The organism is Sphingomonas sp. (genome assembly GCF_036677245.1).
GTDB lineage: Bacteria > Pseudomonadota > Alphaproteobacteria > Sphingomonadales > Sphingomonadaceae > Allosphingosinicella.
This window is the reverse complement of sequence record NZ_JAKFCG010000050.1, coordinates 1-56,624: the sequence shown is the minus strand read 5'-3', so window position 1 is coordinate 56,624 and position 56,624 is coordinate 1. Positions and strand designations below refer to the sequence as shown.

49 protein-coding genes (1 of these 49 running past the window's edge) are annotated in these 56,624 nt (G+C 66.9%); 30 read left to right on the top strand and 19 right to left on the bottom strand.

What is annotated here, in order from left to right:
* A protein-coding gene (locus V6M48_RS05600) for a lysine--tRNA ligase (RefSeq protein ID WP_332811541.1) crosses the window boundary here: on the bottom strand, positions 1–375 show its 5' portion. 1,206 nt of this gene lie to the left of the window's left edge; the window shows 375 of its 1,581 coding nt (coding positions 1–375); it begins with the start codon at positions 373–375; the stop codon falls past the left edge of the window.
* Positions 376–413: 38 nt separating this feature from the next.
* On the opposite strand from V6M48_RS05600, the gene V6M48_RS05595 reads away from it, so the two are divergent.
* Together V6M48_RS05595 and V6M48_RS05590 are read left to right on the top strand one after the other, a co-directional pair.
* Positions 414–3,158, top strand: coding sequence for an ATP-dependent DNA helicase (locus V6M48_RS05595; protein WP_332811540.1), 2,745 nt, complete (start codon positions 414–416; stop codon positions 3,156–3,158).
* Positions 3,159–3,167: 9 nt separating this feature from the next.
* A complete protein-coding gene (locus V6M48_RS05590; protein WP_332811539.1) occupies positions 3,168–3,704 on the top strand; it encodes a SixA phosphatase family protein in 537 nt (178 codons plus the stop codon).
* 33 nt (positions 3,705–3,737) lie between these two features.
* Here the strand turns inward: V6M48_RS05590 and V6M48_RS05585 are convergent, their stop codons facing one another.
* The 5 genes from V6M48_RS05585 to rpmF form a co-directional block, all read right to left on the bottom strand.
* Positions 3,738–4,109, bottom strand: a complete 372-nt coding sequence (locus tag V6M48_RS05585; RefSeq protein WP_332811538.1) for a MerR family transcriptional regulator — start codon at positions 4,107–4,109, stop codon at positions 3,738–3,740.
* Positions 4,110–4,119: 10 nt separating this feature from the next.
* Positions 4,120–4,443: an integration host factor subunit alpha gene (locus tag V6M48_RS05580; protein WP_332811537.1), complete on the bottom strand. Its 324-nt coding sequence runs from the start codon at positions 4,441–4,443 to the stop codon at positions 4,120–4,122.
* A gap of 148 nt (positions 4,444–4,591) precedes the next feature.
* On the bottom strand, positions 4,592–5,572 hold the full coding sequence (locus V6M48_RS05575) for a beta-ketoacyl-ACP synthase III (RefSeq protein WP_332811536.1): 981 nt from the start codon (positions 5,570–5,572) through the stop codon (positions 4,592–4,594).
* Entirely contained in the window at positions 5,569–6,618 is a 1,050-nt protein-coding gene (gene plsX / locus V6M48_RS05570) for a phosphate acyltransferase PlsX (protein ID WP_332811535.1), read from the bottom strand. Before plsX ends, V6M48_RS05575 begins: the two co-directional genes overlap by 4 nt.
* 22 nt (positions 6,619–6,640) lie before the next feature.
* A complete protein-coding gene (gene rpmF, locus V6M48_RS05565) occupies positions 6,641–6,820 on the bottom strand; it encodes a 50S ribosomal protein L32 (protein WP_332811534.1) in 180 nt (59 codons plus the stop codon).
* 222 nt (positions 6,821–7,042) lie between these two features.
* Here rpmF and V6M48_RS05560 point away from each other — a divergent pair, with 222 nt between their 5' ends.
* Complete coding sequence (locus V6M48_RS05560; RefSeq protein WP_332811533.1) at positions 7,043–7,498, top strand: MAPEG family protein; 456 nt, start codon at positions 7,043–7,045, stop codon at positions 7,496–7,498.
* Positions 7,499–7,507: 9 nt separating this feature from the next.
* On the opposite strand, the gene V6M48_RS05555 is transcribed toward V6M48_RS05560, so the two are convergent.
* Complete coding sequence (locus V6M48_RS05555) at positions 7,508–8,170, bottom strand: MBL fold metallo-hydrolase (RefSeq protein ID WP_332811532.1); 663 nt, start codon at positions 8,168–8,170, stop codon at positions 7,508–7,510.
* A 142-nt stretch (positions 8,171–8,312) separates the two neighbouring features.
* Between V6M48_RS05555 and V6M48_RS05550 the strand changes: the two genes are divergently transcribed.
* Positions 8,313–9,074: a sulfite exporter TauE/SafE family protein gene (locus V6M48_RS05550; protein ID WP_332811543.1), complete on the top strand. Its 762-nt coding sequence runs from the start codon at positions 8,313–8,315 to the stop codon at positions 9,072–9,074.
* An 88-nt stretch (positions 9,075–9,162) separates the two neighbouring features.
* Here V6M48_RS05550 and V6M48_RS05545 read toward each other — a convergent pair whose 3' ends face one another.
* Positions 9,163–10,272, bottom strand: coding sequence for a PepSY-associated TM helix domain-containing protein (locus V6M48_RS05545; RefSeq protein WP_332811531.1), 1,110 nt, complete (start codon positions 10,270–10,272; stop codon positions 9,163–9,165).
* 104 nt (positions 10,273–10,376) lie between these two features.
* Here V6M48_RS05545 and V6M48_RS05540 point away from each other — a divergent pair, with 104 nt between their 5' ends.
* Both V6M48_RS05540 and V6M48_RS05535 read left to right on the top strand, forming a co-directional pair.
* Positions 10,377–12,605 carry a TonB-dependent receptor gene (locus tag V6M48_RS05540; protein WP_332811530.1) on the top strand — a complete coding sequence of 743 codons (2,229 nt, stop codon included), beginning with the start codon at positions 10,377–10,379 and terminating at the stop codon, positions 12,603–12,605.
* A gap of 16 nt (positions 12,606–12,621) precedes the next feature.
* The gene (locus V6M48_RS05535; RefSeq protein ID WP_332811529.1) at positions 12,622–13,311 is read left to right on the top strand and encodes a Fe2+-dependent dioxygenase; all 690 of its coding nucleotides are present in this window, start codon (positions 12,622–12,624) and stop codon (positions 13,309–13,311) included.
* Positions 13,312–13,323: 12 nt separating this feature from the next.
* Here V6M48_RS05535 and ypfJ read toward each other — a convergent pair whose 3' ends face one another.
* Complete coding sequence (ypfJ, locus tag V6M48_RS05530) at positions 13,324–14,220, bottom strand: KPN_02809 family neutral zinc metallopeptidase (protein ID WP_332811528.1); 897 nt, start codon at positions 14,218–14,220, stop codon at positions 13,324–13,326.
* 129 nt (positions 14,221–14,349) lie between these two features.
* Here ypfJ and V6M48_RS05525 point away from each other — a divergent pair, with 129 nt between their 5' ends.
* Together V6M48_RS05525 and V6M48_RS05520 are read left to right on the top strand one after the other, a co-directional pair.
* Positions 14,350–15,135 (top strand): 3-hydroxybutyrate dehydrogenase, encoded by a 786-nt coding sequence (locus V6M48_RS05525; RefSeq protein ID WP_443019052.1) that lies wholly within the window; start codon positions 14,350–14,352, stop codon positions 15,133–15,135.
* A 71-nt stretch (positions 15,136–15,206) separates the two neighbouring features.
* Positions 15,207–16,526, top strand: coding sequence for an amidohydrolase (locus V6M48_RS05520; RefSeq protein ID WP_332811526.1), 1,320 nt, complete (start codon positions 15,207–15,209; stop codon positions 16,524–16,526).
* A 42-nt stretch (positions 16,527–16,568) separates the two neighbouring features.
* Here the strand turns inward: V6M48_RS05520 and V6M48_RS05515 are convergent, their stop codons facing one another.
* Positions 16,569–18,986: a hybrid sensor histidine kinase/response regulator gene (locus tag V6M48_RS05515; RefSeq protein WP_332811525.1), complete on the bottom strand. Its 2,418-nt coding sequence runs from the start codon at positions 18,984–18,986 to the stop codon at positions 16,569–16,571.
* A gap of 67 nt (positions 18,987–19,053) precedes the next feature.
* Entirely contained in the window at positions 19,054–20,025 is a 972-nt protein-coding gene (locus tag V6M48_RS05510; protein WP_332811524.1) for an aldo/keto reductase, read from the bottom strand.
* 322 nt (positions 20,026–20,347) lie between these two features.
* On the opposite strand from V6M48_RS05510, the gene V6M48_RS05505 reads away from it, so the two are divergent.
* Genes V6M48_RS05505 through V6M48_RS05490 form a run of 4 tightly spaced genes read left to right on the top strand, consistent with a single transcriptional unit; the run spans position 20,348 to position 27,130 of the window.
* Positions 20,348–21,736: a TIGR03013 family XrtA/PEP-CTERM system glycosyltransferase gene (locus V6M48_RS05505; RefSeq protein ID WP_332811523.1), complete on the top strand. Its 1,389-nt coding sequence runs from the start codon at positions 20,348–20,350 to the stop codon at positions 21,734–21,736.
* Positions 21,736–23,829 carry an XrtA/PEP-CTERM system histidine kinase PrsK gene (prsK, locus tag V6M48_RS05500; RefSeq protein WP_332811522.1) on the top strand — a complete coding sequence of 698 codons (2,094 nt, stop codon included), beginning with the start codon at positions 21,736–21,738 and terminating at the stop codon, positions 23,827–23,829. Before V6M48_RS05505 ends, prsK begins: the two co-directional genes overlap by 1 nt.
* Positions 23,826–25,202, top strand: coding sequence for a PEP-CTERM-box response regulator transcription factor (gene prsR / locus V6M48_RS05495; protein WP_332811521.1), 1,377 nt, complete (start codon positions 23,826–23,828; stop codon positions 25,200–25,202). The genes prsK and prsR overlap by 4 nt, the downstream gene beginning before the upstream one ends.
* Positions 25,199–27,130 carry a tetratricopeptide repeat protein gene (locus tag V6M48_RS05490; protein WP_332811520.1) on the top strand — a complete coding sequence of 644 codons (1,932 nt, stop codon included), beginning with the start codon at positions 25,199–25,201 and terminating at the stop codon, positions 27,128–27,130. The genes prsR and V6M48_RS05490 overlap by 4 nt, the downstream gene beginning before the upstream one ends.
* A 21-nt stretch (positions 27,131–27,151) precedes the next feature.
* Here the strand turns inward: V6M48_RS05490 and V6M48_RS05485 are convergent, their stop codons facing one another.
* The gene (locus V6M48_RS05485; RefSeq protein ID WP_332811519.1) at positions 27,152–28,930 is read right to left on the bottom strand and encodes an ABC-F family ATP-binding cassette domain-containing protein; all 1,779 of its coding nucleotides are present in this window, start codon (positions 28,928–28,930) and stop codon (positions 27,152–27,154) included.
* Between the two features lie 145 nt (positions 28,931–29,075).
* Between V6M48_RS05485 and V6M48_RS05480 the strand changes: the two genes are divergently transcribed.
* The 3 genes from V6M48_RS05480 (at position 29,076) to V6M48_RS05470 (ending at position 31,756) form a co-directional block, all read left to right on the top strand.
* Entirely contained in the window at positions 29,076–29,378 is a 303-nt protein-coding gene (locus tag V6M48_RS05480) for a hypothetical protein (protein WP_332811518.1), read from the top strand.
* A 136-nt stretch (positions 29,379–29,514) separates the two neighbouring features.
* The gene (locus tag V6M48_RS05475) at positions 29,515–30,180 is read left to right on the top strand and encodes a response regulator transcription factor (RefSeq protein WP_332811517.1); all 666 of its coding nucleotides are present in this window, start codon (positions 29,515–29,517) and stop codon (positions 30,178–30,180) included.
* Positions 30,181–30,283: 103 nt separating this feature from the next.
* Positions 30,284–31,756 carry a sensor histidine kinase gene (locus V6M48_RS05470; protein WP_332811516.1) on the top strand — a complete coding sequence of 491 codons (1,473 nt, stop codon included), beginning with the start codon at positions 30,284–30,286 and terminating at the stop codon, positions 31,754–31,756.
* Between the two features lie 121 nt (positions 31,757–31,877).
* Here V6M48_RS05470 and V6M48_RS05465 read toward each other — a convergent pair whose 3' ends face one another.
* Positions 31,878–32,237: a hypothetical protein gene (locus V6M48_RS05465; protein ID WP_332811515.1), complete on the bottom strand. Its 360-nt coding sequence runs from the start codon at positions 32,235–32,237 to the stop codon at positions 31,878–31,880.
* 179 nt (positions 32,238–32,416) lie between these two features.
* On the opposite strand from V6M48_RS05465, the gene V6M48_RS05460 reads away from it, so the two are divergent.
* A complete protein-coding gene (locus tag V6M48_RS05460; RefSeq protein WP_332811514.1) occupies positions 32,417–33,430 on the top strand; it encodes a polyprenyl synthetase family protein in 1,014 nt (337 codons plus the stop codon).
* A gap of 49 nt (positions 33,431–33,479) precedes the next feature.
* Complete coding sequence (gene hrpB / locus V6M48_RS05455) at positions 33,480–35,966, top strand: ATP-dependent helicase HrpB (protein WP_332811513.1); 2,487 nt, start codon at positions 33,480–33,482, stop codon at positions 35,964–35,966.
* 75 nt (positions 35,967–36,041) lie between these two features.
* On the opposite strand, the gene V6M48_RS05450 is transcribed toward hrpB, so the two are convergent.
* On the bottom strand, positions 36,042–37,316 hold the full coding sequence (locus V6M48_RS05450; RefSeq protein ID WP_332811512.1) for a GGDEF domain-containing protein: 1,275 nt from the start codon (positions 37,314–37,316) through the stop codon (positions 36,042–36,044).
* 158 nt (positions 37,317–37,474) lie between these two features.
* Here V6M48_RS05450 and V6M48_RS05445 point away from each other — a divergent pair, with 158 nt between their 5' ends.
* From V6M48_RS05445 to V6M48_RS05420, 6 genes are all read left to right on the top strand, one after another.
* Positions 37,475–37,753, top strand: coding sequence for an ETC complex I subunit (locus tag V6M48_RS05445; protein WP_332811511.1), 279 nt, complete (start codon positions 37,475–37,477; stop codon positions 37,751–37,753).
* 73 nt (positions 37,754–37,826) lie between these two features.
* A complete protein-coding gene (locus tag V6M48_RS05440) occupies positions 37,827–38,192 on the top strand; it encodes a DUF427 domain-containing protein (RefSeq protein WP_332811510.1) in 366 nt (121 codons plus the stop codon).
* A 157-nt stretch (positions 38,193–38,349) separates the two neighbouring features.
* On the top strand, positions 38,350–38,592 hold the full coding sequence (locus V6M48_RS05435) for a hypothetical protein (protein WP_332811509.1): 243 nt from the start codon (positions 38,350–38,352) through the stop codon (positions 38,590–38,592).
* 155 nt (positions 38,593–38,747) lie between these two features.
* Positions 38,748–39,632 (top strand): GGDEF domain-containing protein, encoded by an 885-nt coding sequence (locus tag V6M48_RS05430; RefSeq protein ID WP_332811508.1) that lies wholly within the window; start codon positions 38,748–38,750, stop codon positions 39,630–39,632.
* Between the two features lie 90 nt (positions 39,633–39,722).
* Positions 39,723–41,276, top strand: coding sequence for a helicase HerA-like domain-containing protein (locus V6M48_RS05425; protein WP_332811507.1), 1,554 nt, complete (start codon positions 39,723–39,725; stop codon positions 41,274–41,276).
* A 134-nt stretch (positions 41,277–41,410) separates the two neighbouring features.
* The gene (locus tag V6M48_RS05420) at positions 41,411–42,211 is read left to right on the top strand and encodes a DUF2189 domain-containing protein (RefSeq protein WP_332811506.1); all 801 of its coding nucleotides are present in this window, start codon (positions 41,411–41,413) and stop codon (positions 42,209–42,211) included.
* 21 nt (positions 42,212–42,232) lie between these two features.
* Here V6M48_RS05420 and V6M48_RS05415 read toward each other — a convergent pair whose 3' ends face one another.
* Entirely contained in the window at positions 42,233–43,480 is a 1,248-nt protein-coding gene (locus tag V6M48_RS05415) for a ferritin-like domain-containing protein (RefSeq protein ID WP_332811505.1), read from the bottom strand.
* 100 nt (positions 43,481–43,580) lie between these two features.
* Positions 43,581–44,618, bottom strand: a complete 1,038-nt coding sequence (locus V6M48_RS05410; RefSeq protein ID WP_332811504.1) for an aldo/keto reductase — start codon at positions 44,616–44,618, stop codon at positions 43,581–43,583.
* Positions 44,619–44,922: 304 nt separating this feature from the next.
* On the opposite strand from V6M48_RS05410, the gene V6M48_RS05405 reads away from it, so the two are divergent.
* From V6M48_RS05405 to V6M48_RS05390, 4 genes are all read left to right on the top strand, one after another.
* Positions 44,923–45,306 carry a hypothetical protein gene (locus V6M48_RS05405; RefSeq protein WP_332811503.1) on the top strand — a complete coding sequence of 128 codons (384 nt, stop codon included), beginning with the start codon at positions 44,923–44,925 and terminating at the stop codon, positions 45,304–45,306.
* Between the two features lie 315 nt (positions 45,307–45,621).
* Entirely contained in the window at positions 45,622–46,431 is an 810-nt protein-coding gene (locus V6M48_RS05400) for a class I SAM-dependent methyltransferase (protein ID WP_332811502.1), read from the top strand.
* A gap of 169 nt (positions 46,432–46,600) precedes the next feature.
* Entirely contained in the window at positions 46,601–48,280 is a 1,680-nt protein-coding gene (locus tag V6M48_RS05395) for an AMP-binding protein (RefSeq protein WP_332811501.1), read from the top strand.
* A gap of 72 nt (positions 48,281–48,352) precedes the next feature.
* Positions 48,353–49,189 (top strand): alpha/beta fold hydrolase, encoded by an 837-nt coding sequence (locus tag V6M48_RS05390; protein ID WP_332811500.1) that lies wholly within the window; start codon positions 48,353–48,355, stop codon positions 49,187–49,189.
* Between the two features lie 155 nt (positions 49,190–49,344).
* Here the strand turns inward: V6M48_RS05390 and V6M48_RS05385 are convergent, their stop codons facing one another.
* Positions 49,345–50,577 (bottom strand): esterase-like activity of phytase family protein, encoded by a 1,233-nt coding sequence (locus V6M48_RS05385; protein WP_332811499.1) that lies wholly within the window; start codon positions 50,575–50,577, stop codon positions 49,345–49,347.
* Positions 50,578–50,615: 38 nt separating this feature from the next.
* Between V6M48_RS05385 and V6M48_RS12870 the strand changes: the two genes are divergently transcribed.
* Positions 50,616–50,822: a sulfotransferase gene (locus tag V6M48_RS12870; protein WP_443019051.1), complete on the top strand. Its 207-nt coding sequence runs from the start codon at positions 50,616–50,618 to the stop codon at positions 50,820–50,822.
* A complete protein-coding gene (locus tag V6M48_RS05380; protein WP_332811498.1) occupies positions 50,774–51,805 on the top strand; it encodes a cysteine synthase A in 1,032 nt (343 codons plus the stop codon). The genes V6M48_RS12870 and V6M48_RS05380 overlap by 49 nt, the downstream gene beginning before the upstream one ends.
* A 54-nt stretch (positions 51,806–51,859) precedes the next feature.
* Here V6M48_RS05380 and V6M48_RS05375 read toward each other — a convergent pair whose 3' ends face one another.
* On the bottom strand, positions 51,860–52,732 hold the full coding sequence (locus V6M48_RS05375; protein ID WP_332811497.1) for an RMD1 family protein: 873 nt from the start codon (positions 52,730–52,732) through the stop codon (positions 51,860–51,862).
* A 605-nt stretch (positions 52,733–53,337) separates the two neighbouring features.
* Between V6M48_RS05375 and katG the strand changes: the two genes are divergently transcribed.
* Positions 53,338–55,581 carry a catalase/peroxidase HPI gene (katG, locus tag V6M48_RS05370; protein WP_332811496.1) on the top strand — a complete coding sequence of 748 codons (2,244 nt, stop codon included), beginning with the start codon at positions 53,338–53,340 and terminating at the stop codon, positions 55,579–55,581.
* A 210-nt stretch (positions 55,582–55,791) separates the two neighbouring features.
* On the opposite strand, the gene V6M48_RS05365 is transcribed toward katG, so the two are convergent.
* Positions 55,792–56,274, bottom strand: a complete 483-nt coding sequence (locus V6M48_RS05365; protein ID WP_332811495.1) for a DUF3833 family protein — start codon at positions 56,272–56,274, stop codon at positions 55,792–55,794.
* Between the last annotated feature and the right edge of the window lie 350 nt (positions 56,275–56,624).

Genomic DNA, 56,624 nt, shown 5'->3' with positions numbered 1-56,624 from the left:
GTCGGCATAGCTTTTGTGGCCGCAGCCGAACGGGTCGGGCACCTTGGAGAGCGGCTGATCGAGATGCTCGTGCATCATGTCCTGGTGCGGCACGTTGGGGGGGATCTTGCGCATCCCGTCCATGTCGTCGGAAAAAGCGATCAGCCGGGTAGGCCAATCGACCATCTCGCTCAGCGCGTGGCGCACCATCAACGTCCGCGCCACCTCCTGGAAGGTGCCGAGGTGCGGAAGCCCGCTCGGCCCATAGCCGGTCTCGAATATGATGCCTTTCGCGCCGGGCCCGTCCGGATAGCGCTTGAGCAGCTTGCGCGCTTCCTCATACGGCCATGCCTTGGCCACCAGAGCGGCCTCGCGCAGCGCCTCGATCGTGGTCAACTGTTGCCCTTTCGTTCCGCCTGGTCCAGGTGATGCGGATGGCGGTGTCTTTGCCTTATCCTTCGCTCTACGCAACCCATGCCGGCACATGGCTGGCCGATCCCGACGGGCAGGTGCGCGCGCTCGGCCGGGGCGAGGCGATCGCGCTTGCCGCCGATTCGCCGACGATCATGCTGAATGCGCCTCTGGTCGGGCAAAGGCTCGGTTATCCGGAGCTGTCGGGGCTCGACCTGCTCGAGCTGTTCGCGTTCGTCCATCCCGCCCGCTTCGCGGTGCCGACGCCGAAGGGGCTCGCGCATGCGCTGGGGCTTGCCGCGCCCGAGAGCGATGCCGCGGCCGCCGCCTTCCTGCGCGAGGCGGCGGCGCATCTGCTGGCCACGCTCGAAGGCGATTGGCCCGAGCGCGAGGGCGCATGGACGTCAGCGCGCGCGCTGCAGCGCCTGCGCTGGCCGTGGGCCGGCGCGGTCGGCATCCGCCTGAAGGCGCCGGCGCGCGACGAGCGTTGGCTGTTCTCGCGGCTGCCTGAATGGGAAGAGACGCCGCCGCGCGCACAGCCGCGGCCGGTGCGCATCGCCGAAGAGGAAGCGATCGACCGTCTCGCCCGCCTGACCGGATCGGGTGCCGAGGCGCGCGAGGGCCAGCGCCTCTATACCGCCGCGGCGGCAGGCGTGTTCGCGCCGCGCGTCGCCGAGGACCGGCCCAATCTGCTGCTCGCCGAAGCCGGCACCGGCATCGGCAAGACCCTGGGCTATCTCGCGCCCGCCTCATTGTGGGCGGAGAAAGCCGACGGCGCCGTCTGGGTGTCGACCTACACCAAGGCGCTGCAGCGCCAGCTCGACCGCGAGAGCAGCCGCATATTCCCCGATCCGGCGCAGCGCCGCGAGAAAGTGGTCGTTCGCAAGGGCCGTGAGAATTACCTCTGCCTGCTCAACCTCGAGGATGCTCTGCAGGGCGGCTTTTCCGGCCGTGCCGCGATTCTCGCGCAACTCGTCGCGCGGTGGGCGGCCTTCACCCGCGACGGCGACATGGTCGGCGGCGACATGCCCGGCTGGCTGTCGAGCCTGTTCCGCCGCGCCGGCTCGACCGCGCTCAGCGATCGGCGCGGCGAATGCGTCTACGCCGGCTGCGCGCATTACCGGAAGTGCTTCATCGAACGTTCGACCCGCGCCAGCGCGGGTGCAGACATCGTCATCGCCAATCATGCGCTGGTGATGATCAACGCCGCGCGCGGGCAGGACGGCGGGCGCGCAGGCCAGGCGGCGGTGCCGACGCGGATCGTGTTCGACGAAGGGCATCATTTGTTCGACGCGGCCGATTCGACCTTCGCCGCTGCCTTCACCGGCCAGGAGACGATCGAGCTGCGGCGCTGGATCGTCGGGCCCGATTCGAAGGCGCGCGGGCGTCGGCGCGGGCTCGCCGCGAGGTTGAGCGACGTCGTCTCCTACGACGAGGGCGGAGCGCTTGCGCTCGAGGCTTCGGTCGCGGCGGCGGCGCTGCTGCCGGGCGATGGCTGGCTGCAGCGGATCGCCGAGGGCCTGCCGCTGGGGCCGGTCGAGAAGCTGTTCGCGCAGGTGCGCGGCACCGTCTACGCGCGCGCCTCGGCGCAGGATGCCGGCTATGGGCTCGAAACCGAAATGGCCGAGCTCGACGGCGCGATCGTCGAAGCGGCGGCGCCTGCGCTCGAAGCGCTCGAAGCTTTGTTCCGGCCGCTGACGGCGCTCGGCAAAAGGCTCGAGGCGGTGCTCGACGATGCGCCCGACTGGCTCGACGGTCAGGCCCGCGCGCGGATCGAAGGGGCGATCGCGGGGCTCGGCTGGCGCGCGCAGACGCTCTCGGCGTGGATCGCGCTCGTCGCCCGGCTCGGCGGACCCGCCGACCGCGATTTCGTCGACTGGCTTGCAGTCGAGCGGGTCGACGGTCGCGAATATGACATCGGACTTCACCGCCGCTGGCTCGACCCCACCCGACCGCTCGCCGAAACCGTGCTCAAGCCCGCGCATGCGGTGCTCGTCACCTCGGCGACCTTGAAGGGCTTCGAGAGCTGGGATGCGGCCGAGGCGCGCACCGGCGCGGCGCACGGGCTCTCGGCCAGCCATTTCGTCGGCGAAAGCCCGTTCGATTATGCCGCGAACAGCGAGGTGCTGATCGTCACCGACATCGCGCGCGGCAACATCCCCCAGCTCGCGGCGGCCTATGCGCGGCTGATCGAGGCGTCGGACGGCGGCACATTGGGGCTGTTCAGCGCGATCCAGCGGCTGAAGGCGGTGCATGCACGGATCGCGGATCGCCTCGCCCGCGCCGGCTTGCCCTTGTTCGCCCAGCATGTCGACCCGATCGACACCGGCACCCTGGTCGACATCTTCCGGGACGACCCGCACGCCTCGCTGCTCGGCACCGACGCGCTTCGCGACGGCGTCGACGTTCCCGGTCATTCGCTGCGCATGGTGGTGATGGAGGGCGTGCCGTGGCCGCGCCCGACCGTGCTTCACGCCGCCCGCCGCGCGGCGGGCGGCGGCACCGCCTATGACGATCGAGTCGTCCGCGCACGGCTCGCGCAGGCGTTCGGCCGGCTGATCCGCCGCCAGGGCGACCGCGGCCTGTTCGTCCTGCTCTCCGCCGCCACGCCGTCGCGCCTGCTCAACGCTTTTCCGCCCGGCGTCGCGATAAGCCGCGTGCCGCTCGGCGAAGCGGTGGCGCGGGTCCGTTCCTCGCTCTCACTTACCGCCGCGCCGCCGCAGCACGCCGACCAGGCGATCCTTTCCGGCCCGCCGCTCATTTCCTAAGAAGCGTCGATGAAAAGCCTCACCCTGCTTCGCCATGCCAAATCCTCGTGGGGCGACCCGGCGCTTGACGACTTCGACCGGCCGCTGAACGGACGCGGGCAGCGCGCCGCGCGGGCGATCGGACGCGCGATACGCGGGCACGGGCTGCGCTTCGATCGCGCGCTTGCCTCGCCGGCGGCGCGGATCCGCGAGACGCTCGACAATGTCGCGAAGAGCTACGGCACGATCGACACACACTTCGACCAGCGCATCTACCTTGCCTCACCGGAGGCCTTGATCAAGCTCGTCCGCGACACCCCCGACACCGTCCAAAACCTGCTGATCGTCGGCCACAGCCCCGGCCTGCCGATGCTCGCGCATCGGCTTACGCGCGACGATGCCGGCGGCTTGCGTGCGAAGCTCGGGGAAAAATACCCGACCGCGGCGTTCGCCGAGATCGCCCTGCCGGTCGAGCATTGGCGCGACGTCGCCGACGGCATCGGCACGCTCATACGCTTCATCCGCCCGCGCGATCTCGATCCCGCGTTGGGGCCTGAGCGGGATTGAAGTGAAAGCCTCCCATGCCGGGAGGATCTTAGCTCAAAATCGGTCGCTCTCGAGCGCGCTGGCCAGCTGGGCGCGCAACGCGCGCAATTCCTCGACCGGGAAGCGGCGCGGCTCTCCGCCATCGTCCGGGCTCGCCGGCTGCTCGGCGCTGCCCTCGCCGCCGGCGAGCAATTGCTGGACGCCGCGAATGGTGTAGCCGTCGTGATCGAGCAGGCGATGGATGCGGTGCGCGAGCGCGACGTCGGCCGGGCGGTAATAGCGGCGGTTGCCGGCGCGCTGCAGCGGTCGCAGCTGCGGGAAACGAGTCTCCCAATAGCGCAGGATATGCTGGGGAATGGCCAGTTCTTCGGCGAGCTCCCCGATGGTCTTGAAGGCCTGGTCGCTTTTCCGTGGAGCTTCCGCCATGGCCGCGGCCTCAGCCGCCGTCGACGATCCGCTCGCGCATCAATTGGCTTGCGCGGAAGGTGAGCACCCGTCGCGGCGCGATCGGGACCTCGACGCCGGTCTTGGGGTTGCGGCCGACTCGTTCGCCCTTGTCGCGCAGGATGAAGCTTCCGAAACCGGAAATCTTCACATTCTGGCCGTCCGAAAGCGCCGCGCACATATAGTGGAGGATACGTTCGACGATGTTCGCCGACTCGGCGCGGGACAGGCCGATTTCCTGGTGCACGACATCGGCCAGATCGGCCCGTGTCAGCGTACCGGCATCCGGCTTCCTCATCGTACCTGCGTCCGCCATTGTGTCTTGCTCCCCCCCGAAGATGCGTAAAGTGATAATATAGCTTGGACTTAAGTGCAAATGGCCTTTGAGTCGCTCCCGAAACGGGCGCCTGCCAGGCTTCGCCGGCCGTCCTGCCGAGTGGGGATCCTGTTGCCGCGCCCCGGGTTTAAAAACGGATAACGGCCGCGCCCCAGGTGAACCCCCCGCCCATCGCCTCGAGCACGATCAGATCGTCCTGCTTGATGCGGCCGTCGCGCACCGCCACGTCGAGCGCGAGCGGCACCGAGGCTGCCGACGTATTGGCATGCTGGTCGACCGTCACGATCACCCGCTCCGGCGCGAGGCTGAGCTTCTTCGCGGTGGCATCGAGGATGCGCTTGTTGGCCTGGTGGGGGACCACCCAGTCGACCTCTTCGACCTTGTGGCCGGCGGCATCGAGGACCTCGGTCAGCACGTTGGCGAGATTGACGACCGCGTGACGGAACACCTCGCGTCCCTTCATCCGCAGCTTGCCGACCGTGCCGGTGGTCGATGGCCCGCCGTCGACGAACAGCAGATCGTTGTGGCGACCGTCGGCGTGGAGCTTGGTGGCGAGGATGCCGCGGTCGCTGGTGTCGCGCGCCTCGAGCACGACCGCGCCGGCGCCGTCGCCGAACAGGACGCAGGTCGCGCGGTCCTCCCAATCGAGGATGCGGCTGAACGTCTCGGAGCCGATCACCAGCGCGTAATCGGCCATCCCGCCCTTGAGCATGTTGTCGGCGACGGACAAGGCATAGAGGAAACCGGTGCACACCGCCTGCACGTCGAACGCGATGCAATCGTCGATGCCGAGCGCGGTCTGCACCCGGGTCGCGCTGGACGGGAAGGTCTGGTCGGGGGTGGCGGTGGCGAGCACGATCAAGCCGATCTTGTCGGCATCCACGCCGGCCGCTTCGAGCGCGCGTTGCGCGGCGGCGGTCGCCATCGTCGCGGTCGTCTCGCCATCGCCCGCGATATGGCGGGCGGTGATGCCGGTGCGCTCGACGATCCATTCGTCCGACGTCTCGACGCCGCGCGACGCCAGATCGGCGTTGGTCACCCGGCATGAAGGCAACGCCGATCCGGTTCCGACGACCACCGAGCGCCGGCTCTTTTCGGACGGGCTCATTTGGCGGCCGCAACGGTGATGTTGTGCGCCGAGAATTCGTCGAGGTCGTTGGCGATCTTGCGCGTCAGATCCTCGCGCACCATCCGCGCGGCGACTCGGATCGCATTGGCGACTCCGATCTCGTCGGCGCTGCCGTGGCTTTTGACGACGATGCCGTTGAGCCCGAGGAAGACCGCGCCATTGTGGTTGTTGGGATCGAGGTGGACCTTGAGCATGTGCAGCGCCGGGCGCGACAGCATGAAGCCCGCCTTGGAACGCAGGCTGCTGGTGAAGGCCCGCCGGAGCAGATCGGTCACGAAGCGCGCGGTCCCTTCGGCGGTCTTGAGCGCGATGTTGCCGGAAAAGCCGTCGGTGACGACGACGTCGACATCGCCGCGCGAGATCTTGTCGCCTTCGGTGAAGCCGTCGAAGCGCATCGGCAGGAAGTCGGCGTCGCGCAGGATCGCCGCGGCATCCTTGAGCGTGTCGGTGCCCTTGAGCTCTTCGGTGCCGATGTTGAGCAATTTGACCCGCGGCAGCGGCAAATCGAGCACGACGCGCGCATAAGCTGCGCCCATCAGCGCGAACTGGACGAGATTCTGCGTGTTCGATTCGGTGTTCGCACCGAGGTCGAGCATCACCAGATCATTGTCGCCAAGCGTCGGCAACAACGCCGCGAGTGCTGGCCGGTCGATCCCCGGCATCGTGCGCAGCGCGAGCTTGGCCATCGCCATCATCGCACCGGTATTCCCGGCCGAGAGCGCAGCATCGGCCGCACCGCTTTTGACCGAGCCGATCGCGCGGCCCATCGAGCTCGTCTTGGCGCGGCGCAGCGCCTGGCTCGGCTTCTCGCTGCCGGCGATGACGTCGTCGCCGTGGACGATCTCGACCACCGCGCTCATATCAGGATATTTGGCAAGCTCGACGCGGATCTGCGCTTCGTCGCCGAACAGGGTGAAGCAAATGTCCGACCGCCGCCGATAGGCGCGCGCGGCGCCCGCAACAATGACCGCCGGGCCTGTATCGCCACCCATCGCGTCGATTGCGATTCGTGGCGGATTGCCCACCGCTGTCGCCTCCTGTCTTGCCCTACGCTTCGACGACGCGGATTTCACGCCCGTTATAATGGCCACAAGCCACGCACAGGTTGTGCGGGAGGTGGAGCTCGCCGCAATTCGAGCATTCCTGGTAATTGACCGGCTTCAGCGCATGGTGGCTGCGCCGCATGTTGCGCTTCGAAGGCGACGTTTTTCTTTTGGGGACAGCCATCCTGGCACCTGTTCCAATCGCTTAAAGTTCATGATGCACGAGCGGCGGCCAATTGGTCAACGACCGAAGCGGCCGCGGGCCCTCGCGGCCGAGCCCGCGCGAATGGGACCATCAAGACGAGTTCGGTAGTCCCAGAGCGCTGCCGCCTATAGCGAATTTGCCCGCGGTTGCAAGCTCCCGCTGGCCGTGCGACGTTGCGGAACCTGAGGGGGAGAGAATGACATGACGATCCTGCCGATCACCTTGACGATTGCCGGAGCGGCGGCCTTGCTCAACCTGTGGATCGCGATCCGCGTCGGGGTCCTGCGCACCCGGCACAAGATCATGATCAGCGATGGCGGCAACGATGCGCTGGCGGCGCGGATGCGCGCGCACAGCAACTTCACCGAATATACCCCGCTCTTCCTGATCCTGCTCGGCCTGATCGAGCTCGCTGTGGGCCCCGCTTTGTGGCTGTGGGCTGCCGGCATCATCTTCATCCTCGCTCGGATCGTGCACGTGTTCGGCATGGATCGCCCAGCGCCCAACGCCCTGCGCGGCGCCGGCGCGGGGCTGACGATGTTGAGCCTGCTCGTGCTCGCCGTCTACGCGATCTGGATCACTTATGGCGAGCAGAGGCGCAATCCGATGACCTATGCCGCGCAGGATGCGGCGGTTTCGGTAGCCGACACCGACTAGCTCCGATGATCAGGCGCGGGCCAGCACCGCGTCTGCGACGAACGGATTGGTGCGCCGTTCGGTGCCGAAATCGCTCATCGGTCCGTGACCCGGCACGAAGGCGGTCTCGTCGCCGAGCGGCCACAGCCTGGTGGTGATCGCATCGATCAGCTGCTGGTGATTGCCGAGCGGGAAATCGGTACGCCCGATCGAACCCCGGAACAGCACGTCGCCGACGATCGCGAGCTTCGAGCCCGGATGGTGGAAGATGACGTGGCCGGGCGTGTGGCCCGGGCAGTGATAGACGTCGAGGCTGAGCTCGCCGACCGTCACCTTGTCTTTATTGTCGAGCCAGCGATCGGGCTCGAACGGCTCGCCGCTTATGCCGTAGTTGCGGCCATCTTCGGCAAGGCGCGCGATCCAGAAACGATCGGCTTGGTGCGGTCCTTCGATCTTGACCCCAAGCTCGCGCGCGAGAATCCCGGCCGCGCCGCAATGGTCGATATGGCCGTGGGTGAGCAGGATCTTCTCGATCGACACATTGTGGCTCGCCGCGGCGGCCTTGAGCCGATCGAGATCGCCGCCGGGATCGATCAACGCGCCCTTCATCGTCGCGGTGCACCACAGCAGGGTGCAATTCTGTTGGAGCGGCGTGACCGGAACGATCGCCGCCTGCAATGCGGATTCTGCCATGCTCGGCAGATGGCCGGGTCCGATCGCCCGCGCAAGTCGGACGCTCGATTCCGAACCCGCAAGCGGCGCGACCAATTACCGCCTTGTGAAGCCCGACGCCCAGCGGCTAAGCGGAGCGCCGACCTTGGGGGCACGGGACGGGATGGATTTCACCAGCTTCGCATTGATTGATCTCCTCCCTTTCGTCGCAATCGGCTTCATCGCGCAAATCGTCGATGGGGCGCTTGGAATGGCGTTCGGCGTGATTTCGAACACCCTGCTGATCAGCCTTGGCGTTCCGCCCGCGGTTGCATCGGCAAGGGTTCATACCGTCGAGACTTTCACCACGGCGGTGTCGGGGATCAGCCACGTCCTGCACAAGAACGTCGATTGGGCGCTGTTCGGGCGGCTGGCGATCCCGGGGATGATCGGTGGCGCGCTCGGCGCCTATGTGCTGACCGGCATCGACGCCAGCGTCGCCAAACCGTTCGTGCTCGCCTATCTCGCGCTGATCGGAGTCTATCTGTTGTGGCGGGGCCTCAAGCAGGCGCCGGAACGCAGAAAGCCCAGGGTGATCGCACCGCTGGGCTTTGTCGGCGGCTTTCTCGATGCCGCCGGCGGCGGCGGATGGGGGCCGATCGTCACCAGCAATCTGCTGATCCAGGGTGCCGAGCCCCGCAAGGTGATCGGCACTGTCAACACCACCGAATTCTTCCTGACGATGACGATCTCGGCGACGTTCATCGCGACCTTGGGCCTCAAGGCCTTTTCGCTCGCCACCGCCGGCCTGCTGATCGGCGGGATGGCCGCGGCGCCGTTCGGCGCGCTCGCGGCGAAACGCATCTCGCCGCGGCCGCTGCTGACCCTGGTCGGCCTCGTCCTCACGCTCACCAGCCTCTACGGTCTCTACAAGGCGATCGCCTGATCGCCGACGTGGCTCCCGGCAAATTCAGAGAGCCTGTTTCACGCTTTCGGTGGAAGCGCGAAGCGCTTCCACCTCAGAGGATCAGGCTTTAGGCCGGGCTGCGGATCGGGTTTTGCGGCACCGCGCGGCGGCGGTTGCGGGCGCGAAGCCACATGATCACGCCGGTGACGCCCAGCACCGCCGGAGCGACGCCGCCCAGGAAGACGATCGCCTGCCAGAGCGCATTATAGCCGTGGCCGTCGTGGAGCTGACGCATCGCACGCGCCAATCCCGCCGACGCCGGCGACGACGTGACGCTGCGATCGGCATCGCTCACCTTGAACTCGGCCGTCTCGCCCGCGTCTTCGAGCGAGACCGTCCAGTCGGTCGATCCTTCGACCGGCCAGCGCAGCGAGACGATTTGGCCGGTCCCGGCGGAACGCGCGGCGGCGATCACCGCATCGGCGGACGAAGCCGGGCTTGCCACCGGCGGCGCACGACGGTTGGGAGCCGCATCGCGCGGCGGGGCCGAGGCGAAGCTGCCCTCGATCGCGCCGAAGAATTTGGGAAAGGAGATATAGGCCCCGGTGAACGAGAGGATCGCGAGCGGCACGGCGATCCAGATACCGATCTGATGATGGAGGTTGTCGGAAAGCCCGGGGCCGCGCCGCCAATGAAGGCCGCGCAGCCAACCGCCGATCGACGGCCGCCACAGCCAGATGCCGGTCAGCGACGACAGCAGCATTGCCACGCCGAGCCAGCCGACGATCGCCCGCCCTGCGCCGGGAATCATCAGGCTGCCGTGGAAGACGTGCAGCGCGCGCACCAAGCCGGTGCGCGAATCGGCATGATCGAGAACCCGGCCGGTCGCCGGATCGAGCCACACCTGGTGGCGGCGCGGCGGGCCGGGCGCGGCTGCACCCGGCTCGGGCGGCGGCGCGGCGGTGAGCAGGATCGGCTTGCCCGCGTCCGGCAGCGCGAGCGACGCGACCCGCTCGTTCGGCTCGAGCACGCTGCGCGCCGACCGGACATAATCCTCGGCGCTCAAGCGGCCGCCCTCCCCCGAGAGAGCGTAACGCTGCGGATTGACGATGCTGTCGGTCCAATCATGCCAGACCAGGAGCGAGCCGCTGATGCCGAGCGGAATCATCACCGCCAGCAGCGCGAGCCCCAGCCATTTATGGACCTGGAACCATAAGCTGCGGCCGGATCCGTTCATTGCATTCCCCTATTCTTGCGGCGCCGTAATATTTCTATTGCGAGCGATTATCAACTCTCCTACGCAACCTGCGAGTGCTTCGCAATAGCGTGGAGGGGGATGGAATGTCGCACGAGCTTTCGGCGAACGGGAACAGCGGAATCAGGTCGTGGCGAAACGCCGCGCTTGCGTTCGCTGGCGGTTCGCTCCTCGCCGCGCCCGCGGCGCCCGCGGCGGCAGCGGCAGCGGCCGAGGACGAGCAGCCCGCAGGTTCGAGCGTTGCGATGATCGGCGCCGCGGCCGCCGTCGCCCCCGAGATCACCGTGACGGGCAAGCGCGATCAGATCAACTCGCTCAACAGCCGGCTCGGCGACATTCGCGACGCGCCCCAGTCGATCAGCGTCATCCCGCGCGAAGTGATCGAGCAACAGGCGGCCACGACCTTGCGCGATGTGCTGCGCAATGTTTCCGGGATCAGCATGGCCGCCGGCGAAGGCGGCGTGCCCGCCGGCGACAATCTGACCTTGCGGGGCTTTTCGGCGCGCACCGACATCTTCATCGACGGTATCCGCGATTTCGGCAGCTACACGCGCGACACGTTCAACGTCGAACAGGTCGAAATCGTCAAGGGGCCCTCGACCGCCCAGACCGGGAGGGGATCGACCGGCGGCTATATCAACCTCATCTCCAAGCAACCGCAGCGCCAGACCTTCGTCGGCGGAACCCTGGGGGCGGGCTCGCCCGAATATTGGCGGGGCACGGCCGATCTCAACATCGGCGAAGAGACCAGCGGCATCAGCGGCGCGGCGTTCCGGCTCAACCTGCTCTACCACGACGCCGACGCCCCAGGCCGGGATCATGTCGAGACTCGCCGCTGGGGAATAGCGCCTTCGGCGGCGATCGGGCTCGGCACCCGAACCCGCGCGATCGTCAGCTATCAATATCTGGGGCAGGAGAACCTGCCGGATTACGGCATCCTGTTCGTTCCCCCAACGGTGACCAACCCCTTGCTCATCCCGTATCGAGACCAGCCGGCGCCGGTCGACCGGGAGAATTATTACGGCCTGCTCGACCGCGATTATGAAAAGACCGACACCCATGCCGTCACCTTCGCGCTCGAGCATGACCTGTCGGACGCGGTGCGGCTCGCCAACGTCACGCGCTACGGCCGGTCGAAGCGCGACTCGATCTATTCCTCGCCGCGCCTCCTCAACAACACGAGCCTCGAGGTCCGCCCGCAACCCCAGTCGCGCGATACCGTCGACCAGCTCCTGCTCAACCAGAGCAATGTCTTCGCCCGCTTCCGGACCGGCGGCATCGGCCACGACGTGATCGCGGGCTTCGAGATCTCGAACGAAAAGAGCCGCAACCGCGGCCGAACCATCCCGGAGGGAGTGACGACCAACCTGTTCGATCCCGACCCTGCCCGTCCCTATACGGGCACGGTCACGCCGAGCGGCTTCACCGCGCGCGCCGAGGCCGATTCGATCGCCGGCTATGTCTTCGACACCATCCGGATCAGTCCGCAATTCTTGGTCAGCGGCGGCGTGCGCTACGAGCGTTTCGAGGTCGATTATATCGGCCTTCCGACCACCGCCGAGCCGATCCCGGCGCCGCTGTCGCGCACCGACACGATTTTTTCGTGGCGCGCGGGGGCAACCTACAAGCCCCTTCCCGATCTCAGCCTCTATGTGGGCGCAGGAAGCTCCTCGAACCCGTCGTTCGAAGGCCTCACCTCGTCGACCGTCACCACTGCCGTTGGCGCGCTCAAGCCGGAGAAAAGCCGGACCTATGAGGTGGGCGCGAAATGGGACGGGCTTGGCGGGCGGCTGCTGCTCACCGGAGCATTGTTCCGTATCGACAAGACCAACGCGCGCACCCCGGGCCTGCCGGGCGATCCCCCAACCGTGCTCGAGGGCAAGCAGCGCGTCGACGGGATCGAGTTCGGCGTCACCGGCAGGCTCCTCCCCAATTGGGAAGTGGTCGCCGCTTACACCTATCTCGACAGCGAGATTCGCCGCTCCAACCTCCCCGCCGAACTTGGCAAGGAGCTGCTCAACACGCCCCGCCACAGCATGAGCCTGTGGTCGACCTACGAACTGCCGTTCGGGCTCGAGATCGGCGGCGGTGTCCGCCATGTCGGAGAGCGGTTCACCTCCAACACCAACACCCGAAAAGTCGACAGTTATTGGCTGGTGGACGCCACCGTCGCCTATGAGTTCGACCCGCGCTTCTCGCTTCGTCTCAACCTGTTCAACCTCTTCGACGAAGAGTATGTCGACAGCCTGTCGGGCGGGCATTTCGTGCCGGGTTCGGCGCGATCGGCCGTGGCGACCCTCGCCTTGCGCCTCTAGGACAAGCCCTTGCGCGATGCTGATCACGATTAGCTCAGTTCTGACGGCCGATCAGCTCGCGCAGGCGCGCCGCCTGCTCGGGCAGGCGCAATGGGAGGACGGCAAGGCGACCGCCGGGGTCCAGTCGGGGCTCGCCAAGAAGAACCAGCAGCTCGCGCCGCAGAGCGCTGCGGCGCGCGAGATCGGTGCGATGATCCTCGCGAGCCTCGCCCAGGACGCCTTGTTCCTCTCGGCGGCGCTGCCCAAGGCGATCTTTCCGCCGCTGTTCAATCGCTACGGGGCCGAGGAACGCCATTCGTTCGGCAATCATGTCGACAACGGCATCCGTTATCTGCCCGACGGCGGTGGCCGGATCCGCACCGACCTCGCGGCGACCTTGTTCCTGTCCGATCCCGAAAGCTATGACGGCGGCGATCTGGTGATCGAGGACACCTACGGCGCGCATGCGGTCAAGCTCCCCGCCGGAGAGATGATCCTCTACCCCGCCAGCAGCCTCCACCGCGTCGAGCAGGTCGTGCGCGGCGAGCGCCTCGCGGCCTTCTTCTGGATCGAAAGCATGGTGCGCGATCCCGGCCAGCGCAGCCTTCTCCTGGAGATGGACGTCGCCATCCGGCGGCTCGCCGAACAGGCCGGGGACGATGCTCCGGCGATCGTTTCGCTTACCGGCTGCTACCACAATCTGTTGCGGCGCTGGGCCGACAGCTAAATCGCCGCGTTGCTAGATCGCCGCGTTAAACGTGTCGCAGGCGGCCGGATCACCGCTTTCCATGCCGCGCCGCAGCCACGCCTTGCGCTGCGCCGAAGTGCCGTGGGTGAAGCTTTCGGGGACGACGCGTCCCTGGGCGCGCCGCTGCAGCGTATCGTCGCCGATCGAATTGGCGGCCGTCATGCCCTCCTCGACATCGCCGGGCTCGAGCCGGTCGCGGTTGTGCGCCGCCCAGACACCGGCGTAGCAATCGGCCTGCAGCTCGACCCGCACCTGGATGGCATTGCCCTGCGCCGACGGCAGCCGGGCCTGCTGCGCGCTGGCTTGGGAAAGCGTGCCGGTGAGATCCTGGATATGGTGGCCGACCTCGTGCGCGATGACATAGGCCTGCGCGAAATCGCCTGCCGCGCCAAGCCGTTCGGAAAGCTCGCGAAAGAAGCTGGTGTCGAGGTAGATGCGCCGGTCGGTGGGACAGTAGAACGGCCCCATCGCCGATTGCGCGGCACCGCAGCCGGACATGCCCTGTCCGCCGTAGAAGATCAGCCCGGCGGGTTCGTAGCGGCCGCCCTTGGCGGCAAAGACCTTGCTCCACGTGTCTTCGGTGCTCGCCAAAACCTGGCATGAGAAGCGGCTCTGCGGATCGGCGGCGCAGGCCTGCTCGGCCGCGCTGCCGCCGAGCGAGGTCTGCGGCGCTTGCGAGACGATCCCGCTGCCGCCGCCGCCGAGCGGGTTGAAGCCGAACAGCATCGCGCCGATGATGACCACGATCACGCCGCCGATGCCGAAGCGGCTGCCGACGAGGCCGAGCAGCAGCCCGAAGCCGCCACCCCCGAAACCACCGCCGCCGCCGAAGCTCTGCCCGCGCTGGTCGCCGACATTGTCGCTCGAACGATAGTCGCCCAGCCGCATCGCATGTCTCCCTGATCTTTGCTGCCCAATGCTCGGCGCGCAGCGACGGTTGCATTTCGCCGGCCGGCAGCGGACAGGCGACGCGGCGCCGGGCGAAGATTCGGTCGAGAGGATCAGCGGGAGATGAATATGTTCCTCAAGGACAAGACTGCGCTCGTCACCGGTTCCACCTCCGGCATCGGCCTCGCCTGCGCGCGCGCGCTCGCGGCCAAAGGCGCGAACGTGATCCTCAACGGCTTCGGCGACCCTGCCGAGATCGAGACGCTGCGCGCCGAGATCGAAGCGTCGAGCGGAGGCAAGGCGCTCTATAGCAACGCCGACCTCACCAGCATCGCGGCGATCGAGGCGATGATGCGCGACGCGGCCGATGCGTTCGGCGCGGTCGATATCCTGGTCAACAATGCGGGGGTGCAGCATGTCGCCCCGGTCGATCAATTCCCGATCGAGAAATGGGATCTGATCATCGCGCTCAACCTCAGCGCGGCGTTCCACACCATCCGCCTCGCGCTGCCGGGCATGAAGGCGCGCGGCTGGGGCCGGATCATCAACACCGCCTCGGCGCATTCGCGTGTCGCGAGCCCGAACAAATCGGCTTATGTGGCGGCCAAGCACGGCCTCGTCGGCCTGACCAAGACCGTCGCGCTCGAGACCGCGCAGAGCGGCATAACCGCCAATTGCATCAGCCCGGGCTACGTCTGGACGTCGCTGGTCGAGAACCAGATACCCGACACGATGAAAGCCCGCGGGCTGACCCGCGAGCAGGTGATGAACGACGTGCTGCTCGCGGCCCAGCCAACCAAGCAGTTCGTCACCGTCGAGCAGGTCGCCGCGACCGCGCTCTTCCTCTGCCGCGACGAAGCCGCCGCCTTCACGGGCGCCAATCTGGCGATGGATGGGGGCTGGACGGCACAATGATCGGACCATGATGGGGCTTGCCGCCGCTCGGCGCTTCGCGCAGGCTGGCTGAAAGGGGCGAAGGTGAGACGATGAAGATCAGATCGATTGCCGCCGCGGCGGCGCTATGCGTAACGACGGCCCCGGCGCATGCCGACGCGCTCCGCGACGCCGTCACCGGCGACATGCCGTCGCTGATGACGCTCTACCGCGATCTTCACGCCAATCCCGAGCTCAGCATGCAGGAGGTCGCCACCGCCGCCAAGCTCGCCGCGGAAGCGCGCAAGCTGGGCTTCCAGGTCACCACCGGCGTCGGCAAGACCGGTGTCGTCGCGGTGATGCCCAACGGCGCGGGGCCGGTGCTGCTGATCCGGGCTGACATGGACGGGCTCCCGGTGGACGAGCAGACCGGGCTTCCATTCGCGAGCAAGAAGCGCGCCACCAGCCGCGCCGGCGTCGAGAGCGGGGTGATGCACGCCTGCGGCCACGACACGCATATGAGCGCCTGGGTCGGCGCCGCGCGGCGGCTGGCGGCGATGAAGACCCTCTGGTCCGGCACTTTGGTGATGATCCTCCAGCCGGGCGAGGAGACCGGCGAGGGCGCGCGGGCGATGCTCGCGGATGGGCTGTTCACGCGCTTTCCCAAGCCGACCCATGCGCTCGCCTTTCACGACGCGGCGGCGCTTCCAGCCGGGATGATCGGCTACACGCCGGGCTATGCGCTCGCCAATGTCGACAGCGTCGACATATTGGTGAAGGGGGTCGGCGGCCACGGCGCCTATCCGCAGACCACCAAGGATCCGATCCTGCTAGGATCGCGCATCGTCACCACCTTGCAGACCCTGGTCAGCCGCGAAGCCGACCCGCAGGATCCGGCGGTCGTGACGGTCGGCAGCTTCCACGCCGGCGCCAAGCACAATATCATCCCCGACGAAGCGACGTTGCTGATCACGGTGCGCAGCTACACCGACGAGACCCGCAAGCTGCTGCTCGACGGCATCCGCCGCATCGCCCGCGGCGAGGCGATCGCGGCCGGGCTGCCCGAGGATCGCATGCCGGTCGTGACGATCCGCGACAAGGAATATACGCCCGCGACGTTCAATACCCCCAAGCTCACCGCCGACACCGCCGCCTTGCTCGCCCAGCGCTTCGGCGACAGCCGGGTCAGGAAGGTGCCGGCGGTGATGGGCGGCGAGGATTTCGGCCGCTACCATCTCGCCGACAAGAGCAATGAAAGCCTGATCTTCTGGGTCGGCGGCACGCCGCTCGCCCAATGGCAGGCTGCCGGCGGCGATCCGGCGAAGCTCCCTTCGCTGCACAGCCCCAAATGGGCGCCAGACGCCGAAGCGGTCATTTCAACCGCGACCGAGGCGATGGTGGCGGCGGCGCTGGGCGTGCTCGGCAAACCGTAGCGGCCGGCGCCTATTGGGGTGGAAGGATGCCGGGTCCGCAGGTCATCGCGTGCCTCCGGTCAGCGCCGCCAGCGCCACCGCGATATCGGCCTGCCGGAACGGCTTGGACAGGCGCTGGAGGTCGGGCGCGATTTCGTCGACGTCCGAATAGCCCGAGATGATCAGCACCGGCAAACGCCGCTCGCGCAACGCGCGCGCGAGGTCGGCCCCCGTCATGCCGGGCATGAGATGGTCGGTGATCACGACGTCCGGCTGCAGGCCCTGCTCGACCAGCTCGAGGGCTTCCTCGGCCGAGCTTGCCTCGACCACGTCATAGCCAAGGTCGGTCAGCATCTCGGCGGTGCTGACGCGCACGCTTTCCTCATCGTCGACGAGCAGCGCTGTTCCCGAAGCGACGCGGTGCTCGCCGTCCGCCGGCACGGCAGGTGCCTCGCTCTCGCCCTTGAATACCGGCAGCCAGAGATCGACGATCGTGCCGAGCCCGCGCTTGCTGCGCAGCTGCAGGTCGCCGCCCAGCTGGGCCGCAAGGCCGTGGACCATCGACAGCCCGAGCCCCGTGCCGCGGCCGACGCCCTTGGTCGAGAAGAACGGCTCGATCGCGCGAAGCATCGTCTCCTCGTCCATGCCGACGCCAGTGTCGGCGACCGAAAGCCGCACGTAGGCGCCGGGCGCGAGGCGCGACGAAGCCGCCCCGTCGAGCGCCTCGGCCTTCGCCGAGATCGTCAGCGTCCCCCCATCGGGCATCGCATCGCGCGCATTCACGGCGAGGTTGAGCAAGGCCATCTCGAGCTGGTTCGAGTCCGCCTTCGCCGGCGGCAATTGCTCCTCGACGTCGATCACCAGCTTGATGCGCGGGCCGGAGGTGCTCGCGACGAGATCGGCCATGCCGTCGAGCAGCCCGCCGAGATCGACGGCGCTCGCCTGCAGAGGCTGGCGGCGGGCGAAGGCGAGCAGCCGCTGGACGAGCATCTTCGCCCGCTCGGCGGAGGCGAGCGCACCATCGATCAGGCGCTGGCTGCGCGCGCCGTCGAACCCGCGGCGCTGGATCAGATCGAGGCTACCGATGATCGGGCTCAGCAAATTGTTGAAATCGTGCGCGACGCCGCCGGTGAGCTGGCCCATCGCTTCCAGCTTCTGCGACTGGCGCAATTGCTCGTGGACCCGCTCCAACTCCGCCGAGCGCTCGCGCACCCGCTCTTCCAGTGTCTCGTTGAGCCTGCGCAGATCTTCCTCGAGCCGCTTGCGTTCGGAAATATCGCCAAACACGCCGAAGAAGCGTTCCGCCGTCCCATTGCCATCGACGTCGCTGAGGTTGATCAAGGTACGGGTGGTACCGTCGGGCAGGATCACCCGGAATTCGGTTTCCAGCCGTGCCATCGCATCCCGGGAGGCGCGGACCTCGGCAAGCAGGCGCTGCAGATCGGCCGGATCGATGCGGTCGAACGCCTCCTCGACGTGGGTGCCCTCGCCAGGTCCGAAGCCGAACAGCTCGAGGCTGCGCGCGTCGAGCCGGAGGCGATCGGTGGGAAGGTCCCATTCGAATGTTCCGAGGCGGGCGATCGCAAGCGCTGTGCTGAGCCGCTCCTCGCTCGCGCGCAAAGCGGCTTCGCCGGCACGCAGCCCCAATTCGCCGCGCCGCGCGCGGCCGGCGACCTCGAGCGCGAGCAGCGCCATCGCAAGCGCGGTGCAGGGCACGAACAATGCGAAGCCAAAGGCGGCGTTGAACGCGCCGATGCCGGACCCGAACAGCAGGAGAAAGCCAAGCCCGGTCGGCAGGATCAGCGAGAGCGGCAGCAGGTGGACGAGCAAAGCGCGCGAATCGGGTGAGTCCGCGAAGCCGGCGAGCCAGCCGTCGTCCGGGCGCGTGAGCAACACGGCCACCGCTGCGATCAGCAGCCCGACCGCCGTGTGGATCGCCATCGCCGTGTAGAAGCCGATCCCCCAAAAGGCTTCCGCACCGAAAGCATAGCCGGCGGCGGCGAGGAAGGCGATGAAGCCGGCATAAACGGCGAGCAGATGCGCGCCGATGATCGTGCGCCGCCGTGTCCCGATCGCAAGCGCGATGAGCGCGGGGCCGAGCGCCATCCACGCCGTCGCGGTCAGCGGCGACATCCGGCCCGGAACACCCGATCCGGTGAGCGTGCCGGTATCGCGCACGAACATCTCGTCGATGCCGAGGCTCACGCCGGCCGCATATTCGACCATCGTCGCGGCACCGGCCAGTGCGACGATCCCGCCGCCCACGGCTGCGCTCCGTCGAACTTTCGCCCGTTCGAAACCGGCCGCAGCCAGCGCGGCTCCAACCACGAAAAAGCACAAAGCAGTGTTGATCTTCATCGTCGAGAGGCCGGGAATGACCGACTTCATCGCCTCGATGTCGAAGGTCCAGCCGGCGACGCCGACACCGCCGATCAGCATCAGCATGGCGCACAGGGCGAGCTGCACCTGGCGATGAATCATACCGCCGCCCGCCGATCGAGCTCGGGCGCGCGCCGGGTCTGGACGCTCTGCACGCAAGGCGGGTGGGTCACGCGGGCTGCAGCGCTATCTGCCGCGAAACGGCGTCGAGCCGCTTCAATTGCTCCTCGCTGAGGCTGATCTCAAGGCTGCCGAGCAGCTCGTCGAGCTGGCCGAGGCTGGTTGCGCTGGCGATCGGCGCCGCGACGCCCGGCTGCGCCGCCACCCAGGCCAAGGCGACCTGCGCCGGCGTGCCGCCGGTTTCCCGCGCAACCTGTTCGAGCACGTCGATCACGGCAAGGCCTCCGGCCTCGAGATACCGGCTCATGCCGCCGCCGCGAACGCTCTTCCCCAAATCGTCGCGCGAGCGATATTTGCCGGTGAGGAAGCCGGACGCGAGCCCGTAATAAGGCAGGACGCCGATATTCTCGCGGATGCAGAGCTGCTGGAGCGGACCTTCGAAGCGGTCGCGGACCAGCAGGTTGAGCTCGGGCTGGAGCACTTCGAAGCGCACGAGCCCTTCGCGCCGCGAGACTTCGAGCGCCTGCGCGAGCCGCTCCGCGCTATAGTTGGAGGCGCCGATGACCCGCACCTTGCCGGCCTTCACCAGCCGGTCGAACGCACCCAGCGTCTCATCGAGCGGCGTCTTGTCGTCGTCGCGATGGGCATAATAAAGATCGATATAGTCGGTCCGCAGCCGCCGCAGCGACGCTTCGACCGCGGCCGCGATCCGGCCGGCCTGAAGCTTCTCGCCGCCTTCGCCGGCAAGCAGGCCGACCTTGGTCGCGATCAGCACGTCGTCGCGCCTGCCGCGCCGCGCCAGCCACTCGCCGAGCATCGTCTCCGATTCGCCGCCGCGATTGCCCGGCGCCCAGGCCGAATAGACGTCCGCGGTGTCGATCATCATCCCGCCGGCCGCAACGAAGCGGTCGAGGATGGCGAAAGCCTCCGGGCTCTTGACGGTAAAGCCGAAGACATTGCCGCCGAGCACCAGCTTGGGGGTCTGGAGACCGCTGCTTCCCAGGTTGCGCATTTCGACCATCGCGACTCTCCCTTGCGCCCGCCGCTGCCGCTCTCTGGCGGTTCCGCCCGGCGCGAACGATAGGACAGCATCGCCGCCCGCGACAAGCCGCGATCCGGACCGTCCGGCCGGCAAAAGCCGAAACGCCGCCTAGACCTTATGATTAGAGCCTGATTCACGCTTTCGGTGGAAGCGCGAAGCGCCTCCACCTCAACCGATCAGGCTCCAGGACGAAAAATCGGCCGCTTCAGAAAATATTTGTCAATTTGAGCGACAGTGCCGGTGTGTCGGAGAAATTTACATATCGCCTGTCAATCAAGCGGCCGCGCGGAGCGCGTGCGGCATGATCCGCTTGTTCAAACATTATGTGCCGCACACCTTGCTGCTGCTCGGGCTGATCGACTTCGTGATGCTGCTGCTGGCATCGGAGGCAGGGTGGCTGCTGCGCATCTGGCAGATCAGCGGCAGCGCGAGCCCCGATCTTGCCCGCCTGCCCCAATCCCTGACCTTCGCGTTCACCTTGCAGCTCGCGATGGTGGGGGTCGGAGTTTATGGCGCCGAGGCGCTGCAGTCGCTGCGCTTCACCGCCGCGCGCCTCTGCGTCTCCGTCTCGCTCGGCATCCTGCTCATCTCCTTGCTCTTCTTCCTAGTGCCGACGCTCGCCTTCTGGCGCTCGAACCTCCTCTACGCGATGGTGTTTGCGCTCGGCGGGTTGATGATCGTCCGCCTGCTGCTCGCGCAAAAGCTCGGCAGCGACGTCTTCAAGCGGCGGGTGCTGATCCTCGGCGCCGGCCCCCGTGCCGCCCGCGTCCAGGCGCTGGCCAAGCGCGACGGCGCCGGCTTCGTGATCGCCGGCTATGTCAGCATGAACGACGGCCCGACCGCGGTGCCCGGCGCGGTCAACCGCGGCGACATCGCCAACCTCGCCGCTTATGTGGTCGCGCAAGGGGCAAGCGAGGTCGTGCTTGCGCTGGAGGAGCGGCGCAACGCGCTACCGCTGCAGGATCTGCTTCGCGTCAAGACCACCGGCGTCCACGTCAACGATCTCTCCTCGTTCCTCGAACGCGAGACCGGACGCGTCGACCTCGACAGCCTCAATCCCTCGTGGCTGATCTTCTCCGACGGATTTTCAGCCGGGCGGCGCTTTTCGAGCGCCGGCAAACGGCTGTTCGATCTGGTCGCCAGCGCCGTTCTGCTCGTCCTCGGCACGCCGCTGATCCTGATCACCGCCTTGCTGGTCAAGCTCGAGAGCCGCGGGCCCGCCTTCTTCCGCCAGAAACGGGTCGGCCTCTATGGCCAAAGCTTCGAGATCGTGAAGCTGCGCTCGATGCGCCAGGATGCCGAGGTCGGCGGCAAGGCGGTCTGGGCGCAAAAGGACGATCCCCGCGTCACCCGCGTCGGCTCGATCATCCGCAAGCTGCGCATCGACGAAATTCCGCAGGCCTGGAGCGTGCTCAGGGGTGAGATGAGCTTCGTCGGCCCGCGCCCCGAACGGCCGCAATTCGTCGCCGACCTCGAGGCGCGTCTCCCTTATTACGCCGAGCGGCACATGGTGAAGCCGGGCATCACCGGCTGGGCGCAGATCAACTATCCTTATGGCGCGTCGATCGACGATGCGCGCCAGAAGCTCGAATACGACCTCTATTACGCCAAGAATTACACGCCCTTCCTCGACATCGTGATCCTCCTCCAGACGATCCGCGTCATCCTCTGGCACGAGGGCGCGCGCTGATGATCGTCCTGATCAGCCTGTGGAGCCATGCGCTCGCCGCCGTGCTTTATGGCGCGCTTGCCTTGTGGCAGCTGCGGCACTGGGGCGGCGATCCGCGCAATCGGGTGCTCGTCATCGCTTTTGCGGTGACCTCGGCCTGGGGCAGCGTCGCGGCGTTCCTCGGGCCGCAGCATATCGTGCCGTTGCTGCTGACGATCGCCCAGACCTTCTTCTTCCTCAACTTCATGTACGGCATCCTGCGCAGCGCCGAGGAGGACGACCGCGTCCGGGCGGTGAAGGTCGTCTATTTCGCGGTCGCGGGCGTGCTTGGCCTGCAGCTCACCATCACTGGGCTGCTGCCGCAATTCGCAGACGTCGGCGCGGTGCACGATGCGCTGATCTCGACCGGCCACATGCTCGGCCTGACCGTGGCGGCGGGTTGCCTGGTGCTGGTCCACAACATCTATGCCCAGGCATCGCCCGAATCGCGCTGGGGCATCCGCCTGCCGATGATCGCGCTGGCGGGGATGTGGATCTACGATCTCCATCTCAACATGCTCGTCTATCTGAGCGGCGAGCCGGTCGACGACCTCTATGCGATGCGCGGCGCGATCCTGGCGATGCTCGTTCCCGCCTTTGCGCTTGCGAGCCGCCGCAACACGCAATGGCGCATCCAGCTGTCGCGCGCCGCGACCTTCCAGTCGATGTCGCTGCTCGGGCTGCTCTTCTACCTGCTGCTGATGATGTCGGCGTCGCGGGCGTTCGAGATCGCCGGCGGCGATTGGGTGCGGATCGGCGAGATCGGCCTGGTGTTCGCGACGACCCTGGCCGCGATTGTCGTGCTGCCTTCCGGGAAGGTTCGTGCCTGGCTGAGGGTGATGCTGGTCAAGCATTTCTTCGAGCATCGCTACGATTATCGCGAGGAATGGCTTCGTTTCACGCGCACGATAGGCATCGCCGGCGAAAATGCCGCACCGATCGAGGATCGGGTGGTGAAGGCGATCGCCGAGCTCGCCGACGCGCCGGCCGGCCTGTTGCTCGTCCTCGATGCCAATCACCGCTTCACGCCCGGAGCAAGCTGGAATTGGCCGCAGCCCCTTCCGCGCAGCACCGGTGGCGAGGAGGCGCTGGCACGCTTCCTCGAAAGCACCGCCCATGTCCTCGAGTTCGAGCGGAGCCAAGGCGGCACCATCACCATCGGCGGCGAGACCTTCGACCTGCCCGAATGGATGAGCGCGGGCGGAGTCGCGTGGGCCGGAGTCCCTCTGATCCACAACGAGCGGCTGATCGGTCTGGTGCTGCTCGCCCATCCGCTCGTTCGGCGCCCGCTCGACTGGGAGGATTTCGATCTCTTCCGGACCGCCGGACGCCAGGCGGCGAGCTACCTCGCCGAGGCCCGCAGCCACCAGGCGCTCGCCGACGCGCAGCGTTTCGACGAGTTCAACCGTCGCTTCGCGTTCATCATGCACGACATCAAGAACCTCGTCAGCCAACTCAGCCTGGTGGCGCGCAACGCCGAGCGCCACGCCGAGAACCCCGAGTTCCGCGCCGACATGATCGCGACCTTGCAAAGCTCGGTCCGCAAGATGAATGATCTTCTCGCCCGCTTGTCGCGCGGCAACGGCGCCGACGCGCATCCCTCGGGCGCGCTCCCGCTCCAGCCGGTCGTCGCAGCGGTGGCGGAGCTCAAGCGGCGCGTCCACCCGCTCGAGCTCGTCGCCGAACCGGGTATCGAGGCGCTGGCCGATGCGGCGCGGCTCGAGCAGGCGCTCACCCATCTCGTCCAGAATGCGATCGACGCCAGCCCGCAAGGTGTTCCGGTGCGCATCGCGATCACATCGCGCGATCGCGAGGCAATTATCGAGATCGCCGATCGCGGCAGCGGCATGTCGGCCGAATTCATCCGCACCCGCCTGTTCCAGCCGTTCGCCTCGACCAAGGAGGGCGGCTTTGGAATCGGCGCCTTCGAGGCACGGACATTGGTGATGGCGATGGGCGGCCGCCTCGAGGTCGACAGCCGCGAGCACGAAGGCACATGCTTCACGATCTTCCTCCCGGCCGCGCAGGCTGCTGCCGGCGCACACGAACGCCAAAATGAACGGATAAGCGCATGAACGCCCCGATGAAGACAGACGGCAAGGCCAAGCTCCTGATCGTCGAGGACGACGAAGGGCTGCAGCGGCAGCTGCGCTGGGCCTATGACGATTACGAGGTGCTGGTCGCCTCGGACCGTGCCGCAGCGCTCGACCTCGTCCGCGCGCAGGAACCGGCGGTGGTGACGCTCGACCTTGGGCTTCCGCCCGATCCGGACGGCGTCAGCGAAGGCTTCGCGACCTTGGAGACCATCTTGTCGCTGAAGCCCGACACCAAGGTGATCGTCGCCTCGGGCCACGGCGCGCGCGCGAGCGCGCTGCGGGCGATCGGCTCGGGCGCTTATGATTTCTACCAGAAGCCGGTCGACATCGACCAGCTCGGCTTGATCGTGCGCCGTGCGTTCCAGCTCCATGACATCGAGGCCGAGAACCGGCGGCTCGAGGAAAGGGTCGGCGAGGACCGCACCGTCCTCGGCACGATGATCACCGCCGCGCCAGAGATGCTCAAGGTCGCCCGCACGATCGAGCGTGTCGCCCAGGCGGGCGTCTCGGTGATGCTGCTCGGCGCGAGCGGCACCGGCAAGGAGCTGCTCGCGCGCGGGCTGCATCGCGCCAGCAATCGCGCAGGCGGCGCGTTCGTCGCGATCAACTGCGCCGCAATCCCCGAGACCCTGCTCGAGGCCGAGCTGTTCGGCTATGAAAGAGGGGCATTCACCGGCGCGATCAAGACCACCGAAGGCAAGATCGAGCTCGCCGAGGGAGGCACGTTGTTCCTCGACGAGGTCGGCGACATTCCGCTGCCTTTGCAGGTCAAATTGCTCCGCTTCCTCCAGGAACGGGTGATCGAGCGGATCGGCGGCCGCAAAGCGATCCCGGTCGACACCCGCATCGTCTGCGCGACCCACCAGAATCTTGAAACGATGATCAAGGAAGGCGGCTTCCGCGAGGACCTTTATTACCGCCTCGCCGAGATCGTCGTCCGCATCCCGTCTTTGGCCGAGCGGCACGGCGACGCGACCTTGCTTGCCAAGCATTTCCTCAACCTCTTCGCGGCGGAGATGAACCCGCAGGTCAAAGGCTTCACCCCGGGCGCGCTTGCGGCGATCAACGATTGGCGCTGGCCGGGCAACGTCCGCGAGCTCGAGAATCGCATGAAGCGCGCGGTGATCATGGCCGACGGCAAGTTGATCACCGCCGAGGATCTCGATCTCGCCAGCGCCGACGAGCGCGGCCTCGCGGTCAATCTCAAAGCGGCGCGCGAGGAGGCCGACCGCAAGGCGATCCGCCAGGCGCTCGCGCGGACGGAGAACAATATCTCGAGCACCGCGAAGCTGCTCGGCATCAGCCGGCCGACGCTCTACGATCTGCTCAAGCAATATGATCTGCAGCCGTGAGACGCGGCGCGCTCCTGTTGGCCCTGCTGCCCGCGCTGCCGATGCTGGCGACCGCCTGCTCGAACGCGCCGGCGGGCTTCGGCGAGTCCTACCGGCGCGGCGAGGCCGCGCTTGCGCAAGGCGATGCCCGCACCGCCCGAATCCTGTTGCTCAACGCGATCAAGGCCGATCCGCGCAACCGCGCCGCGCGCATCCTCCAGGCGCGCACCTATCTTGCACTCGGCGACGGCGTCGCGGCACAGGCCGAGATCGAGCGCGCGCGGGCGCTCGGCGTGCCGCGCGGCGACACCGGGCCGCTAATGGCGCACGCGTTGCTGCTTCAGGGTCGCGGCGAGGAGGCGCTCGACGAGCTTGACGGGGCGTCCGGCGCTTATGCCGAACGGATGCGCGGCCGGGCGCTCGCCGCCACCGGCGACCGCGCCGGCGCCGGCGCCGCGTTCGACTCTGCGATCGCGCTCGCGCCGCGCGATGCGGGCCTGTGGGCGGATGTCGCCCGCTTCCGCCGCTCGGGCGGCGAGCTTGCCGGAGCGCTGGAGGCCGCCGACCAGGCCGTCGCGGCGAGCCCTCATTATGTCGAGGCGATCACCTTGCGCGGCGAGCTCACACGCAGCCAATATGGCCTGCGCGCGGCGCTTCCCTGGTTCGACCGGGCGATCGAGATCGACAAGGACAATGTCACCGCCCGGCTCGAGCGCGCGATCACGCTCGGCGACATGGGCGCGGCGCGGGCGATGCTCGACGAAACTCGCGAGGTGCTGTCGCTCTCGAGCAACGAGCCGATGGCCTTCTACCTCCAGGCGATGCTCGCCGCCCGCGCCGGCAAATTCACGCTCGCGCGATCGCTCTTCGAGCGCACCCGCGGCAAGCTCGACGACCAGCCGGCGGCGATGCTGCTCGCCGCGGCGATCGATCTTCAAACCGGCAATCCCGGCCAGGGGGTGTCGCGGCTCAAGAAATTGGTCGCGCTGCAACCCGACAATCTCAAGGCGCGCCGGCTGCTCGCCGCCGCGCAATGGCGGACGGGCGATGCCGCCGCCACGGTCGCAACCTTGCGCCCGCTCGCCGACGCCGTCGATGCCGACAGTTATTCGCTGGCCCTGATGGGCAGTGCGCTGACGCGGCTCGGCAACGGCGCCGCCGCGTCGCGCTATCTCACCCGCGCGGCGCAGCCGCAGCCGCATGGCGCAGCCCTGCTCGGCGCGCCCCCCGATCCGGTCCGCCTCGCGACCTTGCGCGCCGAGGCCGCCAACGCTCCCGACGACGCCGAGGCGCAAGTCGATCTGATCCGCGGCCTGCTCTCCGCCGGGCTTGGCGACGAGGCGCTCACGCGCGCCTATGCGCTGCAGTCGGGCAACCCCGGCGCGCCGGATGCGCATCTGCTGGTCGGCGACGCGCTTGGCATCCAGGGCCGCTTCGCCGAAGCCGCCGAGCAATATCGCAAGGCCGCCAACCTCGCCTTCACCGAGCCGGCCGCGATGCGGTTGATCGAGGCGCTGCAATATTCCGGTCAGAACGAGGCCGCCGGCAGGGTGCTGAGCCTGTTCCTCGAGCAGAACCCGCGCAACGTCTCGGCGCTGCTGCTCACCGCCGCACGCCACATCCAGGCGCGACAATGGGCCGGCGCGATCACCATCTACGAGGGGCTGAGGCGGCGGCTTGGCGATACTGACGCGGTGATGCTCAACAATCTCGCCTGGGCCTATTCCGAACAGGGCGATCTGGAACGGGCGCTGCCGCTCGCCAAAAAGGCCTGGCTGCTCGACCGCAGCAATCCGGCCACCGCCGACACCTTGGGCTGGCTGCTGTTCAAGAGCGGCAAGGACAGGGCAAGGGGCCTTGCCTTGCTCCAGCGCGCCACCCTCCTCGCTTCAGCCAACACGCCGGATCGCCAGCAAGTCGCCGCCGCCAACGCTGATCAGGCACGCTGATCGGCCCCGCTGAGCGGCGTTTCAGGCGCCGAGCGCCTCGACCATTTCGGCCAGCGCCAGCCAGCGTTCCTCGGCCGCCTCGCGCTCGGCCCGCGCCGCATCGATCTTTTTGGTCAGCGCTGCGAAGCGGCCCGGATCGCGCGCGTAGAGGTCGGGATCGGCCAGCGCCGCTTCGTCCGCGGCAATGTCCGCATCGATCCGATCGATCCGCGCGGGCAGCTGATCATAGTCGCGCTGGTCGTTGTAGGTGAGCTTGGTCGGGCGCCGCGCCGGCGTGGGGGCAGGCGCACGGCCTGCAGCCGTCTTCGGTGCGCCGCGCGGCTGCCGCTTGCGCTGCCAATCCTCATAGCCGCCGGCGACGATGTCGACCCGGCCGGAGCCGTCGAGGCCGAGGGTGATCGTCACCGTCCGATCGAGGAAGTCGCGGTCGTGGCTGACGATCAGCACGGTCCCGTCATAGTCGGCGATCACTTCCTGGAGCAGGTCGAGCGTCTCGAGGTCGAGATCGTTGGTCGGCTCGTCGAGCACGAGCAGGTTCGATCGCCGCGCGAATTCGCGCGCGAGCAGCAGCCGCGAGCGTTCGCCGCCCGAAAGGCTGCCGATCTTCGCATCGACCAGGGTCGGCTCGAACAGGAATTCCTTGAGATAGCCGTGGACATGCTTCTTCTGTCCACGCACCTCGACCCAGTCGCCGCCATCGGCGAGCACGTCACGCACCCGCTTGTCGGGATCGAGCAGCTTGCGCTGCTGATCGATCACCACCCCGTCGAGCGTCTTAGCGCGAACGACCTGGCCCTCGTCGGGCTCGATCTCGCCGGTGAGCAGCCTCAGCAAGGTCGTCTTGCCGGTGCCGTTCGCGCCGACAATGCCGATCCGGTCGCCGCGCTGGATGCGCAGCGAGAAATCCTTGATGATCGTCCGCTCGCCATAACGCTTGGAGACCTTGGCGGCGTCGATCACCATCTTGGTCTTGACGTCGTCATTCTCGAGCCCGAGCTTGGCGGTGCCGGCCGGCCCGAGCATCGCCGCGCGCGCGGCGCGCATCTGTTGGAGCTTGGCGAGCCTGCCCTGGTTGCGGCGGCGGCGCGCGGTGACCCCGCGCTGCAGCCAGTGCAGCTCGATCTTGAGCTTGGCGTCGAGCTTCTCGGCCGCTCGTGCCTCCTCCTCATAGACCTTTTCGGTCCAGGCATCGAAGCCGCCGTAGCCGATCTCGGCGCGGCGCAGCGCCCCCCGGTCGAGCCACACGGTCGAGCGCGTCAGCCGGGTGAGGAAAGTGCGGTCGTGGCTGATCACGACGAACGCGCCGGTATAGCGGCCGAGCCAGTCCTCGAGCCATTCGATCGCCGCGAGGTCGAGATGGTTGGTCGGCTCGTCGAGCAGCAGCACCTGCGGATTTTGGGCGAGCGCGCGGGCGATCGCGGCGCGGCGGCGCTCGCCGCCCGACGCGGTCGCGGCCGGCCGGTCGAGGTCGATGCCGATCTGCGACGCGATTGCGTCCACCTCGTGCGCCGGCGGCGCATCGGGGCCGTTCAACGCGAAATCGCGCAAGCTCTCGAATTGCGCGATCTGCGGATCCTGCTCGAGCAGCACGACCTTGGTGCCCGGCTGGATCGTGCGCCGCCCCTCGTCGGTCTCGATCATTCCGGCCAGGCATTTGAGCAAGGTCGTCTTGCCCGCGCCGTTGCGGCCGATCAGCGCGAGCCGATCGCGCTGGCCGATGAAGATGTCGAGATCGCGGAACAGCCAACCGCTGCCTTGGACGAGACCAAGGCCCTCATAAGCAAGAACTGGGGCAGCCATGGGCGCGAGATAGGAGGAAGCTCGCGCGGGCTCAACCGCCCCCGGCGAAACCGCCCGGGGGCGGCCCGCTCTTGTCCTCGGGTTCCCATTCATGGCCTATTCAATGGCTTGTGCTATGCGGAGGGCACCAAAGGATAGTGACGAGATGGTAAAGCCTGTTTTCCTCCTCGGCGCGGCAGCGCTTGCGGCCGCGGCGATCGCCGCCGACGCCCGCCCCCGCCACCGCGAGCAGGACGCCGCGTTCGAGGCGCGCCAGGACGGCCGGCTGATGTCGTTGCGCGCCATCCAATCGAGAATCGTTCCGCAGATGCGCGGCGCGGAATATATGGGCTCCGAGCTCGACCCCGGCTCCGGCATGTACCGCCTGAAGTTCATGCGCGACGGCCAGGTCATCTGGGTCGATGTCGACGGCCGCACCGGCAGAGTCGTCGGCCGCGCCGGGCGTTAGACTATTTGAATAGAGCCTCTTTCGGTCGTGCAGCGGCCGGGCAGCGGGAAAGCATCGCCCTCCGTAATGAAACTATTGGCAATCGCGCTGGTTGGTCGCGTAAATGCCGCCACATGGCAACCAGAGAGGGAATGAGATGCGGGTTCTGATCGTCGAGGACGAACCTAATCTGGGACGCCAGCTCCGCGCGACGCTGGAGGGCGCGGGCTATGCCGTCGATCTCGCCACCGACGGCGAGGATGGCCATTATCTCGGCTCGACCGAAAGCTACGACGCGATCATCCTCGATCTCGGCCTGCCGGAGGTCGACGGCCTCACCGTCCTCGACCGGTGGCGCAAGGAAGGGATGAAGGTGCCGGTGCTCGTCCTCACCGCGCGCGACAGCTGGTCCGACAAGGTCGCGGGGCTCGATGCCGGCGCCGACGACTATCTCGCCAAGCCGTTCCAGACCGAGGAGCTGATCGCCCGCCTGCGGGCGCTGATCCGCCGCGCCTCGGGCAATTCGAGCTCCGAGCTGATCGCGGGCGACGTCCGGCTCGACACCCGCTCCGGCAAGGTGACCCTGGACGGCGAGCCGGTGAAGCTCACCGCGCAGGAATATAAATTGCTGTCCTATTTGATGCACCACAAGGGCAAGGTCGTCTCGCGCACCGAGCTGATCGAGCATATCTACGACCAGGATTTCGATCGCGATTCCAACACGATCGAAGTGTTCGTCACCCGCATCCGCAAAAAGCTCGGCCAGGATGTGATCACGACCATCCGCGGCCTTGGCTATTCGCTGGAAGACCCGAACGCTTGACCCTCCGGCGGACCCAGCGAGTCCGTGCCCTCGAGCGGGCGAGTGCCCTCCCCCGGTCCTTTGCAGGCTTCGAAAGCTCCGGCCGTGCTTGGGGCAGGCCGCGATGAAGCTTGGCTTCGGCAGGCGCGCCCGGCGCGAGGGTGGCAGCGGTTCGACTGGATCGTTGGCCAGGCGGATGATCACCATCGCCGCATTGTGGATCGTCATCCTGCTCGCGGTCGGCGGCTTCGCGCTGGACCGCGTGCTCACGTCGGCGATCACGCGCAACTTCGATGCGCAGCTCGAATTCGTGCTCACCGCGCTGATCGCCTCTGCCGAGATCGGCCCCGACGGCGAGGTCTACCTCAACCGCCCGCTCGCCGATCAACGCTTTCTCGAACCCTATTCGGGGGTCTATTTCCAGATCAGCGGCGAGGAAGCCGCAAAGCGGGCGTCGACCCAGGCTCCAGCGCGAGACCCCAGGCAGGTCGCCGCCGCGACGGGCGCTCAAACACCGGCGGAAGGCGGGCGCTCGATCCAGGACCTGCCGTCGCGCTCGTTGTGGGACCGCAGGCTGAAGGTCGGCTTCGGCCATCCCGATGCCAATCCTCACGTCTACGACAGCGATGAATTTCCGGAAGAGCCGCTGCGTGTCCTCGAGCGCGATGCGCGGCTGCCGGGATCGCCGGTCCGGTGGCGGTTCCAGGTCGCCCAGAGCCGTGCGGGACTCGACGAACAGATCAATGTCCTCCGCGAGACGATGATCCGATCGTTCGGCATGCTGGCGATCGGGCTGATCGTGCTCGCGGCGCTGCAGGCCTTCTACGGCCTGTGGCCGCTGCGGCGCGTGCGGCAGGCGATTGCAGAGGTGCGCTCGGGCAGGCTTTCGCGGGTGGAAGGACGTTTTCCGCAGGAGATCGAGCCGCTCACCGCCGAGCTCAACGCTTTGCTCGAGCATAATGAGCTGCAGGCCGAAGAGGCGAGGCGCCACGCCGGAAATCTCGCGCATGCGCTCAAGACGCCGCTCACGGTCATCACCAATGCCGCGACCGCCGCCGCACCCGACCTCGCCGACACCGTCTGCCGCGAGGCGACGACGATGCGGCGGCAGGTCGACCACCACCTTGCCCGCGCGCGCGCGATCGGACGCCGGTCGAGCGCGCAGGCGCGCTCCGCGGTCTGGCCCTCGCTCGAGGCGGTCGAACGCGCGGTCGATCGGCTCCACGAACATGTCACCGTCGATCTTGCCGGCGACAAGCAGGCCGTCGTGCGCGTCGAACGGCAGGATCTCGACGAAATGCTCGGCAACCTCATCGAGAATGCCGCCAAATATGGCAATGGCCGGGTCTTCGTGACGGTCAAGACCACAGCGGAATGCGTCGAGATCGAGGTCGAGGACGACGGGCCCGGCATCCCCGAGGAGGAAAGATTGAGCATCTTCGACCGCGGCGCGCGGCTCGACACCGGCAAGCCGGGCACCGGCCTCGGCCTTGCGATCGTGCGCGACGTTGCGCAAATCTATGGCGGCTCGGTCCACCTCGAGGAAAGCGAGGATCTCGGCGGCCTGCTAGCGCGGCTCAAGCTTCCTTTGGGCTAGCTAGGGGGACCGCTGCAAAACTGCGTTCGCGGTGAGCCTGTCGAACCGCTTTCCCCTTCTTGCTCAGAGAAGGAAAGGCCTCCAACACGTTCAGGCCGAACGGTTTTGGGTGAAACAGGGTTCAGTAAGCGCGCACGCCGGGCCGACGGAAGTCGTTCGAGACCGTATGCATCTTCATCACCTGGAAGCGCTCCGAGGGGGCCGGCGCGGACGGGCGCGGGAGCGTCACCATGCTCGGATCGAGCTCCTCGTTGAGCGCGACGCCGAACTGGTCGCCACGTGCCCATGAAACCCGTCCGGACACCGCGCCGACCACCGGCAAGATGACGCTGAGCCGCATCCCGACATAGACGTCCTTGCAACCGGAGCCGCCAAGGCCGTGGCTCGACAGATTTCTGATGATGCAGGGATAGCTCTCGCCCGATTCGCCGATCAACTCGGTGCGCAATATGCGTGGAGACCGGTAATCCCTCTCAATCAAAGCCTTATTCCTATCCATCACGCCTACTTCAATTCTGCAGAGCTTTTGCTCTTACACGCGGAGGGTTGACGGCACGTAAACCCTGCGCGCGGGATTTGCGCGGCCGGCCGGACGGCGCCGGTTGAAACGCCGCCCGCGCCCTTGCCTTTGTCGCGCCCAGCGCGCACAGGGCCGGCAAAATGACCGCGACCGTTCACCCGCTTGGCGCCAGCCGCTCCGCCTCGCTCGATGCGATGATGCAGCTCGTCGCCGGCGACCTCAATCACGTCAACAGCGTCATCCTCGGCCGGATGCAGAGCGACGTCGTCCTAATTCCCGAGCTCGCCGGCCATCTGATCGCCGGCGGCGGCAAAAGGATGCGGCCGATGCTGACGCTCGCCTGCGCGCGCCTGCTCGATTATGGCGGCACGCGTCATCACAAGCTCGCCGCGGCGGTCGAGTTCATCCACACCGCCACCTTGCTCCATGACGATGTCGTCGACGGCTCCGGCCTGCGCCGCGGGCGCCGCACCGCGAACATCATCTGGGGCAATTCGGCGAGCGTCCTGGTCGGCGACTTCCTGTTCAGCCGCAGCTTCGAGCTGATGGTCGAGGACGGCAGCATCAAGGCGCTCCGCATCCTCTCGCGCGCCTCGGCGACGATCGCCGAGGGCGAGGTCAACCAGCTGACCGCGCAGCGCCGCGTCGAGACCAGCGAAGACCATTATCTCGACATCATCAGCGCCAAGACCGCCGCCTTGTTCGCCGCCGCCTGCCGGATCGCAGCGGTCGTCGCCGAGCGCGACGAGGCGGTCGAGGAAGCGCTCGACGCCTTCGGCCGGAACCTGGGCATCGCCTTCCAGCTGATCGACGACGCGATCGACTATGCCTCGGACGCGGTGACGATGGGCAAGGGCGTCGGCGACGATTTCCGCGACGGCAAGGTGACCTTGCCGGTGATCCTCGCGTTCGCGCGCGGCGAGGAAGGCGAGCGGCAATTCTGGCGCGAGGCGATCGAAGGCCGGCGCAATTCTGACGAGGATCTCGCGCACGCCACGCGGCTGCTGCGGCGCCACGGCGCTCTCGACGACACGATCGATCGTGCGCGCCATTACGGCCAGCGCGCGATTGATGCGCTCGGGCCGTTCCCGGCGGGCAAGGCGAAGGCGGCGCTGGTCGAGGCGGTGGAGTTCGCCATCTCCCGCGCCTATTGAGCCCAGGCTTCCTATTGAGCCAAGCCTTCCCGGCGGGCACATCGGGCGCATGAGCGATCTGCCGATCCATGCCGTCCTGCCCGAGCTGCTCAATGTGCTGCGCTCGGCGTCGAACGCCGTGCTGGTCGCGCCGCCCGGCGCGGGCAAGACCACCGCGGTCGCTCCCGCTTTGCTCCGCGAGCAATGGTGCAGCGGCGAGATCCTGCTGCTCTCGCCGCGGCGGCTCGCCGCGCGTGCCGCCGCCGAGCGCATTTCCGAGATGGCAGGCGAGAAGGTCGGCGGCACGATCGGCTATGCCACCCGTCTCGACAGCAAACGCTCGGCCCGCACCCGCCTGACGGTGCTGACCGAGGGTATCTTCCGCAACCGAATCCAGGCCGATCCGGAGCTCGCCGGCGTTTCGGCCGTGCTGTTCGATGAAGTCCATGAGCGCAGCCTCGACAGCGACTTCGGTCTTGCGCTCGCGCTCGACGCGCAGCAGGCGCTCCGCCCCGACCTGCGGATCGTCGCGATGTCCGCGACCCTCGATGGCGCCCGTTTCGCAGCGCTGATGGGCCCAGGCGACGGTCGCAACGCGGCGCTGATCGAGAGCGAGGGGCGCAGCTTCCCGATCATGCTTCGCCATCTCGGCCGCTCGGCCGAAAAGCGCATCGAGGACGAAATGGCGGCCGCGATCCGCCGCGCGCTCGGCGATGCGGAGGGGAGCCTGCTCGCCTTCCTGCCAGGTGTCGCCGAGATCGAGCGGACCGCAGAGCGGATCGAGCCGCTCCCCCACGGCATCGAGCTCCACCGGCTGCACGGCTCGCTCGAGCCCGCCGCTCAACGCGCGGCGATCGCGCCCCCGCCGCCGGGCACGCGCAAGGTCGTGCTCGCGACGTCGATCGCGGAGACCAGCCTCACGCTCGAGGGGGTCCGCATCGTCGTCGACAGCGGCCTCGCACGCCGCCCACGCTACGATCGCGCGGCGGGCGTGACGCGGCTCGTGACCGAGCGCGCCAGCCAGGCCGCGGTGACGCAGCGCGCGGGCCGTGCCGGCCGCCAAGGACCGGGAATCGTCTACCGCTTGTGGGAGGAAGCGGCGACCGCGGGGCTGCCGCGCTTCGATCCGCCCGAGATAGTCGAGGCCGATCTCAGCGCGCTGCTGCTCGATTGCGCCGCGTGGGGCGTCACCGATCCGCGCACGCTCAAATGGATCAATCCTCCACCCGCCGCCGCGGTCGACGAGGCGCGGCGGCGGCTGCTCTCGCTCGGCGCGATCGATGAGGATGGCCGGCCGACCGACCACGGCCGCGCGATCGCCGCTTTGCCGCTGCCGCCCCGCCTCGCCCACATGATCGTTGATGCGGATGCCCGCGGCTGGGGCAGGACGGCGGCCGAAGCGGCAGTGCTGCTCAGCGAGCGCGGGCTGGGCGGGAACGATCCCGACCTCGAGCTGAGGCTGCGGCGCTGGCGAAGCGAAAAAGGCCAGCGCGCCGAGGCGGCGCGAGGCCTCGCGCGGCGCTGGCTGGGCTTCGCCCAAATGCCCGACGGGCGGACGCAGGCGAAACGGCAGCCGGAGCCGGAGGAACCACCGCTCGGGGCCTGCATCGCGCTTGCCTTTCCCGACCGGGTCGCCAAGCGGCGCAGCGCCGATGGCTCCGACTGGATTTCAGTCGGCGGCCGCGGCTTCCGCCTCGATCCGCTTTCGCCGCTCGCGCGCGAGCCCTGGCTGGCGGTGGCGGAGGTGAGCGGCGCCGCCGCCGGCGCGCGCATCATCGCCGCCGCGCCGATCGGCGAGGCGATGGTCGAACGGCTGTTCGCCGACCGCATCGAAAGCGGCACCTCGGTCGAATTCGTCCCCGAAACCGGCGGCGTGCGCGCATCGCGCGGCCGCCGTCTCGGCGCGATCGCGCTTTCCGGAGGGCAGGACAGCCGCGCCGACCCGGCGATGATCGCGCAAGCTTTGGCCGCCGGGGTACGCGAGCATGGCCTGGGGATGCTGCCGTGGAGCGAAGCGGCGCAATCGCTGCGGCGAAGGGCGGCCTTCGCGCGCCGCTACGATCCCGCGCTTGCCGACCTTTCGGACGAGGCCTTGGTCGAGCGGCTCGACGAATGGCTGCCGCCGCTCGTCGAAGGCAGGCGCAGGCTCGGCGACGTCGATCCCGGCGCGCTCAGCGGGATGCTCGACGCCCTGCTTGGCTGGGAGGGACGGAAAAGCGTCGAGCGCCTCGCCCCGTCGCATTTCGTGAGCCCGGCGGGGAGCAGCCACCCGGTGGATTATGAAGCCGAGGCGGGGCCGACCGTCACTGCCCGGGTGCAGGCGCTGTTCGGGCTATCCGATCATCCCGCCGTCGCGAGCGGCCAGGTGCCGCTGGTGCTCAGCCTCACCTCGCCCGCCGGGCGGCCGATCCAGACGACCCGCGACCTGCCGGGGTTCTGGTCGGGAAGCTGGAGCGCGGTCGCCAAGGAGATGCGCGGCCGCTATCCACGCCATCCTTGGCCCGACGATCCGGCGCGCGCCGATCCGACGCTCCGCACCAAGCGCGCCTCGCGGTGATATTTCCACGACAACGCAGGCAGAGTTCGTGCAGCTGCAACTCGTAACTAGTGCTTTGTCGGAAGCGAGCGGGCCTTATTCGGCGGCCTCGGCCAGCTGGTGGCTGCTGCCCCCTTCGCCCCGCCGCACCGCGGCCTCGACCCGGTTCCGGCCGGCCTGCTTGGCACGGTAGAGCGCGGCATCGGCGGAGGGAAGGATCTCGGTCATGTTGGTGGCGGTCTCGGGCATCGTTGCGACGCCGAGCGAAGCGGTGATGCGCGTGCCATGAATATCGGACAGGCTCTCGATGCGCGCCCGCAGCAGCTCGGCCTTGCCGACCGCCTCGGCCAGCGAGCAATCCGGCAACAGCACGACCAGCTCCTCGCCGCCATAGCGGCACGCGACGTCGCTCGGGCGGATCGCGCCGACGATCGCCGCGGCTGCCGCGCGCAGCACCGCGTCACCGACCGCGTGGCCATGCTCGTCGTTCAACCGCTTGAAATGATCGAGATCGATCATGATCGCGGAAAGCGAGCTGCCGTTGCGCTCGGCGAGATTGGCGTAGCGCTCGAGGACGTCCTCCATGTAGCGCCGGTTGTAGAGGCTGGTGAGCGGATCGCGCAGCGCCTGGGTGCGCAGTTTCTCGCGCAGCGCGATGTTCGACAGCGCGAGCGACATCGCGTCGGCAATCGCGCCCGCGAGCGTAGCGACCTCTCCGATCTTCTGCTCGGCATCGTCACCCACCGCGAGCACGTTGAGGAGGCCGTATACCTCGCCGCGTGCCATCATCGGGATCTTGAGAATGAGGAGATCGTTGGCGTGGTGCTCGCAGCGCAGGCTGTTCGGGCCGACTTCGTTGATGTGCGATTTGCCGCGCTTGAGCGCCCAGCATTGCGACGGCGAGATAGACTCTGGCGGCTGCGCGCCTTCCGGCCAGCCCCAGTCGACCGAAAGGTCCATGCGGTCGCGCGAATTGTTGAAGACGTAGAGCGCGCCGCCGAATTCCGGCATGAGCTGCGCCGCGGTTGCGCGAAGCACCGCATTAGCATCGCCGTAACCGAGCGCGCTTTGCAGCATGTCGGTCATCCGGAACAGCTGCTCGACCTGGCGGCGCGCCGTGAGCGCTCGCCCGGCATCGTCGCGCCGGCGGCCCATCTCGCTCAGGGCGAGCGGCGCACCCATCAGCAGCGCGACAAGCGCGCCGATCGCGCCGCCGATGCCGATCCAGGATATGAGATCATTGCCTGGATCGAGCCGCTCGACCAGTTGGGCGACCAGCACGACCAGCACGCCGCTGCCGACGCCGATCGCAGATGTGAGGACCTTGCGGTCCGAGGAAACGCCGTCGGCGTAAGTCAGTGCAGCGGGCATTCGAAAATAGCCGTTCTCGCGAGGAGCCTTCGTGCATACCCTAATCGGCGTTAACTTTTCGCTACCGTAGACCCCACGCGGCGTTCACCGAGACCACTTGACTAGCCGGCGCCAGTTGCGCACCTGCGGATGCAAAGCTGAGGAAGGCCAGGGAGACTATGGCGGCACGGATATTCCAGCGTTCGAAGAATGCGATGCAGTCGGGGCGCGCCCGCGCCGACGATTGGGTGCTGCAGTTCGAATCCAAGCGTCCCAAGCGGCCCGATCCGCTCACCGGCTGGTCCGGCGGCGCCGACACCAGCGAGCAGGTCACGCTGTCCTTCCCGACGCTCGACACGGCACAGCTTTACGCCGAGCGCGCCGGCATCGATTACCACATCGTCCCGCCGGCCGAACGCAAGCTGCGGCTCCAATCCTACGCCGACAATTTCAAATGAGCGTTCGCCGACTTCACAGCCTTGTTGCAGAGCCAAGCTGATCGGGCCTAACCTGGCCGGGAGGGAGACAGACATGGCCGGAACAGCCAATCATCCGATCACGGTCGAGCCGACACCCGGCAGGGTCGTCGTGAAGCTCGGCGAGCGGACCATTGCCGACAGCGTCAACGCGCTGACATTGCGCGAGGCGAGCTATCCGCCAGTCTATTATATTCCGCGTGCTGACGTCGACATGGCACTGATGGAGCGCACCGAGCACAGCACCCACTGCCCGTTCAAAGGCGATGCCTCTTATTTCAGCGTGCCCGAAGGCGGCGACCGATCGGTCAATGCGGCGTGGAGCTATGAGACGCCGTTCGAGCCGGTCGCGGCGATCCGCGATCATCTCGCTTTCTATCCCACCCGGGTCGACGCGATCGTCGAGACTCCGCGCGGCTGATCCGCCGGCAGGGCACGGCACCAGCCGCGACCTGGTGCGACTTTCAAGCGCTAACGATTGCCGCTCTGCGCGTGCCAAATCGCAACGCCTTCTGAAATCATGAAACTTGTTCAAGAGCTTAGAGTTATAAGCTGATCTAGGTTTAGTTGGCGTTGGGTTGTTTGAAATGATCAGGATCAGCCGAATGCGACGTAATGAGACGCCACCACCCTCCACCGACGAGGACGAAATCAAGCGGCGCCTGCGCCGCGGGATCGAGCGCAGCCGCGCTTTGATCGCTCAGTATCGCACCCGCCTCGCCATGCTCGACATCGGGCGAAGGGATGCGCGAAAGGATGCGCGCCGCTCGGCGCGAGAGACTTTCGCGCCAGCCATGCCAAAGAAATTCATGGAAAATTAGCACAAGATCATTACTCCCGCGGAATGACGTCCGCAATCGAGCCGACCCCAAGAACCTGCGATCGGGGCACTTCCGCCGGCCTCCGCGCCTCCCCTCCCTCCAGCGCGCGCAGCCTCGTGCGGCGCTCACCGCTCGAGAAGAGAGCTGATGCGCTGATGGGATGGGCGGCCGCGATCCCGGCACGCCACGCCTGGACGGCGGTCCTGATCTCCTTGCCGGCGATCGCGCTGGTCGACGCTGGCACTGGCCCGCAAATCTGGTTCGGCCCGCTTTACCTGCTGGTCATCTGCCTTGCCGCCTGGGGTCTCGGCCGGAGCGCCGCGATCGCCATCGGCTTCGCATGCGCCGCCGCATCGCTCGCTGCCAACGGTGCCGCCTTCTACCCCGCCGGCGCGGTTGCGATCGAATGGAACATGTTGATGCGGGTGGTCGCCGTGATGCTGATCATCGTGCTGGTGGGAAGCGTCAGGCACTCCTACGACCGCGAGTGGCAGCGCGCCCGTTTCGATCCGCTCACCGGCATCCTCAATCGCCAGGCCTTTTACGAAAGTGCACGTGCGCAGGACGATCATGGCTGGAACATGCTCGCCTACGTCGACCTGGACGGCTTCAAGAAGGTCAACGACCAGCATGGTCACGCCACCGGCGACGAGACGCTCAAGACGTTCGCCGCAACCGTCAGCGCGATGGTCCGCGAGCAGGATTTGTTCGCGCGTGTCGGCGGCGATGAATTCCTGCTGTTCATTCCGGTCGGCAGCGAGACCGAAGGCTATCGTCTCGCCCGCCAGCTCCACCAGCGCATGGACGCCGCGCTCGGCCGCCTGCCCTATCCGATCGGCTGCAGCATGGGTGTGCTGCTGCTTGGTCCACGCGAGGCGAGCCTAACCGACGCCGACGTCCAGCGGGCCGACCAGTTGATGTACGAAGCCAAGCGCGACGGCACCTCGCTGCGCATCTCGACGACGCTTGATCCGGACCCGGCAGAGCACGACGCCGCGGTGCCCGCCGAAGCAGCCGGCACGATGCCGGTCAGCGCCTGACGGCCGACTCCACTCCTCGCACCCACCGCCCCTTGCCGCCTGCGCGTGCATGACGGATAGCGGGCCCCGGATTCAGGTGAGGAGGCCTTGGTGGAAGACGGCGCTGCAATTTTCATCGGGCTCGGCGGAGGCAAGGCGCAACGCCTGGTGCTCAGCCGCGCCAACCGCCACGGCCTGATCGCGGGCGCGACCGGCACCGGCAAGACCGTCACCCTGCAGAGCCTCGCCGAAGGCTTCTCGCGCGCCGGGGTGCCGATGTTCGTCGCCGACGTGAAAGGCGATCTCGCCGGCATGGCGATGGCCGGCGCAGCGACCGGAAAGAACCACGCCGCATTCGCTGCGCGCGCCGCCGAGATTGGCGACAGCGACTGGGCCTATGGCGACAATCCGGTCCAGTATTGGGATCTGTTTGGCGAGCAGGGCCATCCGATCCGCACCACCGTCGCTGAAATGGGTCCGCTCCTGCTCGCCCAGCTGATGGACCTGAACGAGGTCCAGGAGGGTGTTCTCACCATCGCCTTCCATCTCGCCGAGAAGGACGGCCTGCTGCTGATCGACCTCGACGACCTCCAGGCGATGCTGGCCGAATGCGCCCGCCGCGCGGACGAGCTGACGATCACCTACGGCAACGTCTCGAAGGCGAGCGTCGGCGCGATCCAGCGGGCCTTGCTCCAGCTGCGCTCGCAGGGCGGCGAGCATTTCTTCGGCGAGCCCGCGCTGGCGATCTCGGATTTCCTCGCGCTCGACGAGCGCGGCCGCGGCATCGTCAACATCCTCGCCGCCGACAAATTGATGGCGTCGCCCAAGCTCTATGCGACCTTCCTGCTGTGGCTGCTCTCCGAGCTGTTCGAGCAGCTCCCCGAGATCGGCGATGTAGACAAGCCCAGGCTCGTCTTCTTCTTCGACGAAGCGCATCTGCTGTTCGACAATGCCCCTTCCGCGCTGCTCGAAAAGATCGAGCAAGTCGTCCGCCTGATCCGCTCGAAAGGGGTCGGTATCTATTTCATCACCCAGAATCCGATCGACATCCCCGAAGCGGTGGCGGCGCAGCTCGGCAACCGCATCCAGCACGCGCTCCGCGCCTTCACCCCCAAGGACCAGAAGGGCATCAGGGCCGCCGCCGAGACCTTCCGCGCCAATCCCGGCGTCGACGTCGCGACCGCGATCACCGAGCTCAAGGTCGGCGAGGCGTTGGTGTCCCTGCTCCAGGCCGACGGATCGCCGACCCCGGTCGAGCGCACCCTGATCAAGGTGCCGGGCTCGAGGGTCGGGCCCGTCTCGGCGCAGGAACGCGGGGTGCTGATCGAGACCGACTCTATCGGCGCCAAATATGACCAGGCGATCGACCGCGAATCGGCCGAGGAGATCCTGCGCGGCAAGGTCGCGGAATCGCAGGCCGCGGCGAGCGCGGCCAAAGCGGCGGCCGAACAGGCCAAGGCCGATTCCGCAACCGCCAAGGCCGCCGAGAAGCAGCGCGCCGACCTGGAGGATCAGGCCGAGCGCGAGGCGCGCGCCGCCCAGCGACCTTCGACGGCCGACAAGATGCTGCAGTCCGCGGCAAGGGCGGCAGCGAGCTCGATCGGCCGCCAGATCGGCAATCAATTGCTGCGCGGCCTGCTCGGCGGCTTGTTCCGCAAGAGGTAAGGGGCGGCGCGGTCTCGGCCCGCTCACTTAGGCCTTCGAGACTCACCCGAAGTTGCGCTATAAGCGTGTCGCGGCCCGCGGCTGCGGTCGTGGACCGGCATCTGCCTCATTTGCTTGAAGCAAGGGAGTTTAGGATGGCCGCGACCCGTATCGCCGACCTCGACCAGTCGGCCCCCCAGATCCCCGTCAACAAGATCACCACGCGCGACCTGCGCGAGGTGCTCGGCGAAGGCCTTTCCGACTTTTCGGAAAAGCGCGGCGACCTCCTGCTCGTCGCGATGATCTATCCGATCGTCGGCATCGTCGCGGCGATCGTCTCGGTCGGCGGTTCGCTATTGCCCTTGTTCTTCCCGATCGCGGCCGGCATCGGCCTGCTCGGCCCGCTGGTGGCGATCGGCTTCTACGAGCTCGCGCGGCGGCGCGAGGCGGGGCTCGAATCGGATTGGTCGCACTTCCTCGACGTGCGCAAGCGGCCGTCCTGGGATTCGATCGGCATCGTCTCGGGGCTCTTGCTGACGATCTTCGCCGCCTGGATCATCACGGCGGCGGTGCTCTATGCGATGCTGATCGGCGAGGCCCCTGCTTCGATCGGGGATTTCCTGCGCCGCCTGTTCCTCACCCGCGAAGGGTGGGCGCTGATCGTGCTCGGCAATCTTGCCGGCGCTTTCTATGCCGTGCTGGTGCTCAAGATCAGCGTCGTCTCGCTGCCGATGCTGGTCGACCGCGACGTCGGCGCGCGGGTCGCGGTCGATACGTCGGTACGCGCCGTCCGCGCCAATATGGGCGTGATGATCCGCTGGGGCCTGATCGTCGCGACCTTGCTCGTGCTCGGCTCGATCCCGGCATTCATCGGCCTTGCGTTCGTGCTGCCCTGGCTCGGCTACGCCACCTGGCACCTCTACACACGCCTGGTCGACCGCGGCGCCCTCCCATAAGGCGGGGCTCGCTGTCCTAAGTCAGCCGACCCGGAAGCCCGCCGCGAGCTTCGCGAGCCGCGCCGCCGCCTCCTGCGGAAGCGCCGGAACCGCCCGCGCATGCCGCGCGAGCTCGCCCAGCTGCTCGGTGAGCAGCACCTCCTCCGACCGGCTGAGCAGCGGCTCGACGCCGCGCAGCATCGTGAAGCTCATCCCGGCGTTGACACCTGGCGCATCGGCACTGGCGGGTACGCGGGCCAATGCCTCGCTCGCCGCGCCGAGAACGTGCATCAGCTCGATCGCCGCGGCGAACAGCCTTTTCTGCCGGGCGAGCGCGTCGGTGGGCTCGCGTCCGAAGGATTGCACGAGCAGGCGCAGCAACAGGCCGTAAGCCGCGCAGGCGAAGTCGAGCAGAACCGCCGCCTCGCGCGCATCGATGAAGACCTTGTCCTCGGGCTCGGGCGGGCGGCGAAGCACGGGATTGTCGGCCACCGGCCATGCCGGCGTGAACTCCGGATCGGCGGCGTGGAGCGCTGCGAGCTCCTGCCTGATCTCGACGAAGCGCCGGTAATGCGAATCGTCGCGGTCGCGCGGCGAGCCCTCGCCCTGCTCGACGATCACGTCGATCGCGCGCAGCGCCGCCTCGATCCCGGTGATGGTGTCGACACCTTCGAGATCGGCGACATTGCGGCCGAGCTGCGCCGTCGCGCCGCCGATGAACAGCGCCTCCTCGCCGAGCCGATCGGTGAGATGGAGGAGGTTGGTGCGCAACGCCTCGTAGAGGTGGCCGATCGTGCGATAATCCTGCGCGCTCGGCATCAGCCCGTCATGGGCCTGCTCGCGAGCATACTCCTCCTGCTCGAACGCCTCGCTGTCCTCGCCGCCGATGCCTCGCGGCCGCTCGAGGAAGATGAAATGATCGAGGGTGTCCTCCGAGAAGCCGGTCAGGCGAACCACCACGTCCGACGGGAAATAGCCGGGCGAGACCGGGAAGTTGGGCCGCGCGAAATGCGGCGCACCGCCGACCGCGACTGTGAGGTTCGCGACCATCAGCAAATGCCCCATCTCCTCGATGGCGATGCCTATGATCGTCCTGCGCCACCGCACCGCCGCCTCGACCTGCTCGGCGGTCAGGCCATCCTCCTCGCGCGATTTGAGGCTGAACGCCGCATAGAGATAGGAGCACATCAACGTATGCTCGATCTCCGAGGCTTCGGCGAGGAGATGGAGGAGCTGCTCGCGCGTGCCGGTCACCACCTCGGGTTCGGCCGCGGCCGCCATATCATTCATTCGCAAGGCTTTTCATGCTGCGGCGGACGCCGGGGAGGAGATAGTCGTCCAACCCGCGCCGCTCGCGCAGGTTCCGCGCGGCCAGACTTGATGGCAGGCTTCAGCTCGAACCCGCGACCCCGCGATCGTTGAGCTCGGGATTGGTCCGCTGGTGCCAATAGGGATAAGGCGGCGGCACGTCGCTCGCGGCGTCCAGCGCCGCGACCTGGGCCGGTGTCAGCGCCCAGCCGACCGCGCCGATATTCTCGAGCAATTGCTCCTCGGTGCGCGCGCCGATCACGAGACTGGCGACGGTCGGCCGCTGCAGCAGCCAGTTCAGCGCCACCTGCGGGATGGTCTTGCCGGTCTCGGCGGCGACCGCATCGAGCGCGTCGACGATCGTGAACAGCCGTTGCTCGTCGAACGCCGGTCCGGTCCCCGGCAGATCATGCTCGCGGCTGCCGGGCTGGGGCGGGCGATCGCGGCGGATGCGGCCGGTCAACCGTGCCCAGCCGAGCGGGCTCCAGACCACGGCGCCGACGCCCTGGTCGAGGCCCAGCGGCATCAGCTCCCATTCGTAATCGCGGTTGAGCAGCGAATAATAAGCCTGGTGCGCGACGTGCCGCGGATAGCCGTAGCGATCCGACGTCGCGAGCGACTTCATCAAATGCCAGCCGGAGAAGTTCGACGCGCCGATGTAGCGGATCTTGCCCTCGCGGACGAGCTGATCGAGCGTCGCCAATGTCTCCTCGACCGGCGTGTTGTAATCCTGGCCGTGGAGCTGGAGCAGGTCGATATGATCGCAGCCGAGCCGGCCGAGCGAGCGCTCGACCGCCTCGATCAGATGCTGGCGCGACGAGCCATAGTCGTTCGGCCCGTCGCCGGTCGGGAAGGTCACCTTGGTCGAGACCAGCAGCCGATCGCGCTTGCCCTTAATCGCGTGGCCGAGGATCTCCTCGGCGAGGCCGCCCGAATAGATGTCGGCGCTGTCGAACATCGACAGGCCATGATCGAGGCAGACGTCGATCAGCCGCGACGCGCCCTCGGCGTCGGTCGCGCCCCATTTGGCGAAGAAGTCGCCGCGCCCGCCGAACGTGCCGGTGCCGAGGCTGAGAACGGGGACGCGAAGCCCTGAAGCTCCGAGACGGCGATATTCCATGAGGGTCCTTTCCGGTCGGCATGAAGGCGGGACGTGAGCGCCGTTTCATTGGCCGGGCCGGGGCCGATGGCAAGTCCGCAAAGCAGCCGGATCGTTGCGGCTCGAACAGAGGCCGGATTGCGCCCAAACCCGCGCGCGACTCAGCAGACGCGGCTCGCTGTGCCGAAAACGGGCGACGCAGACCGATTCGACACCGGAATTTCCCTATGGTCGCTAAATCGGTCTTGATTCGCAGGGCCGATGTCACCAGATAGCGCCGAAGCCGCATCCCCTTCCTGGACGGCAACCAACCGAGATTTGTTAAATGGCTATCCTGACCTGTCCGCCTGATTTCGCGGACCACGCTCCCGTCAAGACCAACCGCCAGCTCGCCGAGAAATATGGCGTCGGCGAGAAGACGATCACGCGCTGGCGCAAGGAGACCGGCTGCACCGCGACGATTCGCCCGTTCGCGAGCGCCGCGCTGCCCAAGCAGCACGTCCCGGCGATCAGCCCCGGCCTCGCCAGCGAGGCGGCGCAGTTCCTGCGCAAGACCCATCGCCCGGTCTATCACCGGATCATCGAGGGCAAGGAATTCCGCGGCCAATACGTTGTCGGCACGCAGGTGATGAGCGAGGACGAAGTCGTCGCGCTCGCCGAGGAAAAGGGCTTCCAGGCCTACAACCGGCTGTTCGACCTGGCGAGCTGAGGCAAACCTAGCCCTCCTGCAAGCGGGACGGCTGCAAAAATCATTCATTCCTCCCCTGCATTTGCAGGGGAGGGGGACCACCCGCAGGGTGGTGGAGGGGCATTTCGTGAAGGGCCCCTCCACCGCTGCGCGGTCCCCCTCCCCCGGAAAACCGGGGGAGGAACATGGGGTCGTGCGGTTCGACAAGCTCACCGCGAACGGAGTTTTGCAACGGTCCCGCACGAGGGAGGGGGGCTTCCCGCTCTCAAACACCTCTCACCACTCTCCTGATTTGACCTCGGCCCGGCAAGCCACCACTCTTGCCCGATGGACGAGGTGGATCAGCTGCTTGAGCGCGTCAGGCGCGAGACGTACGGCAAGCTGTCGCTGAACGTCTATCGGCGGATTTACGAGACTGCCGCGCGGCATGACGGCACCTTCGTGGAAATCGGCACCTCCCAGGGTGCTGCGACGATCGCAATGGCGCTCGGCGCGCAGGCGGCGGGACAGAATTTCCATATCTTCACCTGCGACCCGTTCATCACCGGCTCGCACCCGCGCGGGGATTCGATCGAGGCAAAGATCCACATCCTCCAATGCGGCTTCGAGAGGTTCGGGGTCGCGGACAGCATCACGATCGTCGCCGGCACGGTGGCCGAACTGCTGGCCGTGGCCGATCCGCGAGCGATCGGCCTGCTGATGCTCGATGCCGACGGCAGGATCGACCGCGACCTTGCGGCGCTCCATGCCCGCCTGGCATCAGATTGCGCGATCATTGTCGATGATGTGGAGGACCGCATCTACGTCCATCCCACTTGGCGCGGCCTCAGAATCCAGCAGAAGCACCGGCTAAGCCACCTCCTGGTGGACGCCTATGTCCGTCACGGACTGCTCGATCGCCGCGAGGCGCTGGGGCAGACCGGCTGGTATGCAATGGGGCCTGCGCGGCTACCCGCCGAAGAGATCGAGCACCTCGCCCTCGCCGCATACCGGCAATTGGTCACGACGACCGTGACCCTGCGCGATGCGACGCTGAAGTGGCGGCTCTACCAATGGTTCGACCAGCATATGCCCTTGCTGCTGCGCGCCTACAAATTCGCCAGGCGCCGGGAGCCGGAGATCCAGACTCAATCGCGGTTTGATTGAACCGGAACTGAATCTGATTGTCTTTTGTTTTCCGTCATTTCCGAGTCGTCAGGAGCTTCCACCTGACTTGAAATCACTCTGTCTGGCCAAATTAGCGACACGGCTTATGATCCGTCGGAACGGACGGCGGATGACCGCACGATCCGACGCAAGGAGTTGGGCGAGGAAAATGGCCGACGTCGTAACCCGGAGCGCCGAAGCGGCTCTCGATCCCAGCCTCAGTCACGTCCGCGGCGCCGACAGCCCGCCGCTGATCGAAACGACGATCGGCGCGGCGTTCGATGCGCGCGCCGCCGCGACGCCCGACTCTATCGCCCTGATCGTGCCTCACCAGCAGGTGCGCTGGACCTGGGCCGAGCTCAAGGCGCGCGTCGACGTCGCCGCCGCGGGACTGCTCGCTTTGGGCCTTAAGCCCGGCGAGAGAATCGGCATCTGGGCGCCCAATTGCGCCGAATGGACGATCACCCAGTTCGCCACCGCCAAGGCCGGCCTGGTGCTGGTGACGATCAACCCGGCCTATCGCATCTCCGAGGTTGAATATGCGCTCAACAAGGTCGGCTGCGCCGCCTTGGTCACCGCACCCGCGCACAAGAGCAGCGACTATCTAGCGATGCTGCGCGAGCTTGGCGCCCCCGCGCTCCCGAGCGTGCGGCTGCCGACCCTGCGCCTGATCGTGACCATTGGAAGCGACACCCACGACGGCTTCCTGCCGTTCGCGGCGTTGGCCGCAGAGGGCCCCGTCGATCCGGGCATCGAGATCGGCGCTGATGATGCGGTCAACATCCAGTTCACCAGCGGCACCACCGGCTTTCCCAAGGGCGCGACGCTCTCGCATCGCAACATCCTCAACAACGGCCAATATGTCGGCGCCGCCATCGGCCTCTCGCCCGCCGACCGAATCTGCATCCCGGTGCCGCTCTATCATTGCTTCGGGATGGTGATGGGCAACCTCGCCTGCCTCGTCCACGGCGCGACGATGGTCTATGCCTCGGAGGGCTTCGATCCGCTGGCGGTGCTGCGGACCATCGAGGCGGAGCGCTGCACCGCGCTCTACGGCGTGCCGACGATGTTCATCGCCATCCTCAACCATGCCGAATTCGAGGCCTTCGACCTCGGGTCGCTACGTACCGGCATCATGGCCGGATCGCCCTGCCCGATCGCGGTGATGCGCGAGGTGATCGATCGGATGCACATGCGGGACGTCACGATCGCCTATGGCATGACCGAGACCAGCCCGGTGAGCTTCCAGAGCGCGATGGACGATCCGCTCGACCTCCGGGTGTCGACCGTCGGACGGATCCAGTCGCATCTCGAGGTCAAGCTGATCGATGCCGACGGCGCGACCGTAAAGCGTGGCGAGACCGGGGAATTGTGCACGCGCGGCTATTCGGTGATGCTCGGCTATTGGGACGATCCGGTCAGGACCGAAGAAGCGCTCGACCGCGACGGCTGGATGCACACCGGCGATCTCGCGACGATCGACGAGGGCGGCTATTGCCGGATCGTCGGCCGGATCAAGGACATGGTGATCCGCGGCGGCGAGAATATCTATCCGCGCGAGGTCGAGGAATTCCTGCTCACCCACGATAACATCGTCGATGCGACGGTGGTCGGTGTGGCGGACGCCAGATTTGGCGAGGAATTGTGCGCCTGGATCATCCCGCGCGCCGGTGCTTCGCTCGACGCCGAAGAGATACGCGCCTGGTGCCGCGCGCACATCGCCCATTTCAAGGTTCCGCGCCACATCCGCTTCGTCGAGGAATTCCCGATGACGGTGACCGGCAAGATCCAGAAGTTCCTGATCCGCGAGCAGGTCGAAGCGGAATTGGCCCCGCCCCACGCCGGATAGGGCTTGCGCGAGCGCCCTGCTCGCGATCAATATGTCGGTTGCGATAAGAAACGAAATAGCCAAGAGGATGCCATGAACGACCAGACCGGCTCGCCAAGCAAGTTCGTCGATGCCCCTGACGGCAGGGTGCATTATCAGTCGTGGGGCGAGGGCCCGGCGATGTTCCTGATCCACGGCGGCGGGCCGGGCGCCTATGGCTACAGCAATTATCGCAAGAACATCGCCCCGCTTTCGAAGCGCAATCGCGTGATCGTGCTCGATCTGCCCGGCTACGGCCAGTCGACCAAGCGCGAGCAGCCCGAGGGCCTCACCACCGCGCTTGCCAATGCGGTGCGCGACATCATGGACCAGGAAGGCATCGAGAAGGCGCGGCTGGTCGGCAATTCACTGGGCGGGATGACCGCGCTCCGCTTCGCGCTCGACACTCCCGACCGCGCCGAGAAACTGGTGCTGATGGGCCCCGGCGGCGGCCAGGCGATGTTCACGCCGATGCCGACCGAGGGCCTTCACCGGATGTTCAACTTCTACGAGGGCGAGGGCCCGACGATCGAGAAATTGTCGGCGGTGATCGACCTTTTGGTCTACGACCGCTCGGCGATCACCCAGGAATTGCTCGAGGAGCGCTTCCGCATCTGCACCTTGCCCGAAACGATGGCCAATCCGCCGCTGCGCGGCCTGCGCGGCCACCCGCGGGACGCGCTGTGGCAGCAGGGCGTCGAGAACATCACCTGCCCGGTGCTGATCATATGGGGCCGCGAGGACCGAGTCGTCCCGCTCGATTCAGGCTTCATCCTGCAAAAGCTGATCCCCAACGCCGACATGCATGTCTATTCGAAATGCGGCCATTGGGCGCAATGGGAGCGCGCGGACGAGTTCAACGCCTTGGTAGATAATTTTCTGAACGGGTGAGGCAGGGGGCATCGCGAAGCTGGCTCTGCTTTAGGCCGGGAGCGGAAATCCGGCTGGTCCGCCTTTGCCGCAAGCAGACCGTCGGCTTTCCGGTGCGCGAGCGGGAGACGGATCCTTAGCAGTGGAGCTGCCAATGGCGCTCGCATGGTAGCGGTTCAGGTCAGGATCGGCTCGTCGAACCGTAGTTTCCAGAAGCTGGTTTCTACCCCTTCGATGCCGAAGTCGTTGTCGTTGACGAGGACAAGCTCGTTTGGTGACATTATTGCCATTCCTTCAAGGTCCGCGCTCAATTCAGGCACATGGTCGCTGCTGAACAGGAGCTCCTTGTCGAGGGCACGCAGTGGATCCCCTTCGGCGCTCATTTCCTCCACCGTCGGCCGGGTCGGTGGCTCGAAATGTTCCACCGGGAGCGGGTCGCGAAGAGTGACCCGATAGATTTTGCTCGTTTCCGAACCCCGCTCCAGAACGAGCATGCTGCCCCCGGACAGACAGACAATCTCGCTGATCTTGAGATCGCTCCGTTTGACCATGCCCCTGGCGCAATCCCTCACGAAGGTGTCGGGAGCGTCGAGCGGATAAAGATATTGCTCGTCCGCCCTGAAGGTCCCGAGATCCAGCCGCCACAGCCGCACGTGCCGAGCATTGCGATGTGCAGTCTCGTCGGGATGGGCAAGCGGGCTCTGAAAAGCGACGAAAAGCCATTTCTGGTCTGGAGAAACGGCAACCGCCTCGAAACCGCGATTCAGCTGACGCCGGCCCGCCAGCGCAGGGAGAGTCGGGTGCACCGGATAATCGCATTTCGTCAGCACGCTTCCCTCCGGAACATAGCGGCGGAGAACACGGCCGCTGCGGTCAAGCCGCACCAGCGAGGGGCCGAATTCGTCGCTGAGGATGAATGTGCCATCCTCCAGAGCGACGATACCTTCGAGGTCCAGACCCGAGGGATCGGGTGCAATCCTGTTGCCGTCGAGGTCGAATGCCGGCTCGCTGCTGGCGTGTTGGCTTCCGCGCATGGGCAGACCCGACACCGGGCGCCCGCTCCCGTCCGTCACCGCGAAGGACTCCAGCAGATGCACTCGCCCTCCTTCAACCTTCAGGCAGGCAATATGCGGGCCAATGTCGAGCCGCGGCATGACCTTGGCACCCGACAAGGTCTCCAGGGGCCGCAAATGCTCCGCGCCGTAGCGGTCAAGCATCGTCGTGATCTTGATGTTGGGCCCGCGATCGCCCGTTGCCCAAATCTGTCCCAATGGATCACTCGCGCGCCGCGACAGACCCGAGCCGAAGCTTCGAGTGAATGTCAGCCGGCCTTTGGGAAGGCGGACGTGGCCGAGCTCTTCGTCCGTCCACTGTATGCGTTCGAGTTTGAACCTGGGAAGCTCCTCCATGGCGGGAAGACGTCTCCTGCCTCAGCGGGTTCCATCAGTTGGGGGCGTACCCGGTTCGATTTACGGAGCCGCCGTTGGACTGGATGCAGATTGGCTTCGTTCGGCTCGCGCTTCCGAATGCGAAGATCATTGATGCTCGGCGACATCCGATGGCGCGCGTGCTGGCCCGAAAATCCGGTTGTGGTATGGGCGAGCGATGGACGTGCGCAATGGAGTCGTGGAGGCTGTTGGCCGAACGCCGCTGATCCGGCTTCGCAGGGCTTCCGACTCCACCGGCTGCGAGATCCTGGGGAAGGCGGAATTTCTCAATCCCGGCCAGTCGGTCAAGGATCGCGCCGCCCTGTTCATCATCCGTGACGCCATCCAGCAGGGTCGGCTTCGTGCCGGCGGCGTCGTTGTCGAGGGCACGGCCGGCAACACCGGCATCGGGCTGGCCGTTATCGCAAACGCGATGGGCCTCAGGACGGTGATCGTCATCCCGAACACCCAGAGCCAGGAGAAGAAGGACACCCTCAGGCTCTTCGGCGCCGATCTCGTCGAAGTTCCTGCCGTCCCCTATGCCAATCCCAACAACTATGTGAAAGTTTCCGGCCGCATTGCCGATGCACTAGGCCAGTCTGAGCCGAACGGCGCTTTTTGGGCCAATCAGTTCGACAATGTCGCGAACCGTCAGGCGCACATCGAGACCACCGGCCCCGAAATCTGGGAGCAGACGGGCGGAGCGGTCGACGGCTTCATCTGCGCCGTTGGGACCGGCGGAACCCTCGCCGGCGTGGCGGCCGCACTTCGGACGCGCAAGCCGGCGGTGCGGATCGGCATCGCCGACCCTCCGGGTGCGGCACTCTACAGCTACTATACGACGGGGGTGCTCAAGGCCGAGGGAAATTCGATCACGGAAGGCATCGGGCAAGGCCGGATCACCGCCAACCTCGAAGGACTTGATGTCGATGCAGCCTACCGGATCCCTGATGACGAGGCGGTGGCCATCGTCTTCGATCTGCTCGAGCATGAAGGCCTGTGCCTCGGCGCTTCCTCGGGGGTCAACGTTGCCGGTGCGATCCGTCTCGCACGCGAATTAGGCCCCGGCCACACAATCGTGACTGTCCTTTGCGACTACGGCACTCGATACCAGTCGCGGCTGTTCAACCCTGAATTCCTTCGCGCGAAGAATCTGCCGGTCCCGCAATGGCTTGAGCGAAGGACGACGGTCTTGCCACCCTTCGAATGACTCCGCATTACGAAGAAAAGCGCACGAAGGCTTGGACGAGCGAAACATGCCGGCTCAATGGAGCTTCTCGACGAGGTTGATCACGATTTCGAACGCGATCAGGGCAATGATCGCGAGCTCGAGGCGGACCGAGCGGCGATCCTGGATGACGTTCAACAGCGCGTCGGCCGCGCCGCCGATCACCTTCAGCTTGTGCTCGATGATATGGGCGCGATCGCCAAGCTCGAACTCGGCCTCCAGCCGCCCATAGAGGCGGTCGAGCTCCGGGTGATCCCACAGCACCTCGGGCTTTTCACTGATCAATGCGCGGCCGACCATGCGGTGCTGCACCGCCAGCACTTCGCCGACCTGACGCATCACCCAACGGATGGGATAGACGACCCGCCCATGCGTCTGGAGCGCAGTGACCAGCGGCTCGATGCGATCGAAGGTCGACGCGATGCGCATCTCATCATGCGCCAATGCCACGCTTCGAGCCAGCACCGTCCCTGCGAGCAGGAGACGTTCGAGCGTCAACTCCTTGAGAACGATATGCCCGTGCCCGTCGACCTGTTCCTCGCGCTCAGGCGATAATTCGATCGCAGCGGTCTCGAATTCGGGGTTCGGAAGCGGATCGACGATATGCTCGCGAATCCGGTCCAGAAAGTCTGCTTCTGCCTGTGGGGTGACTCCGAGCAGGACGATGGCGCCGTGGCGAAATATGAAGGCGAGCCCGTTGCTTTTGAAGTCCAAATGCTGCGGTTCTGCAAAGCCCTTGAGCCCCCGCATGTTGATCCGGTGACCGACGAGCAGCGCCCGGACTTCACCCGGGGCAACCTCTCCGGGTAACTCATAGCTCAGCACCTCCGGCGTCCCTGATAGCGAGGACCACAATGCGAAAGCGGCGGGGAGGCTGTCACGGTCGCGCCGACTGCGCTTGGCGATCAACCGGACTTCTGCTTCTTGGCTGGACGGGACCCGTTGCCGGAAGGGAGGATCGTTCATGCACGCTGATGCGGACCGTGCCCTAAGGGATAGCGCCGGTTCACCAACCGCTGACGCCTGTCACGTGCGCCTCCAGTCATTCGAGATAGTCGGAAGCTTCCGCTCGACTCAATCCCATGCGCTTGGCTCCAAGCGCAACAACTAGCCCAATCCCCCGGGTGGTTTAATCCGCATTACCCCGCATTAGGCCACGGGAATCTACCTAGCCTCGCCCTTTGCTTCTTCTGCTATGCCAGGGCCTGCAAGCCGGCCGAAGCTGATCGATTTTCCCGCTCGAACTGATCAACTTTAATCGCTTCTGTCGCGCTTCGAAACGGCGCAGGGTGGTGAAAATCAAAACATTGCAAGGAGAGCAGAAATGGATGCGGAGACCAGCGACCCTTTGAGTCATCCCGCCAAGGAACCGCGCGCGCTCCGCAATCGCTGCCGAGCCGTGAGCACGACGGCTAATCGGTTTTTTCATCATTTCTGACTGAGATTCTTTGTTGCGATTGGTGCCCTGGCTGAATTAGCCAAAACTCTGAACAAGAAACATGGAGAGATGAGACATGGACGCGAAAACTGGCGATGTTGGTGGTGGCTGCCCGGTGGGGAAGCCGACGACGGTCCGTTCGCTGCTCGGCCGCACCAACAAGGATTGGTGGCCTGAGGCTCTCCCGCTTGACGTGCTCAATCAGGGCGGGCTTTCGCCCGACCCCATGGGTGACGAGTTCGATTACGCCGCCGCGTTCAAAGCACTCGATTATGAGGCGCTGAAAGCCGACCTCACGGCGATGATGACTGACAGCAAGCCCTGGTGGCCCGCGGATTACGGGAATTATGGCGGGCTGATGATCCGCATGGCGTGGCACGCCGCGGGCACCTATCGCACCGCCGACGGCCGCGGGGGCGCGAACAGCGGTCAACAGCGCTTCGAGCCGCTCAACTCCTGGCCCGACAACGGCAATCTCGACAAGGCGAGGCGGCTCTTGTGGCCGATCAAGCGCAAATACGGCGAGAATATCAGCTGGGCCGACCTCTTCATCCTGGCGGGCAACGTCGCGATCGAATCGATGGGCGGCCCCATCTTCGGCTTCGGCGGCGGGCGGCGGGACGTGTTCGAGGCCGAGCGTGACATCTACTGGGGCTCCGAAGAGCAATTTGTCGGCCACCCTGACAACAAGACCCGTATCCTGCCCGAAGAGGAGCTGGAGCTCGAAAACCCCCTGGCGGCGGTCCAGATGGGCCTCATCTACGTGAATCCGGAAGGCCCCGGCGGTGTCCCCGACCCGCTCCAATCCGCGCGCGACATCAAGCTCACGTTCGAGCGGATGGCGATGAACCATGAGGAGACGGTCGCGCTGACCGCCGGCGGCCATACGTTCGGCAAGGCGCACGGCGCGGGCGACCCGAGCCTGGTCGACGCCGCGCCCGCGGCGGCCGACATAGCGCTGCAGGGCCTGGGCTGGGCGAGCGCGCACGAGAGCGGCCTCGGGGAGCACACGATCACCAGCGGCATCGAGGGATCGTGGGTGAACACGCCCACCGAGTGGTCGGAGAATTATTTCCGCCTGCTGCTCGACTACGACTATGAGCTGGTCCGGAGCCCGGCGGGCGCTCAGCAGTGGCAGCCGATCAACCAGCGTGAGGAGGACATGGCGCCGGCCGCGCATGATCCCAACAAGCGCGTGCCGACGATGATGACCACGGCGGACATGGCGCTGAAGGTCGACCCGGAGTTCCGGGTGATTTCGGAGCGGTTTCGCAATGACCATGAGGCTTTCAAGGACGCCTTCGCGCGCGCCTGGTTCAAGCTCACCCACCGCGACATGGGGCCGAAGGTCCGTTACCTCGGGCCGGAAGTGCCGGAGGAGGACCTGATTTGGCAGGACCCGGTTCCGGCCGGCACGAAGCCCTCCGACGCCGACGTCGCAGCCTTCAAGAGGAAGATTCTCGACGCCGGGTTCAGCATCGGCCAGCTCGTGAAGACCGCGTGGGCGTCGGCTTCGACCTATCGCCGTTCCGATCATCGCGGCGGCGCCAACGGTGCGCGCATCCGGCTCGAGCCGCAGCGGAACTGGGCAGTGAATGAGCCTGACGAGCTAAAACAAATCCTCGCCAAGATCGACGAGCTGCGCGGGTCGCTGTCATTAGCCGATGCGATCGTTCTGGCGGGAACCGCTGCCGTCGAAAAGGCGGCGAAGGACGCCGGCTTCGACGTAGAGGTGCCGTTCACCGGCGGGCGCGGCGACGCGACGCAGGCATGGACGGACGCCGAGAGCTTTGCGGTGATGGAGCCCGTGGCGGACGGCTTCCGCAACTACCTCAAGACCAAGCACACCGTGAAGACCGAGGAACTGCTGATCGACCGCGCCTCGCTACTTGGGCTGTCAGTGCCGGAGATGACGGTGCTGCTGGGGGGGCTGCGCGTCCTTGGCGCCAATCACCGGGACGCGCCGGAAGGTGTGTTCACTAACCGCAAGGGCCAGCTCACCAACGACTTCTTCGTCAACCTGCTCGACGACGACACCTTTTGGCAGGTGGTCGACGCGAGCGCAGACGAGGAGTTCATCGGCTATGACCGTGGCGGCAGGCGGGAGAAGTGGCGCGCGACCCGCACCGACCTCATCTTCGGCTCGAACAGCCAGCTGCGGGCGGTCGCCGAGGTTTATGCCGAGAAGGGCCATGAGGAGAAGTTCGTCCGCGATTTCGTCAAGGCTTGGACGAAGGTGATGAACGCCGATCGGTTCGACGTGCCGCAGAAGCCGGACAGCGTGGAGCCTATTGGCATCGCCGAGCCGGCCACGGCCTGATAGTGGAGGCACGCCCACCGAGGCCGCGCGTTGGGCCTCGGTGGCGACCTGAGCCAAGCGGGCCGACGCCGGTCCGGGGTTGGTAATGAGGGCAGGCTGCGATCTTGGCATCGTAGCCTGCTCTTTTCGTTTTATGCCCTAGACCTTGATTAGAGCCTGATTCACCTCTCGGCGGAAGCGCGAAGCGCTTCCACCTCAAACGATCAGGCTCTAGTCGCGCGCCTCGTCGACCTTGCTGATCTGCGATTCCACCGTCGCGACCTTGAGGCCGAAGCGGCGGAAGATCATGCGGTTGCTGGCGGTGCGGCCGCCGGGCTGGAGCGTGATCCATTGCTCGACCGACGGCCCCTCCTTCATCTTGTAGCGCAAGTGGAGGCTGGTGGCGGTGAGCTCGCCGGCCACCATGCCGCGCGCATCGCTGATCGTGCCGGTGATGCGGTTGCCGCCGGTGCGGACCAGCCGCCACGCGCGGCGGCGGGTGGGCTTGCCCTCCTCCTCGACGATCTGGTCGAGGATCAGCGCGCCCTCGCCGTCGATGCGGCCGCGGCCGCGGTCCCGCATCGCGTGGCGCCCGGACAGCAAAATGTCGACATGCCCCGCGCCTTCGGTGGTGCCGATGAAGAAGCTCTCGATCGCCGAGCCGGTGGCGGGCGGGGCGAAGAGCAGCAGCGCGAGCATGATGGTAAGGGACAAGGACTTGCTCCCGCACCATGGGCCCGGCGGCAGCGCTGGACGCGTGGTCGAGGCATGATAGACCAACGGCGCGGGCGAGGATACTCGGGGAAACAATGGAGGCCTCGAACGGTGAAGGCTGCCGCCGACAGGCCGTGAAGCCGGGCAACGGCGAACCTGACCAAGTCGCGTTCCGTGATACGGCATTGCTGCTCGCGAAAAGCCGGTACCCACCTTTTTGCTTTATGCTCTAGAAGCGGCACTTGGTTGACCCCGGCGCGCACCGACATTCGAGCGCGCGCTTTCGTTCGGAGAATCCGCTTGATCGTCCGAACCCTGCTCCTCGCATCCGCCGCGCTGCTCGCCGCCTG

What these genes read in the sequence shown, in the direction of transcription:
- V6M48_RS05595 (WP_332811540.1), top strand. Translation starts at nt 414, where the DNA reads ATGGCGGTGTCTTTGCCTTATCCTTCGCTCTACGCAACCCATGCCGGC.
- V6M48_RS05590 (WP_332811539.1), top strand. Translation starts at nt 3,168, where the DNA reads ATGAAAAGCCTCACCCTGCTTCGCCATGCCAAATCCTCGTGGGGCGAC.
- V6M48_RS05585 (WP_332811538.1), bottom strand. Translation starts at nt 4,109, where the DNA reads ATGGCGGAAGCTCCACGGAAAAGCGACCAGGCCTTCAAGACCATCGGG.
- V6M48_RS05580 (WP_332811537.1), bottom strand. Translation starts at nt 4,443, where the DNA reads ATGGCGGACGCAGGTACGATGAGGAAGCCGGATGCCGGTACGCTGACA.
- V6M48_RS05575 (WP_332811536.1), bottom strand. Translation starts at nt 5,572, where the DNA reads ATGAGCCCGTCCGAAAAGAGCCGGCGCTCGGTGGTCGTCGGAACCGGA.
- rpmF (WP_332811534.1), bottom strand. Translation starts at nt 6,820, where the DNA reads ATGGCTGTCCCCAAAAGAAAAACGTCGCCTTCGAAGCGCAACATGCGG.
- V6M48_RS05560 (WP_332811533.1), top strand. Translation starts at nt 7,043, where the DNA reads ATGACGATCCTGCCGATCACCTTGACGATTGCCGGAGCGGCGGCCTTG.
- V6M48_RS05555 (WP_332811532.1), bottom strand. Translation starts at nt 8,170, where the DNA reads ATGGCAGAATCCGCATTGCAGGCGGCGATCGTTCCGGTCACGCCGCTC.
- V6M48_RS05550 (WP_332811543.1), top strand. Translation starts at nt 8,313, where the DNA reads ATGGATTTCACCAGCTTCGCATTGATTGATCTCCTCCCTTTCGTCGCA.
- V6M48_RS05545 (WP_332811531.1), bottom strand. Translation starts at nt 10,272, where the DNA reads ATGAACGGATCCGGCCGCAGCTTATGGTTCCAGGTCCATAAATGGCTG.
- V6M48_RS05540 (WP_332811530.1), top strand. Translation starts at nt 10,377, where the DNA reads ATGTCGCACGAGCTTTCGGCGAACGGGAACAGCGGAATCAGGTCGTGG.
- V6M48_RS05535 (WP_332811529.1), top strand. Translation starts at nt 12,622, where the DNA reads ATGCTGATCACGATTAGCTCAGTTCTGACGGCCGATCAGCTCGCGCAG.
- ypfJ (WP_332811528.1), bottom strand. Translation starts at nt 14,220, where the DNA reads ATGCGGCTGGGCGACTATCGTTCGAGCGACAATGTCGGCGACCAGCGC.
- V6M48_RS05525 (WP_443019052.1), top strand. Translation starts at nt 14,350, where the DNA reads ATGTTCCTCAAGGACAAGACTGCGCTCGTCACCGGTTCCACCTCCGGC.
- V6M48_RS05520 (WP_332811526.1), top strand. Translation starts at nt 15,207, where the DNA reads ATGAAGATCAGATCGATTGCCGCCGCGGCGGCGCTATGCGTAACGACG.
- V6M48_RS05515 (WP_332811525.1), bottom strand. Translation starts at nt 18,986, where the DNA reads ATGATTCATCGCCAGGTGCAGCTCGCCCTGTGCGCCATGCTGATGCTG.
- V6M48_RS05510 (WP_332811524.1), bottom strand. Translation starts at nt 20,025, where the DNA reads ATGGTCGAAATGCGCAACCTGGGAAGCAGCGGTCTCCAGACCCCCAAG.
- V6M48_RS05505 (WP_332811523.1), top strand. Translation starts at nt 20,348, where the DNA reads ATGATCCGCTTGTTCAAACATTATGTGCCGCACACCTTGCTGCTGCTC.
- prsK (WP_332811522.1), top strand. Translation starts at nt 21,736, where the DNA reads ATGATCGTCCTGATCAGCCTGTGGAGCCATGCGCTCGCCGCCGTGCTT.
- prsR (WP_332811521.1), top strand. Translation starts at nt 23,826, where the DNA reads ATGAACGCCCCGATGAAGACAGACGGCAAGGCCAAGCTCCTGATCGTC.
- V6M48_RS05485 (WP_332811519.1), bottom strand. Translation starts at nt 28,930, where the DNA reads ATGGCTGCCCCAGTTCTTGCTTATGAGGGCCTTGGTCTCGTCCAAGGC.
- V6M48_RS05480 (WP_332811518.1), top strand. Translation starts at nt 29,076, where the DNA reads ATGGTAAAGCCTGTTTTCCTCCTCGGCGCGGCAGCGCTTGCGGCCGCG.
- V6M48_RS05475 (WP_332811517.1), top strand. Translation starts at nt 29,515, where the DNA reads ATGCGGGTTCTGATCGTCGAGGACGAACCTAATCTGGGACGCCAGCTC.
- V6M48_RS05470 (WP_332811516.1), top strand. Translation starts at nt 30,284, where the DNA reads ATGAAGCTTGGCTTCGGCAGGCGCGCCCGGCGCGAGGGTGGCAGCGGT.
- V6M48_RS05460 (WP_332811514.1), top strand. Translation starts at nt 32,417, where the DNA reads ATGACCGCGACCGTTCACCCGCTTGGCGCCAGCCGCTCCGCCTCGCTC.
- hrpB (WP_332811513.1), top strand. Translation starts at nt 33,480, where the DNA reads ATGAGCGATCTGCCGATCCATGCCGTCCTGCCCGAGCTGCTCAATGTG.
- V6M48_RS05450 (WP_332811512.1), bottom strand. Translation starts at nt 37,316, where the DNA reads ATGCCCGCTGCACTGACTTACGCCGACGGCGTTTCCTCGGACCGCAAG.
- V6M48_RS05445 (WP_332811511.1), top strand. Translation starts at nt 37,475, where the DNA reads ATGGCGGCACGGATATTCCAGCGTTCGAAGAATGCGATGCAGTCGGGG.
- V6M48_RS05440 (WP_332811510.1), top strand. Translation starts at nt 37,827, where the DNA reads ATGGCCGGAACAGCCAATCATCCGATCACGGTCGAGCCGACACCCGGC.
- V6M48_RS05430 (WP_332811508.1), top strand. Translation starts at nt 38,748, where the DNA reads ATGGGATGGGCGGCCGCGATCCCGGCACGCCACGCCTGGACGGCGGTC.
- V6M48_RS05420 (WP_332811506.1), top strand. Translation starts at nt 41,411, where the DNA reads ATGGCCGCGACCCGTATCGCCGACCTCGACCAGTCGGCCCCCCAGATC.
- V6M48_RS05415 (WP_332811505.1), bottom strand. Translation starts at nt 43,480, where the DNA reads ATGAATGATATGGCGGCCGCGGCCGAACCCGAGGTGGTGACCGGCACG.
- V6M48_RS05410 (WP_332811504.1), bottom strand. Translation starts at nt 44,618, where the DNA reads ATGGAATATCGCCGTCTCGGAGCTTCAGGGCTTCGCGTCCCCGTTCTC.
- V6M48_RS05405 (WP_332811503.1), top strand. Translation starts at nt 44,923, where the DNA reads ATGGCTATCCTGACCTGTCCGCCTGATTTCGCGGACCACGCTCCCGTC.
- V6M48_RS05395 (WP_332811501.1), top strand. Translation starts at nt 46,601, where the DNA reads ATGGCCGACGTCGTAACCCGGAGCGCCGAAGCGGCTCTCGATCCCAGC.
- V6M48_RS05390 (WP_332811500.1), top strand. Translation starts at nt 48,353, where the DNA reads ATGAACGACCAGACCGGCTCGCCAAGCAAGTTCGTCGATGCCCCTGAC.
- V6M48_RS05385 (WP_332811499.1), bottom strand. Translation starts at nt 50,577, where the DNA reads ATGGAGGAGCTTCCCAGGTTCAAACTCGAACGCATACAGTGGACGGAC.
- V6M48_RS05380 (WP_332811498.1), top strand. Translation starts at nt 50,774, where the DNA reads ATGGACGTGCGCAATGGAGTCGTGGAGGCTGTTGGCCGAACGCCGCTG.
- katG (WP_332811496.1), top strand. Translation starts at nt 53,338, where the DNA reads ATGGACGCGAAAACTGGCGATGTTGGTGGTGGCTGCCCGGTGGGGAAG.